53 protein-coding genes, 1 tRNA gene and 2 pseudogenes (1 of these 56 running past the window's edge) are annotated in these 55,721 nt (G+C 71.3%); 26 read left to right on the top strand and 30 right to left on the bottom strand.

Annotation, left to right across the window (positions count from 1 at the left end; translation table 11 throughout):
• Window positions 1-872: the 5' portion of a glycosyltransferase family 39 protein gene (locus EIL87_RS17630; protein ID WP_233576338.1), read on the bottom strand. The gene continues 217 nt to the left of window position 1, outside the view; the window shows 872 of its 1,089 coding nt (coding positions 1-872); its start codon is at window positions 870-872; its stop codon lies beyond the left edge, outside the window.
• A 428-nt stretch (window positions 873-1,300) separates the two neighbouring features.
• Between EIL87_RS17630 and EIL87_RS17625 the strand changes: the two genes are divergently transcribed.
• The 3 genes from EIL87_RS17625 (at window position 1,301) to EIL87_RS17615 (ending at window position 5,226) form a co-directional block, all read left to right on the top strand.
• Entirely contained in the window at window positions 1,301-2,566 is a 1,266-nt protein-coding gene (locus EIL87_RS17625; RefSeq protein WP_125091658.1) for an aspartate kinase, read from the top strand.
• Window positions 2,566-3,630 carry an aspartate-semialdehyde dehydrogenase gene (locus EIL87_RS17620; protein WP_125091657.1) on the top strand — a complete coding sequence of 355 codons (1,065 nt, stop codon included), beginning with the start codon at window positions 2,566-2,568 and terminating at the stop codon, window positions 3,628-3,630. Before EIL87_RS17625 ends, EIL87_RS17620 begins: the two co-directional genes overlap by 1 nt.
• Before the next feature lie 123 nt (window positions 3,631-3,753).
• Entirely contained in the window at window positions 3,754-5,226 is a 1,473-nt protein-coding gene (locus tag EIL87_RS17615; RefSeq protein ID WP_125091656.1) for a gluconokinase, read from the top strand.
• Window positions 5,227-5,532: 306 nt separating this feature from the next.
• On the opposite strand, the gene EIL87_RS17605 is transcribed toward EIL87_RS17615, so the two are convergent.
• The 3 genes from EIL87_RS17605 to EIL87_RS17595 form a co-directional block, all read right to left on the bottom strand.
• Entirely contained in the window at window positions 5,533-7,677 is a 2,145-nt protein-coding gene (locus tag EIL87_RS17605) for a dynamin family protein (RefSeq protein ID WP_199740478.1), read from the bottom strand.
• Entirely contained in the window at window positions 7,674-9,494 is a 1,821-nt protein-coding gene (locus EIL87_RS17600) for a dynamin family protein (RefSeq protein WP_233576337.1), read from the bottom strand. Before EIL87_RS17600 ends, EIL87_RS17605 begins: the two co-directional genes overlap by 4 nt.
• 166 nt (window positions 9,495-9,660) lie before the next feature.
• The gene (locus tag EIL87_RS17595; RefSeq protein ID WP_125091654.1) at window positions 9,661-11,400 is read right to left on the bottom strand and encodes an IniB N-terminal domain-containing protein; all 1,740 of its coding nucleotides are present in this window, start codon (window positions 11,398-11,400) and stop codon (window positions 9,661-9,663) included.
• 297 nt (window positions 11,401-11,697) lie between these two features.
• On the opposite strand from EIL87_RS17595, the gene EIL87_RS17590 reads away from it, so the two are divergent.
• Both EIL87_RS17590 and EIL87_RS17585 read left to right on the top strand, forming a co-directional pair.
• Window positions 11,698-13,053, top strand: a complete 1,356-nt coding sequence (locus tag EIL87_RS17590; protein WP_125091653.1) for an Hsp70 family protein — start codon at window positions 11,698-11,700, stop codon at window positions 13,051-13,053.
• A 120-nt stretch (window positions 13,054-13,173) separates the two neighbouring features.
• A complete protein-coding gene (locus EIL87_RS17585; protein WP_233576336.1) occupies window positions 13,174-15,633 on the top strand; it encodes a helix-turn-helix transcriptional regulator in 2,460 nt (819 codons plus the stop codon).
• A gap of 47 nt (window positions 15,634-15,680) precedes the next feature.
• On the opposite strand, the gene EIL87_RS17580 is transcribed toward EIL87_RS17585, so the two are convergent.
• Complete coding sequence (locus EIL87_RS17580) at window positions 15,681-16,748, bottom strand: alpha/beta hydrolase (protein ID WP_125091652.1); 1,068 nt, start codon at window positions 16,746-16,748, stop codon at window positions 15,681-15,683.
• Between the two features lie 173 nt (window positions 16,749-16,921).
• On the opposite strand from EIL87_RS17580, the gene EIL87_RS17575 reads away from it, so the two are divergent.
• Both EIL87_RS17575 and EIL87_RS17570 read left to right on the top strand, forming a co-directional pair.
• Window positions 16,922-17,479 (top strand): NADPH-dependent FMN reductase, encoded by a 558-nt coding sequence (locus tag EIL87_RS17575; RefSeq protein ID WP_125091651.1) that lies wholly within the window; start codon window positions 16,922-16,924, stop codon window positions 17,477-17,479.
• 76 nt (window positions 17,480-17,555) lie between these two features.
• Window positions 17,556-18,083, top strand: a complete 528-nt coding sequence (locus EIL87_RS17570) for a Dps family protein (RefSeq protein WP_125091650.1) — start codon at window positions 17,556-17,558, stop codon at window positions 18,081-18,083.
• A 73-nt stretch (window positions 18,084-18,156) separates the two neighbouring features.
• On the opposite strand, the gene EIL87_RS17565 is transcribed toward EIL87_RS17570, so the two are convergent.
• Together EIL87_RS17565 and EIL87_RS17560 are read right to left on the bottom strand one after the other, a co-directional pair.
• A complete protein-coding gene (locus EIL87_RS17565; RefSeq protein ID WP_199740477.1) occupies window positions 18,157-19,224 on the bottom strand; it encodes an NADH:flavin oxidoreductase/NADH oxidase in 1,068 nt (355 codons plus the stop codon).
• Window positions 19,225-19,270: 46 nt separating this feature from the next.
• Window positions 19,271-19,795 carry a TetR/AcrR family transcriptional regulator gene (locus tag EIL87_RS17560; RefSeq protein ID WP_125091648.1) on the bottom strand — a complete coding sequence of 175 codons (525 nt, stop codon included), beginning with the start codon at window positions 19,793-19,795 and terminating at the stop codon, window positions 19,271-19,273.
• Window positions 19,796-19,858: 63 nt separating this feature from the next.
• On the opposite strand from EIL87_RS17560, the gene EIL87_RS17555 reads away from it, so the two are divergent.
• Window positions 19,859-20,362, top strand: a complete 504-nt coding sequence (locus tag EIL87_RS17555; protein ID WP_125091647.1) for a GNAT family N-acetyltransferase — start codon at window positions 19,859-19,861, stop codon at window positions 20,360-20,362.
• A gap of 59 nt (window positions 20,363-20,421) precedes the next feature.
• Here the strand turns inward: EIL87_RS17555 and EIL87_RS17550 are convergent, their stop codons facing one another.
• Entirely contained in the window at window positions 20,422-22,257 is a 1,836-nt protein-coding gene (locus tag EIL87_RS17550) for a prolyl oligopeptidase family serine peptidase (protein ID WP_125091646.1), read from the bottom strand.
• Window positions 22,258-22,303: 46 nt separating this feature from the next.
• Window positions 22,304-22,837 carry a CGNR zinc finger domain-containing protein gene (locus EIL87_RS17545; RefSeq protein ID WP_125091645.1) on the bottom strand — a complete coding sequence of 178 codons (534 nt, stop codon included), beginning with the start codon at window positions 22,835-22,837 and terminating at the stop codon, window positions 22,304-22,306.
• Window positions 22,838-22,875: 38 nt separating this feature from the next.
• On the opposite strand from EIL87_RS17545, the gene EIL87_RS17540 reads away from it, so the two are divergent.
• The gene (locus EIL87_RS17540) at window positions 22,876-23,820 is read left to right on the top strand and encodes an EamA family transporter (RefSeq protein WP_125091644.1); all 945 of its coding nucleotides are present in this window, start codon (window positions 22,876-22,878) and stop codon (window positions 23,818-23,820) included.
• Window positions 23,821-23,822: 2 nt separating this feature from the next.
• Here EIL87_RS17540 and EIL87_RS17535 read toward each other — a convergent pair whose 3' ends face one another.
• From EIL87_RS17535 to EIL87_RS17525, 3 genes are all read right to left on the bottom strand, one after another.
• Window positions 23,823-24,281, bottom strand: a complete 459-nt coding sequence (locus tag EIL87_RS17535; protein WP_125091643.1) for a TspO/MBR family protein — start codon at window positions 24,279-24,281, stop codon at window positions 23,823-23,825.
• A gap of 58 nt (window positions 24,282-24,339) precedes the next feature.
• Window positions 24,340-25,269 (bottom strand): alpha/beta fold hydrolase, encoded by a 930-nt coding sequence (locus EIL87_RS17530; RefSeq protein WP_125091642.1) that lies wholly within the window; start codon window positions 25,267-25,269, stop codon window positions 24,340-24,342.
• Window positions 25,270-25,417: 148 nt separating this feature from the next.
• Window positions 25,418-25,936, bottom strand: a complete 519-nt coding sequence (locus EIL87_RS17525) for a GNAT family N-acetyltransferase (protein ID WP_125091641.1) — start codon at window positions 25,934-25,936, stop codon at window positions 25,418-25,420.
• 101 nt (window positions 25,937-26,037) lie between these two features.
• On the opposite strand from EIL87_RS17525, the gene EIL87_RS17520 reads away from it, so the two are divergent.
• The 3 genes and pseudogenes from EIL87_RS17520 to EIL87_RS17510 all read left to right on the top strand — a co-directional run bounded on the left by EIL87_RS17520 (window position 26,038) and on the right by EIL87_RS17510 (window position 27,467).
• Window positions 26,038-26,355, top strand: a complete 318-nt coding sequence (locus tag EIL87_RS17520) for a GrpB family protein (protein WP_158628656.1) — start codon at window positions 26,038-26,040, stop codon at window positions 26,353-26,355.
• 3 nt (window positions 26,356-26,358) lie between these two features.
• A pseudogene (locus EIL87_RS27950) lies at window positions 26,359-26,844 on the top strand (GrpB family protein); the annotation flags it as partial.
• A gap of 182 nt (window positions 26,845-27,026) precedes the next feature.
• Window positions 27,027-27,467: a hypothetical protein gene (locus tag EIL87_RS17510; protein WP_233576335.1), complete on the top strand. Its 441-nt coding sequence runs from the start codon at window positions 27,027-27,029 to the stop codon at window positions 27,465-27,467.
• Between the two features lie 23 nt (window positions 27,468-27,490).
• Here the strand turns inward: EIL87_RS17510 and EIL87_RS17505 are convergent, their stop codons facing one another.
• Together EIL87_RS17505 and EIL87_RS17500 are read right to left on the bottom strand one after the other, a co-directional pair.
• Entirely contained in the window at window positions 27,491-27,973 is a 483-nt protein-coding gene (locus tag EIL87_RS17505) for a DUF1203 domain-containing protein (protein WP_125091638.1), read from the bottom strand.
• A gap of 107 nt (window positions 27,974-28,080) precedes the next feature.
• On the bottom strand, window positions 28,081-29,487 hold the full coding sequence (locus EIL87_RS17500) for a putative bifunctional diguanylate cyclase/phosphodiesterase (RefSeq protein WP_125091637.1): 1,407 nt from the start codon (window positions 29,485-29,487) through the stop codon (window positions 28,081-28,083).
• Between the two features lie 246 nt (window positions 29,488-29,733).
• On the opposite strand from EIL87_RS17500, the gene EIL87_RS17495 reads away from it, so the two are divergent.
• Window positions 29,734-30,480 carry an AraC family transcriptional regulator gene (locus tag EIL87_RS17495; protein ID WP_267898861.1) on the top strand — a complete coding sequence of 249 codons (747 nt, stop codon included), beginning with the start codon at window positions 29,734-29,736 and terminating at the stop codon, window positions 30,478-30,480.
• 491 nt (window positions 30,481-30,971) lie between these two features.
• The gene (locus EIL87_RS17490; RefSeq protein ID WP_125091635.1) at window positions 30,972-31,154 is read left to right on the top strand and encodes a hypothetical protein; all 183 of its coding nucleotides are present in this window, start codon (window positions 30,972-30,974) and stop codon (window positions 31,152-31,154) included.
• A gap of 175 nt (window positions 31,155-31,329) precedes the next feature.
• On the opposite strand, the gene fucP is transcribed toward EIL87_RS17490, so the two are convergent.
• The 3 genes from fucP to EIL87_RS17475 form a co-directional block, all read right to left on the bottom strand.
• A complete protein-coding gene (fucP, locus tag EIL87_RS17485; RefSeq protein ID WP_125091634.1) occupies window positions 31,330-32,706 on the bottom strand; it encodes an L-fucose:H+ symporter permease in 1,377 nt (458 codons plus the stop codon).
• A 362-nt stretch (window positions 32,707-33,068) separates the two neighbouring features.
• Window positions 33,069-33,142 (bottom strand) — tRNA-Pro (locus EIL87_RS17480).
• 50 nt (window positions 33,143-33,192) lie between these two features.
• Entirely contained in the window at window positions 33,193-34,155 is a 963-nt protein-coding gene (locus EIL87_RS17475; protein ID WP_125091633.1) for a metallophosphoesterase, read from the bottom strand.
• 69 nt (window positions 34,156-34,224) lie between these two features.
• Here EIL87_RS17475 and EIL87_RS17470 point away from each other — a divergent pair, with 69 nt between their 5' ends.
• On the top strand, window positions 34,225-34,695 hold the full coding sequence (locus tag EIL87_RS17470; RefSeq protein WP_125091632.1) for a GatB/YqeY domain-containing protein: 471 nt from the start codon (window positions 34,225-34,227) through the stop codon (window positions 34,693-34,695).
• Window positions 34,696-35,051: 356 nt separating this feature from the next.
• Here EIL87_RS17470 and EIL87_RS17465 read toward each other — a convergent pair whose 3' ends face one another.
• Window positions 35,052-35,828, bottom strand: a complete 777-nt coding sequence (locus EIL87_RS17465; protein WP_125091631.1) for a siderophore-interacting protein — start codon at window positions 35,826-35,828, stop codon at window positions 35,052-35,054.
• Between the two features lie 34 nt (window positions 35,829-35,862).
• Entirely contained in the window at window positions 35,863-38,154 is a 2,292-nt protein-coding gene (locus tag EIL87_RS17460) for a transglycosylase domain-containing protein (RefSeq protein WP_407690550.1), read from the bottom strand.
• Window positions 38,155-38,579: 425 nt separating this feature from the next.
• Here EIL87_RS17460 and EIL87_RS17455 point away from each other — a divergent pair, with 425 nt between their 5' ends.
• Complete coding sequence (locus EIL87_RS17455; protein WP_125091630.1) at window positions 38,580-38,879, top strand: WhiB family transcriptional regulator; 300 nt, start codon at window positions 38,580-38,582, stop codon at window positions 38,877-38,879.
• Window positions 38,880-38,946: 67 nt separating this feature from the next.
• Here the strand turns inward: EIL87_RS17455 and EIL87_RS17450 are convergent, their stop codons facing one another.
• Both EIL87_RS17450 and EIL87_RS17445 read right to left on the bottom strand, forming a co-directional pair.
• On the bottom strand, window positions 38,947-40,086 hold the full coding sequence (locus EIL87_RS17450) for an ArsA family ATPase (protein ID WP_125091629.1): 1,140 nt from the start codon (window positions 40,084-40,086) through the stop codon (window positions 38,947-38,949).
• Window positions 40,083-41,084: an ArsA-related P-loop ATPase gene (locus tag EIL87_RS17445; protein ID WP_125091628.1), complete on the bottom strand. Its 1,002-nt coding sequence runs from the start codon at window positions 41,082-41,084 to the stop codon at window positions 40,083-40,085. Before EIL87_RS17445 ends, EIL87_RS17450 begins: the two co-directional genes overlap by 4 nt.
• A gap of 152 nt (window positions 41,085-41,236) precedes the next feature.
• Between EIL87_RS17445 and EIL87_RS17440 the strand changes: the two genes are divergently transcribed.
• From EIL87_RS17440 to EIL87_RS17415, 6 genes are all read left to right on the top strand, one after another.
• Entirely contained in the window at window positions 41,237-41,395 is a 159-nt protein-coding gene (locus EIL87_RS17440; RefSeq protein WP_093422858.1) for a DUF4177 domain-containing protein, read from the top strand.
• Between the two features lies 1 nt (window position 41,396).
• Entirely contained in the window at window positions 41,397-41,855 is a 459-nt protein-coding gene (locus tag EIL87_RS17435) for a RidA family protein (protein ID WP_125091627.1), read from the top strand.
• Between the two features lie 344 nt (window positions 41,856-42,199).
• Window positions 42,200-42,814 (top strand): hypothetical protein, encoded by a 615-nt coding sequence (locus EIL87_RS17430; protein ID WP_125091626.1) that lies wholly within the window; start codon window positions 42,200-42,202, stop codon window positions 42,812-42,814.
• Between the two features lie 26 nt (window positions 42,815-42,840).
• Window positions 42,841-43,959 carry a hypothetical protein gene (locus EIL87_RS17425; protein WP_233576334.1) on the top strand — a complete coding sequence of 373 codons (1,119 nt, stop codon included), beginning with the start codon at window positions 42,841-42,843 and terminating at the stop codon, window positions 43,957-43,959.
• A 48-nt stretch (window positions 43,960-44,007) separates the two neighbouring features.
• Window positions 44,008-44,820: an NUDIX hydrolase gene (locus tag EIL87_RS17420; protein ID WP_125091625.1), complete on the top strand. Its 813-nt coding sequence runs from the start codon at window positions 44,008-44,010 to the stop codon at window positions 44,818-44,820.
• A complete protein-coding gene (locus EIL87_RS17415; protein ID WP_125091624.1) occupies window positions 44,820-45,611 on the top strand; it encodes an MBL fold metallo-hydrolase in 792 nt (263 codons plus the stop codon). The genes EIL87_RS17420 and EIL87_RS17415 overlap by 1 nt, the downstream gene beginning before the upstream one ends.
• Window positions 45,612-45,613: 2 nt before the next feature.
• On the opposite strand, the gene EIL87_RS27495 is transcribed toward EIL87_RS17415, so the two are convergent.
• The 6 genes and pseudogenes from EIL87_RS27495 to EIL87_RS17390 form a co-directional block, all read right to left on the bottom strand.
• Window positions 45,614-45,847 (bottom strand): hypothetical protein, encoded by a 234-nt coding sequence (locus EIL87_RS27495; protein ID WP_233576333.1) that lies wholly within the window; start codon window positions 45,845-45,847, stop codon window positions 45,614-45,616.
• Between the two features lie 221 nt (window positions 45,848-46,068).
• Window positions 46,069-46,710 (bottom strand): annotated as a pseudogene (locus tag EIL87_RS27490) (DNA polymerase III subunit beta family protein); the annotation flags it as partial.
• 40 nt (window positions 46,711-46,750) lie between these two features.
• Window positions 46,751-47,977, bottom strand: a complete 1,227-nt coding sequence (locus EIL87_RS17405; RefSeq protein ID WP_125091623.1) for an MFS transporter — start codon at window positions 47,975-47,977, stop codon at window positions 46,751-46,753.
• Between the two features lie 371 nt (window positions 47,978-48,348).
• Window positions 48,349-48,579: a hypothetical protein gene (locus EIL87_RS17400; protein WP_125091622.1), complete on the bottom strand. Its 231-nt coding sequence runs from the start codon at window positions 48,577-48,579 to the stop codon at window positions 48,349-48,351.
• 200 nt (window positions 48,580-48,779) lie between these two features.
• Window positions 48,780-49,454, bottom strand: coding sequence for a Crp/Fnr family transcriptional regulator (locus tag EIL87_RS17395; protein ID WP_093422841.1), 675 nt, complete (start codon window positions 49,452-49,454; stop codon window positions 48,780-48,782).
• 93 nt (window positions 49,455-49,547) lie between these two features.
• On the bottom strand, window positions 49,548-49,802 hold the full coding sequence (locus tag EIL87_RS17390; protein ID WP_029535541.1) for a hypothetical protein: 255 nt from the start codon (window positions 49,800-49,802) through the stop codon (window positions 49,548-49,550).
• Between the two features lie 234 nt (window positions 49,803-50,036).
• Here EIL87_RS17390 and nth point away from each other — a divergent pair, with 234 nt between their 5' ends.
• The 4 genes from nth to EIL87_RS17370 all read left to right on the top strand — a co-directional run bounded on the left by nth (window position 50,037) and on the right by EIL87_RS17370 (window position 53,384).
• Window positions 50,037-50,774: an endonuclease III gene (gene nth / locus EIL87_RS17385; RefSeq protein WP_199740486.1), complete on the top strand. Its 738-nt coding sequence runs from the start codon at window positions 50,037-50,039 to the stop codon at window positions 50,772-50,774.
• Complete coding sequence (locus EIL87_RS17380) at window positions 50,771-51,400, top strand: TlpA family protein disulfide reductase (RefSeq protein ID WP_125091620.1); 630 nt, start codon at window positions 50,771-50,773, stop codon at window positions 51,398-51,400. The genes nth and EIL87_RS17380 overlap by 4 nt, the downstream gene beginning before the upstream one ends.
• A gap of 44 nt (window positions 51,401-51,444) precedes the next feature.
• The gene (locus EIL87_RS17375) at window positions 51,445-52,101 is read left to right on the top strand and encodes an NUDIX hydrolase (protein WP_125091751.1); all 657 of its coding nucleotides are present in this window, start codon (window positions 51,445-51,447) and stop codon (window positions 52,099-52,101) included.
• A 98-nt stretch (window positions 52,102-52,199) separates the two neighbouring features.
• A complete protein-coding gene (locus tag EIL87_RS17370) occupies window positions 52,200-53,384 on the top strand; it encodes a MarP family serine protease (RefSeq protein ID WP_125091619.1) in 1,185 nt (394 codons plus the stop codon).
• 132 nt (window positions 53,385-53,516) lie between these two features.
• Here EIL87_RS17370 and EIL87_RS17365 read toward each other — a convergent pair whose 3' ends face one another.
• From EIL87_RS17365 to EIL87_RS17355, 3 genes are all read right to left on the bottom strand, one after another.
• Entirely contained in the window at window positions 53,517-54,017 is a 501-nt protein-coding gene (locus tag EIL87_RS17365) for a phage holin family protein (RefSeq protein ID WP_125091618.1), read from the bottom strand.
• 44 nt (window positions 54,018-54,061) lie between these two features.
• Window positions 54,062-55,342 (bottom strand): Na+/H+ antiporter NhaA, encoded by a 1,281-nt coding sequence (nhaA, locus tag EIL87_RS17360; RefSeq protein ID WP_407690552.1) that lies wholly within the window; start codon window positions 55,340-55,342, stop codon window positions 54,062-54,064.
• A 173-nt stretch (window positions 55,343-55,515) separates the two neighbouring features.
• Window positions 55,516-55,721 (bottom strand): AMP-binding enzyme (locus EIL87_RS17355; protein WP_407690549.1); only part of this gene is annotated, 206 nt, incomplete at its 5' end.

Below are 55,721 nucleotides of genomic sequence, written 5' to 3'. Positions count from 1 at the left end.
AGCACCAGCGGCCACGGCAGCCGGTGCCAGACGCACAGCGCCAGCAGCACCAGCGCGGCCAGCACGACCCACACCGTGAAGGTCTCGAAGACCGACTTCTCCTCGGACAGCGCCTCGAGCACGAACTGCGCGGTCGTCGCGCCGCCGTCGAAGGCCGACGACCAGCCGCGCGCCTGCAGCTCGAAGTAGCCGCCCGGCTTGCCGGTCTGCACGCCCACCCAGCCGATGTAGACGAGCATGCCCAGCGGTGCCAGCAGCACCGCGAGCCACGGCCGCCAGGAGTCCCGGCGCTGCACGATCGCGATCACCGCGGCCAGCCCGACCACCCCGATCAGGGCGGCGGCGGTCGGCCGGATCAGGCCCGCGGCGGTGCAGCAGAGCCCGGCCAGCGGCCAGTTGCGCTCGACGACGCCGATCAGCGCCCAGATCGACAGCGCGCAGAACAGCGCCTCCGAGTACGCCATCGACAGCACCACCGACATGGGCGCTGCGGCGAAGAGCACCACCAGGAGCAACCCGACCCGACGGCTCCCTCCGAGCCGCTCGCCCAGCCGCGCGAGGCCGTAGGCGGCGACCACGCCGCAGACCAGGCTCGCGGTGATCGCCGCGCCGAGGGTCGTCACGCCCGGGATGAGCGCGATGGCCATGATGAGCAGCGGATATCCCGGGAAGAACGCCAGCGGGGTCTCGGGGTACCGGTTCCCGAAGCCGTCCACCATGCTCGGGTTCACGCCGTCGTAACCGTGGGCGGCGATCTCGGTGTACCACTGCCCGTCCCAGGCGTTGAGGTTGTCGAGGAGCGACTCGTCGTGGACCGCTGAGAGCCACGCGAGGACCAGCAGTCCCACCAGCCGGATTGCGAGGTAGACCACAGCCGGGGTCAGCGCGATGATCGTCCGCCGTTGCCGCGGTGTACCCAGCCGTGCGCTGCCGTTCGATCGTGGGGCTTGCTGTTTCCGCTGCGTAGCTGCAGTGTTTCCGGTCTCCCCCAGGGGTGGTTCCAGCGCGCCCTGCGTGGTGGACAACCCGACGCTCCGCTCTTGTCGACAATCGCGCCCAACAGGGTAGACGTGAGCTTCGTGATTGGGGTTCACCCCCAGTGGTCGGTAGGCTAGTCCGGCAGCGGAGCGACCTGGTCGAAGGCCGTTTCGGCCGTGATCGGCCGACGCTGCCTCCTTCCGGTCGCGGGGCGGAGGGCGCATCCCGATCCGGGTGTGCCGCTGCTCTTCGTCCACCCGGTGTCAGCGCGGGGAGAACCCGCGCCCGGGACGACCGCAGCGGCCGAGGAGGTTTGTTTCACGTGGCGCTCGTCGTCCAGAAGTACGGCGGTTCCTCACTCGAGAGTGCTGATCGCATCAAGCGGGTCGCCGAACGCATCGTCGAGACCCGCAAAGCGGGCAACGACGTCGTCGTCGTGTGCTCCGCGATGGGTGACACCACTGACGAGCTGCTCGACCTCGCCAAACAGGTCAACCCGGGCCCGCCGGAGCGGGAACTCGACATGCTGCTGACCGCGGGGGAGCGGATCTCCAACGCGCTGGTCGCGATGGCCGTCGAGTCGCTCGGCGTGGAAGCCCAGTCGTTCTCCGGCTCGCAGGCCGGCATGATCACCACGTCCGCGCACCAGAACGCGCGGATCGTCGACGTCACCCCGGGCCGCATCCAGGAGGCGCTGTCCGAGGGCCAGGTCGCCCTGGTCGCCGGCTTCCAGGGTGTTTCGCAGGACACCAAGGACATCACCACGCTCGGCCGTGGCGGCTCGGACACCACCGCCGTCGCGGTGGCCGCCGCCATGAACGCCGACGTGTGCGAGATCTACACCGACGTGGACGGGGTCTACACCGCCGATCCGCGCATCGTGTCCGACGCGAAGCACCTCGACCACATCACCTACGAGGAGATGCTGGAGATGGCGGCCACCGGCGCCAAGGTGCTGCACCTGCGCGCGGTGGAGTACGCCCGTCGCTACGGCGTGCCGCTGCACGTCCGCTCGTCTTACTCGCCCAAGCCCGGCACGACAGTGTCCGGTTCAGTGGAGGACCTTTCCGTGGAACAGGCGATGATCACCGGCGTGTCGCACGACCGGTCGGAAGCCAAGGTCACCGTGCGCGGTGTGCCGGACAACCCGGGCGTCGCGGGCCGCATCTTCCGCGTGGTCGCCGACGCCGAGATCGACATCGACATGGTGCTGCAGAACGTCTCCGGCATCGCGTCCGGCAAGACCGACATCACCTTCACGGTGGCGCGCAGCAACGGTGCGGTGGCCGTGGCCGAGCTCGAGAAGATCGCCGGTGAGGTGGGCTTCGAGGAGGTCGTCTACGACGACCAGGTCGGCAAGGTCTCGCTGGTCGGCGCGGGCATGCGCTCGCACCCCGGCGTGACGGCGACCTTCTGCGAGGCGCTGTCCAACGCCGGCGTCAACATCGACATCATCAACACCTCGGAGATCCGCATCTCGGTGCTGATCCAGGACACCCAGCTCGACACGGCCGTGAGCGCGCTGCACGAGGCCTTCCAGCTGGGCGGCGACGAGGAAGCGGTCGTGTACGCGGGGAGTGGTCGCTGATGAGTTCCGCGCAGGCCCCCACCCTGGCCATCGTCGGCGCCACCGGCGCCGTCGGCACGGTCATGATCGACATCATCAACAACCGCGACTCCGTGCCGTGGGGTGAGATCCGGTTGATCGCCTCGCCGCGGTCGGCCGGCAAGAAGATCACCGTGCGCGGCCAGGAGAACACCGTGGTCGCCCTGGCGCCGGAGGCCTTCGACGGCGTGGACATCGCGCTGTTCGACGTGCCGGACGAGGTCTCCGCGGAGTGGGCCCCGGTGGCCGCCTCGCGCGGTGCCGTCGCGGTCGACAACTCCGGTGCCTTCCGGATGGACCCCGAGGTGCCGCTGGTGGTGCCCGAGGTCAACCCGGAGAAGGTGCACGAGCGCCCCAAGGGCATCATCGCCAACCCGAACTGCACCACGCTGTCGATGATGGCGTCGCTGGGCGCGCTGCACCGCGAGTTCGGGCTGCGGGAACTGGTCGTGTCCTCCTACCAGGCCGCTTCCGGTGCCGGCCAGGAAGGCGTCGACCGGCTCTACGCGGAGCTGGAGGCGGTGGCCGGCAAGCAGGTCGGCGTCCACGGCGGTGACGTCGCCGACGCGCTGGCCGCGGCGGGCCTGTCCGCTGAGACCCCGTTCAAGGCGCCGCTGGCGCTCAACGTCGTCCCGTGGGCGGGTTCGCGCAAGGACGACGGCTGGACCTCCGAGGAGCTCAAGGTCCGCAACGAGTCCCGGAAGATCCTGGGCATCCCGGAGCTGAAGGTCTCGGCGACCTGCGTCCGCGTTCCGGTGCTGACCACCCACTCGCTGGCGGTGCACGCCACGTTCGAGCGCGAGGTGTCGGTCGAGCAGGCGCACAAGGTCTTCTCCGACCAGCCGACGATCGTGCTGCAGGACGACCACGACAACGGCGTGTTCCCGACCCCGGCGGCCGTCGTCGGCGGTGACCCGACCTACGTCGGTCGCGTCCGCCAGGCGCTGGACTTCCCGAACACGCTGGACTTCTTCGTGTGCGGCGACAACCTCCGCAAGGGCGCGGCCCTCAACACCTACGAGATCGCCGAGACGCTCGCGACGTGATCTGAGCAGGCGGTCGTGGGCGCCCACTCCCTCCCGGGGAGTGGGCGCCTTCGCGTTCGCGGGGTGATCCTGAGCACCACGCCTGGGCTGAGCGGGCGCCATCCGGCCGGATAGGTTCAGGGCATGAGCTCCATCCCGGTCGTGCTGGGTGTCGATCTGGGCACCACCGCTACCAAGGTCGTCGCCGCAGGCACCGATGCTCGGGTCCTGCACACCACCGAGCGCGGGTACCCGCTGCGCACCGACGAAGCGGGGGAGGCCACCCAGGACGCGGCCGAGGTGCTGCGGGCCGCGGTCGAGGCGCTGACCGAGTGCGCGTCGTGGGCGCGCGAGCAGGGCCACGAGGTCGCCGGGTTGTCGTTCAGCAGCGCGATGCACACCCTCGTGGGGCTCGACTCCCGGGGCGAGCCGGCGACGCGGGCGTTCAACTGGGCCGACACCCGGGCCTCCGAGGTCGCCGCGCGCCTGCGCTCGGAACCTGCCACGTCGTCCGCGCTGCACCGCGCGACCGGAACCCCCGTGCACACCCAGTCGGTCATGGTGAAGCTGGCCTGGCTGACCTCCGGTGGTGCCGAGATCGGCGAGGTCGACCGCTGGTGCGCGCTCAAGGACTACGTGGTGTCCGCCTTCACCGGCGAGTTCGTCACCGAGCACTCGTTGAGCTCCGGCAGCGGGTTGCAGGACATGCACACGCTGACGTGGCACGAGCCCGCGCTCCAGGTCGCCGGCATCAACGCCGCGCAGCTGCCCGAGCTGCGCGAGCCCACCGCCTCGCTCCCGCTCGGCTCGCAGGTCGCCACGGCCGCCGGGCTCCCGGCAGGCCTGCCGGTCGTGCTCGGCGGCGGTGACGGCCCGCTGGCGAACCTCGGCGTGGGTGCGGTGGCCCCCGGTGTCGCGGCGCTGTCGCTGGGCACCAGCGGTGCGCTGCGGGTGACCCGCGACAAGCCCGGTGTGGACGAGCGGTGCCGCACCTTCAGCTACGCGCTGGCCGACGGCCTGTGGGTGATCGGCGGTGCGGTCAGCAACGGCGGTGTCGTCGGGCAGTGGGCCGCCGAGGCGTTCGGCGTGGACGTGGCGGAGCTCCTCGACGAGGCCGCCGCCGTCCCGCCGGGCGCGGACGGGCTGATGGCCCTGCCGTACCTGCTGGGCGAGCGCGCTCCGTGGTGGGAACCGGGCCTGACCGGCGCCTTCCTCGGGCTGCGGCGCTCGCACGGGCGCGCGGAGATGACTCGCGCGGTGATCGAGGGCGTCGCGCAGCAGCTCGCGCTGGTCCGCGACGCGGTCGCCGACACCGGTGCCGAGGTCCACGCGGTCCGCGCCACCGGAGGCGGGTTCCGCAGCCGGCTCTGGGCCGAGACCATCGCCTCGGCCTTGGACATGGACCTCGACCTCGCCGAGGGCAGCGGCGGTTCAGGTCTCGGCGCGGTCCTGCTGGCCTGGCGCGCGCTCGGCGAGATCGACTCGCTCGCGCACGCCGCGGAACTGGTCACGGTCGACGCCCAGGTCGCCCCGGACCCCGCCGCCGCGGAGGTGCTTGCCCACCGGCGCCCCCTCATCGACCGCCTCCACCAGACCCTCCGAGACTTCTCCCTCTGAGCCACACCACAACCCTGGTGCCTGGCTGATAGGCAGCCTTCCCCTGCACCGCCCCGCCGCTCAGGCGGCGGGGCGACACCCGTCGCGCCGGGTGTCGCCAAGCTCTCGGACGATCCAGCCCGAGGGGCACCCCACGCGAGAGGGAGTCCCCTCCCGCCCCGACCCGCGGTACCCGCCACCAAGGCCGGGTGTGCTGGTGCTGGTCAGAGGGGTGGTGCGGTGGGCTAACGGCAGGTCGCGCGCAATGTCGTCAGCGGCGGGCGTGCACCTCGGGTGGTGACGGTTCGGGCCCCCGCGGGAGCGAGGTCAGCCTCGGGAGTGGCGGCCTGAGGGGGTGGGGTCGACGTAGTGGGCCGGCTCGTCGGGGTCCGGTTTGGCGTGGCTGCCCGTGGACGGGTTCACGCTGGAGCGGCTCGAGGCTTCGTCCGGGTCCGGGGCACGGCGCCGTCCGCCCGTGCTGGTGCCGACCTCGCGCAGGGCGCGGCGGCCGGTCGGGTGGTCGTGCTGCTGCAAGAACTGCGTGGCCGGCGTTCTCCCGGGGTTGTCCGTGCTGCGCGACGACGTGGACCACTCGCCCTGGTGAGCGCGTTCGGCTTCGGCGGCACGCCTGGCCTGCTCGGCCTCCGCCGCCTGGCGGGCTTGCTCGGCCTGCCTGGCCTGCTCCGCCTCCGCCGCCTGGCGAGTGGGTTCGGCTTCCGCGGCCTGGCGGGCCTGCTCCGCCTCGGCTGCACGGCGGGCTTGCTCGGCCTGCCTGGCCCGCTCCGCCTCCGCCGCCTGGCGGGCTTGCTCGGCCTGGCGGGCCTGCTCCGCCTCCGCCGCCTGGCGGGCTTGCTCGGCCTGGCGGGCCTGCTCCGCCTCCGCCGCACGCCGGGCCTGCTCGGCCTGGGCCTGCGCCTGCGCCTGTTGCTGCGCGAGCACCTGAGCTTGCTGCTGGGCCTGGGATGGGGCCTGCTGCTGGGCCCGGTGGCCCGGTTGGGGCTGGGGCGGACCCGGGTTCTGGACCTGGTGCAAGATCACCCGTTCCGCGCTGCGCAGGACGGTGCGGACGGCCTCGCGGTGTGAACGGTCGAGCAGCGGGTTGACCGCCTGCTCGCGCCAGCGCGACAGGGTCGCGGTGGCCGCGTCGGCGAGGTCGGTGGGCGTGGCCGTCTCCTCGAGGCCGAGCCGGGCGTGCGCGGACTGCCCTGAGGTGCCGAGCAGCCGCTTCGCCTCGGCCTGCAGCGGGCGGGCGAACCGGACCTGCCCCGAGTCCAGCGCCGACAGGGTGCGCAGCTCGTTCCACTCGTGGGCGTTGGTGAGCACCCGCTCGAACTCGCCGAGCAGCTGCTGCACCCCGGGACGCGGGTTGGCACGCAGGACCATGTCCACCGCGAGCAGGGCCGACCGGGCGCGCAGCGCGTCCTGGCGCTCGACGAACTGCGAGTGCAGCGTCTCCTGCAAGGTGTTGAGGCCGCTCGTCTCCAGCAGCTCCTGCTGCAGCTGCTGGGCCGAGCTGGCGCCGCCGCGCAGCAGCTCCAGCGAGCGCGAGATGCCGTGGTGTCCGAAGCGTTCCAGCAGCCGCTGCCGGATCTCCGAGGGCACCGCCTCCAGCCCGGCCTTGATGAACCGCTCGGCCGAGAGCAGCAGCGTGTCCCGGTCGGTGTCGGAGAGCCGCGACAGGTAGGCGAGGATCTTGAAGTCGTCCTCGGTCATCGTCGAGGCGGCTTGTCCGAGCAGCCCCACCACCGGGATGAAGTGCTGGGCGAAGGAGCTCAAGGTCGGGTCGGTGCGGTAGCGCTCGGCGATCCGCTCGGCCGACGCCAGCGCCTCGGCGCCGCCGTCACCGGTCTCGTCGGCCCGGGAGAACGCGACGATGGTGTTGATCGGCACGCAGCGCGCCGTCTGCAGCTCGTTGACCGACTGCAGGAACTGCAGGTCGGTCTGCCGCGGGTAGCGCGTCAGGTACAGCACGGCGTCGGACTCGGACAGGATCTGGGCGAGCGCGGAACGCCCGGTCTCCTGCACGGCGGCGGAGGCCACGCCGGGCGTCTCGATTAGCGTGATCGCCTGCAGGCCCGGTGTCGGGGATTCGATGACCAGCCGGGAGACCTCGTCCGGCCGCCAGTGCTGCAAGTCCCGGATGGTCGCGGAGTCCAACGTGGACACCGGCACGTTCTGCACCGCGCCGTGCGGCGTGTGCACCAGGATCTTCGGCTCGGGCCCGTACTGGTAGAACGTCGTGACCTGCGTGCGCTCCTCGGCGTCCGTCGGCGCGAGGTCGCTGCCGATCAGCGCGTTGATCAGCGTGGACTTGCCCGACTTCACGCGCCCGCTCACCGCGATCCGCAGCGGCTGGTCGAGGCGTTCCAGCCGGTCCCGCAGCCACGTCGAGGTGCGCGGGTCGTCGCGGTAGAACGTCAGGGTCCGCAGCAGCAGGCCCTTGGCCCGCTCCAGGAGGGCTTCGGTGCTCATGCGGCGGTGATCCGGTTCTGCGTGAGCTGGGTGACCCGGCGGCGCAGCACGGTGATCTCCTCGAGCTTCTGCTTGATCTCCCGTGCCCGCTGGTCGCGGTCGACGGCGCTGCGCTCGGCGGAACGCTTGATCGCCTGGATGGACTGGCTGATCTCCATCTGGGCGTCCTCGGTGATCCGGGTGAAGTGCTTGTGCAGCGCCTTGTGGATCGCGCGGATGGTGTCCTTCGAGTCCTTGTTGACCTGGAAGATCACCTGCTCGATGTGCCGCTGCACGTTGCTCTTGGCTTCGGTCTGGCGGCGGCGCAACCGCATGTCCTTCTCTTCCTTGAGGCTCTTGGTGCCCAGCAGCACGCCCGCCGAGATCGACACGACGTTCATCAGCGGCAACCCGGCCATCGTGGTGATCAGGCCGAACATGAGCACACCGCCGTAGGAGCCACGCAGACCGGTCAGGACCTGGTCGAAGTTCTTGTAGTCGGCGCCGGTCGGCAGCTTCGGCCCGGGCACGTCCTCGAGCGGTTCCGGCGGCAGCACCGGGTTCAGCTCGGGCGGGCGGCTCATCTGCTGCGGGGGCATCTGCTCGGCGACCATCTCGGCGAGCCGCTGCTGGCGCTGCTCCAGCCAGCCGAAGGTCTCGGTGATCGCGTCGGTGAGCCGGGCCTGCAGCCACCGGGTGAAGTCGTCCCAGATGGTCAGCGGGTCGGCGACCTCGAAGATCTCGTTGACCTCGTGCAACACCGCCCAGGTGCGCTCGCGGAAGTCGTACTCGATGTCGGTGAACAGCTCGGAGATGCCGTCGTTGAGCGTCTTCTGCCAGTGCTGCGAGATGCGCCGCAGGTCTTCCGCCCGGCGCTGGGCGGTCTCCAGCTCGACGAGCGTTTCCGCGGCGGTGCGCGGGTTCTGCGCGGCGAGCTCGGCGCGCAGCGAGTCGTTGATCTGGGTCAGCGCCTCGGAGACGTTGTGCGCCACCAGCCTCCGGGTGAACTGCTCGTGCTGCCCGGCGAGCTCGGTCTGCAGGAACTCCAGCAGCTGCGGGAAGCCGGACTCGGCGTTGAGGTTGGTGTTGCGCGACTGCATGGCGCGCATCCGGATGTCGGCCGAGACCGGGAACAGCTTCGCCGAGATGCCCGCGTTGCTCAGGTGCTTGCGGTTGACCTCGAGGACCTTCCGCCAGTGCGGGGTCCGGTCGATCTTGGGCATCACCAGGGCGATGTTCGGGCACAGCGCGGTGGCCTGCTTGAGGAACGCGAGCTCGTTGGTGGTCAGCTCCTGGGTGGAGTCCGACACCATGAGCAGCGCGTCGGCTTCGGCGACCACGGACAGCGTCGTGCTGGTGAGGAAGGACGAGACGCTGCCCACACCGGGGGTGTCCATGAGCGCCAGGCCGTTCTGCAGCACCGCTCGAGGGATGCCGATCTCACCGCGCGTGACCGGACGGCCGTTCGCGGCGGCGCGCTCCATGTGCTCGCGAACCTGGTCGATGGGCACCGGCGTGCGGTCCAGGGCGACCGGACCGGGGGTGGGCTCCTGCTCGATCAACTGCGCGGTCGGCTCGTCGGAGTAGCGCACGAGCGTCGGCACGGTCGTGGTGACGTCGTCGCCGGAGGGGCAGACGGGGGCGTTGACGATGGCGTTGACCAGGGCAGATTTGCCCTGCTTGGACTCGCCGACCACCAGCACCAGCTGAGTCGGGTCGAGGACCCGGCTCCTGATCTGGCGCAAGCGGCCGTGCAGATCGGCGCGCTGCTGCTCGGCGCACTCGGCAGTAGCGCGATCGATCAGTTCCACCAACGCCGTCTCGATCACGGCGGCCATTGTGTCGTGCCGCGGCGGTTAGAGAAACCCAATCGGTTGAACTCACATCGTTACCGCGTACTCGCAGTGTTGTTAAAGTAACGCGAATTTTCCGGATGATGAAAAATGCCGGGATCCGCTCAGGGAGCGGGTCCCGGCATCTTCAGGGCTCAGTCGCGGAGAGCGATCAGAGCAGACCGTCCAGCGGCAGCGCGTCCGTGGCGGTGTTGGTCAGGTCCTCGAGCGGCTCGCCGACGACCGGGCCCGCGACCGGCAGGTCGCTCGGGGCCGGCAGGTGCGAGACCACGTCGCCGACCGGAGCCAGCGGGGCGTCGACCGGCAGGGCCGAGGTGACGTCCTCGACCGGCAGCGCGTCGGTCGGCGCGGCGGAGGCCAGGTCGTCGACCGGCAGCGCCGAGGTGACGTCGCCACCCGCGACCGTGTCGGTCACGGAGCTGGCCAGGTCGCCGGCGACCGGGACGTTGGAGACCGCGTCGGTCACCGTGCCGGCGACGCCGCCGATGGCGTCGGTGCCGACCGGGACGTTGTTGAGCAGGTCGCCGCCCGCGGCACCGCCGGCCACGTCGCCCACGACCGGGACGTTGCCGACCGCACCGGTGGCGGTGTCGGCGACCTCGCCCACGACCGGGACGTTCGAGACGGCGCCGGTCACGTCGCCCGAGGCCACGTCGCCCAGCGCGTCGCCCACGACCGGGACGTTCGAGCCGGCGTCGCCCAGCGTGCCGGCGATGCCGGTCACGTCGCCCGAGGTCACGTCGTTGGCGACGTCACCCACGACCGGGACGGAGCCGATGGTGCCGGTGGCGGTGGAGACCACGTCGCCCACGACCGGGGCGCCGGCCACGATGCCCAGCGGGTCACCGCTGGCGGCGGCACCGGTGGCGGCACCGGCCACGTCGCCCACGACCGGGACGTCGCTGACGACGCCGGTGGCGGTCTCGGCCACGTCGCCCACGACCGGCAGGTCGCCCGCAACGCTGGTGGCCTTCTCGGTCACGTCACCGGCGATGCCGGTCACGTCGCCGGAGGCCACGTTGCCGACCACGTCGCCGACGACCGGGGCCTCGGAGACGGTGCTGGTCAGGTCACCGGCAACACCGGTCACGTCACCGGAGGTGACGTTGCCGACCACGTCGCCGACGACCGGGGCGTCGCCCACGACCTGGGTCACGTTGGAGGCCACGTCGCCCACGACCGGGGCGTTGTTGACCACGTCGGTGACGTTGCCGGAGGTCACGTCGCCCACCACGCTGGTGGCGTCGCCGAAGACGTCCAGCGAGCCGTCGAAGACGTGGGTGGCGGTGCTGGTGACCGAGCCGACCGTGGAGGACAGGTCCAGGCTGTCGCCACCGATGTTCAGGCTGTTGCCCGACAGGATCTCGTTGCCCGACGCGATGTCGTGCACGTTGACCACGTTGTGCGAGTCGACGTCGTTGTGCTCGATGTCGACGTTGTTGTTCGCGGGGGCCGGGGCCGGCATCTGGGCGTCGACGTCGCCGCCCTTGCCGAAGTCGTCAGAGGGGGTCTGCAGCATGCTGAGTTCTTCCTGCTCGTGTGGATGTGCGGGATGCAGTTCACTGATCGCGACGTGCTGGTTGCTCGCGGCGAACTTCTCGACGCTGCTGGAGAGCGAGCGATCGTACGCGTTGACCACCTCGACCGGCGCGTAGTCGAGGACCAGCGACGTTGCTTGCAGAACGTCTGTCGCGCTCATTTCCCCGAGTCCGACCTGATCCAGCGTGGCTTGCGGATCAGCGTCGAAGGCCGACCGTGCGGCCGGGTCGCTGACGAGGCGCGTGAGGAACTCGTGCAGCGTCGGTTCCGCGGGCAGGCCGGAGTTGGAGTGCGTCCCGGGGTCGGAGATGGGGGACTCGGCCTGACCGGAGGGGTGCTGAGGGTTCGCCATCGTCGGACCTCCCGATGCTCAGCGTTACTCGGCTAGGTGGACCGAGTGAGGTCGTGCCGTCCCTCACTCCTGTGATCATCACCGTAGGGAAGCACCGCCCCCTAGCCATCGGGTACGACTCCTAGTTATCAAGACCTCTATTAGGGGGTCTGTTGGGTAGCTCGTTGGGGGGTGTGGAGGGGGCTCCTGAACCAGTCGGTAACCGAATGCCGCTAGATTGTGTGCACCCGTGCCGCGCACGTGACCCCCGATCGGGGACCCTGGTGCGCGGCCGAGTCGGTGACACGAAGGGATTGCATGCCTTACGTCCTGGGCGTTCACCTGGGCGCGACGGTGACGACCGCCGCCACGGCCAGGCGCAACGGTGGCCGCTGGGCGGCCACGGTCCCGGTGCCCTTGGCGGCCGGCGGCCCGGTCGTGCCGACCGTGCTCTGCAAGGTCCAGGACGGGTCCTTCGTGGCCGGGGAGGCCGCCGCCCGCCAGGAGGTCGACCACCACGAGTGGGTCGCGCGGGGGTTCACCAGCAGGCTCGGGGACGACCTGCCGCTCGTGGTCGGCAGCGAGTTCGTCCCGGCCCAGCGGTTGGTCGCCGCGATGGTCGAGTGGGTCTCCGACGCCGTGGCGCAGCGGCAGGGGTACCCGCCCGAGCACATCGCCATCGCGCACAGCGCCGCCTGGGGCCCGCACCGCGTGCACCTCGTGCAGCAGGCGCTGGGCCAGCTCGGGATCACCGACGTCACGATGGTCCCCGAACCGGTCGCCGTCGCCCTGGACTACGCCAGCAAGCAGCGGGTCGAGGAGCAGCACCCGCTCGTGGTCGCCAACGTCGGCGGCAGCGGCTTCGACGCGACGGTGCTGCGACGCCGGCACCGGTCCTTCGAGGTGGTCGGCTCGCCGCTCAACACCGACCACCCCTCGGGCCAGGACCTCGACGACGAGGTGTTCGGGCTGGTCCGCGAGCAGTTCTCGACCCAGCTCGCCGCGCTCGACGCCACCGACCGCGACCACAGGGCTGCGCTGGCGGCGCTGCGCGCCGAGTGCGTGCGGGCCAAGGAGGCGCTGTCGCACCAGGCCGGCGTCTCGCTGTGGGTGGACCTGCCCGGGGTGCGCACCGAGTTCGGCCTCTCCCGCGGGCGCTACGAGCAGCTGGCCCGCCCGCACCTGGAACGCGTGCCGGAACTGATCTCGCAGGCGGTGCAGTCGGCGTCGCTGCGCCAGGACGACGTCGAGACGATCGTGCTGGCGGGCGGTACCGCGCGGACCCCGCTGCTCAAGCAGCTGGTCGCCGAGCGGCTGCAGACGCCGCCGCTGGTCGACGTGGCACCGGAGCTGACCGCCGCGAGCGGTGCGGCGCTGGCCGCCCAGCAGGTGCTGTCCACCGACACCGACCGGGGTTCGATCGCTGAGACCAGCGTGCTGATGCGGGTCGAGGGCTTCGACGCGGTCGACGACGTGGATGACGAACCCAAACCCGTCGAACGCCCGCCCATCGAGGTCGAGCCGCTGCCGATCGAGCCCCCCGACGAGACGCGGCTCAAGCGCATGAAGATCATCAAGCTGGTGGCCGCGGTGGTGCTGATCGCCCTGGGCATCGTGATCACCTTCATGACAAAGGACCACTCGATCACCGGCGTGGTGGATCTGCTCAAGTAGCTCCGGTACCGCGATTTCGTTAACGGAACGGCATACCGCGCAACGCGCTCCGGCCCCGCCACCGTCAGCCAACTGATCAAGACCGCTGGACCCGGTGACCGGACGACAAGGAAGGCAGGCGTGAATCACTCGACGACATCCCGCGCCGCCCTGGTCCCGGACGGGCACGCGAGCGGGTTGCGGTCGGCTGTCGAGTCCTCCCCGGGCTCGCCGATCGTGGCCGGCATCCAGGGCGCGGGCGGGTTCGGCAAGACCGCCCTGCTCGAATCGATCGGCGCCACCTACCGCGAGGCGGGTGTGCCGGTGCTGGGCGCACGGGAGCTCGACCGGGCCGACGAGGGCGCGGTGCTGGTCGACGACGCGCACCGGCTCGACGACGAGCTGCTGCGGCCGCTCTGCGAGCTCGCCCGTCGTCCCGGCGTCCGCCTGCTGGTCGCGTACCGGCCGGGTCCGCGCAGCGAGGCGCTGGGCGAGCTGATCGGCGAGCTCGGTGCGCCGGTGCTGCTGGGTGCCCTCGGGTTGGAGGAGATCGCCGAGCGTTCCGGCTGCAACGCGCTGGACTGGGTCGGCTGGGTGCAGACCCAGACCGGCGGTGTCCCGCGCTACGTCTCCCGGTTGCTGGCCGAAGCCGAACCGGGCCGGGCCGAACTGCCTGCCCGCGCGCTCGACCACTTCCAGCACGACCTCGACCAGCTCGGCGAGACCGGGTGGAAGTGCGCGACGGCGATGGCCATCGGTGCCACCCCGCACCCCGACCTGCTGGCCGCCGTGGTCGGCACCGACGGCGAGTCGATCGCGCCGGTGCTGACCGCGATGCGCTCGGGTGCGATGCTCGGCGCCGAGGACGCGCTGCTGCCGATCGTGCGCGCGGCGGTGCTCAGGCTGACCTCCTGGGAGCGGCGGCTGCGGATCACCCGGAAGCTGGTGGAACTGCAGCTCTCCCGCGGCGGCCCGGTGCTGCCGCTGGTCGCTCCGCTGCTGGAGGCGCCGATGGCGCTGCTGCCGGAGGCGACCCTGGCCAAGGCCTTCGAGCGCGCCGGCGACGAAGCCGTCCAGGTCGCACCGCACCTGGCGGGAAGGCTGCTCTCGGCGGCGGTCTCGGCCGGGGTCCCGGCCAGTTCGGTGGTGGCGCGGCAGGCGCGGGCGGCCGCGGTCTCCGGTGATCTCGACGAGGCCCTGCGGCTGGCCGACCGCGTGATCGTCGACGAGAACGCCCCGGACCGGGAGCTGGGCGTCCAGGTCGCTGCGGGCGTCCTCGCGCACCGCGGGTTGCTGGAGCGCTCGGCGGAACTGTGCCGCTGGTCGGCGGCGAAGTTGCGCTGGCCCGGTGACCGGGCGTTCGCGTCGGTCGGGCTGATCGGTTCCGGACGGCTGGCCGAGGCCGAGGAACTGCTGCAGACCGGGGACGACGCCGGTCCGCCGACCTCGATGACCGGTGCCGCCACCCAGATGGCCGTGGGGGTGCGCGAGTCCGTCGTCGGCTCCGCGACCACGGCGTTGTCCACCTTGGTGCGTGCGGCGTCGTTGTCGGAGCCGTTGGGGCGCGGTGTGCTCGTGCCCGAGACCCCTGCCGCCGCGGCCGCGCTGGTCGCGCTGCACTGCGGGGAGCTCGACGTCGCGCAGTCCACGTTGGACCGCGCGGTGGAGACCGGGGCGGGTGGTGCGCTGCTGCACAACCGCCACCGCCTGCTGTCCGCGTGGCTCCCGCTGGTCAAGGGGGACACGGTCACCGCGCGGGCGAAGCTCCCCGACGCGGCCGAGCTGGCAGCGCGCGACCGGTTGATGGCCACCGCGATCGAGGCCGGCATCGCCAGCCGGGACAACGACATGACCGCGCTGGCCAACGCCCGCGCGCAGGCCAGGCAGGTCGCCGCCGAGCACTCGGTGGACCTGTTCTCGCTGCTGCCGCTGGGTGAGCTGGTGGTGGCCGCGGCCCGGCTGCGCGACCAGGAGTGGATCGCCCCGTACCTCGACGAGGCGGACGCGCTGCTCGAACGCCTCGGCAACCCACCGCTGTGGACGTCGATGCTGCTGTGGAAGCGGTTGCAGGCGGCCATCGTCCTGGAAGAGGTCGAGGGCGCACGTCGCTGCGCGGAGCGCTTCGACGCGCTGGCGCACCACAACGCCCTCGCCGGTGCCATGGCCGAAGCCGCGCGGGTGTGGTTGCAGGTGCTCGGCGGTGAGGTCGACCAGGAGGAGGTCGAGCGGATCGCGCGCGGCCTGCACGGGGCCGGTCTGGCTTGGGACGGCGCCCGCCTCGCGGGCCAAGCCGCCCTCCGCACGCACGACCGCCGCGCCATGCTCTCGCTGCTCGAGTGCGCCCGCGCGCTGCAGGGCAAACCCCCGCGGCCGCGCGCGGTCAACGCGACCGGCCCGGAGTCGGAGCTGCTCTCCGAGCGGGAGAAGGAGGTCGCGGAACTGGTGCTGGCGGGTCTGACCTACAAGCAGGTCGGCAAACGCCTGTTCATCTCGGCGAAGACGGTCGAGCACCACATCAGCCGGATCAAGCAGCGCCTCGGCTCGGGCAGCCGCGAGGAACTGCTCACCCGCCTCCGCGAGCTCCTCGGCAACCAGGACTGAGCCGGCCGCGGGGCGGTTCCGGTGTGGACCGGAACCGCCCCGACCGGTCAGCCCTTGTGCAGTTCGAGGGCCGCGCGGACGGTGCCGACGATCTCGAAGAGGGCTTCCTCGAAGCGGTGGCCGACCGGGCGGATGTTGGCGAAGCCGTGGATGAGGTCCGGGAACCGGCGCGCCACGACCGGCACACCCGCGTCCGACAGCGCCTTGGCGTAGGCCTCGCCCTCGTCCCGCAGCGGGTCGAACCCGCAGGTCACGACGTAGGCCGTGGGCAGGTCGGAGTGGTCGTCGGCGAGCAGGACCGACAGGCGCGGGTCGGCGAGGGTGGACTCCTGCGGCGAGTACTGCTCCATGAACCAGGTCATGTCGTGGTCGGTGAGCAGGAAGCCGTTGCCGAACAGCTCCCGTGAGCGCCTGCGCCTCGTGGCGTCCACGGCCGGGTACAGCAGCAGCTGGAACACCGGCTTCTGCTCGCCCGCGCGGGTCGTCCGCAGCGCCACCGCGGCGGCGAGGTTGCCCCCCGCCGAGTCACCGCCGACGGCGATCGCGTCGCTGGAGGAGCCCAGGTCGGCGGCGTTGTCCACCGCGTAGTGGTAGGCGGCCAGCGCGTCGTCCAGAGCAGCCGGGAACGGGTACTCCGGCGCCAGCCGGTAGTCCACCGACAGCACCCGGATGCCGGCGTGCTTGGCGAGGAACCGGCACAGGTCGTCGTGGCTGTCGAGGTCGCCGATCACCCAACCGCCACCGTGGTAGAAGACCAGCAGCGGACCCGTCTCGGTGACCTCCCGCGGCCGGTAGAGCCGCGCGGGCAGGTCGCCGTCGTCGGTCGGGATGCTCCGCTCGGCGACGACCACACCGGGCACCGGCGATCCGGCGGTGATCTTCGTCGCCCTGGCCATGCCGGCGCGGGCCTTCGCCGCCGTCTCGGCGGACAGCCCGGTCTGGCCGGTCAGCTTCTGCAGCTTGAGGAGCAGCTGCGCGTCCAGCGCGAGCTCCTGGTCGTCGATCCGGATCGGCGGGCCCGCGATGAGCCTGCGCAGGGGCTGTGGAAGGGCGAAAACGGCGCGCATCGCCGCGCCTTCCAGTGTGGGCTGCAGCGCTTCGATGACGTTCGGCATGAGCGTGACCTTCCCGGGAAGGTGGTGGTTGTGCGTTATGTTACCCGCAAGTAGCCAAGTGTTCCGCGAACAAGCTCGCCGACCTTGACCTCCAGCGGGCTCGAGGTCCTAGCGTGACCCGCACGAGCACAACGGGGGCGACAGGTCCCAGGTTCGGGTGAAAGGATCGGCACATGACGGTGACCGTGGTGGGGATCGGTGGATCGGTCCGCGCCGACTCGCAGTCCGAGCGCGTGCTGCACGCCGCGCTGGAGGGCGCGAGGGAGGCGGGGGCGAAGGTCCGGGCGATCACCGGTGCCGACCTGGAACTGCCGTTCTACGACCCGCACGTGACCGAGCGGTCGTCCCGCGCCACTGAGCTGGTCGAGGCGCTGCGCAGTGCCGACGGGGTGCTGATCGCCTCGCCGGGTTACCACGGCACGGTGTCCGGCCTGGTCAAGAACGCCCTCGACTACGTCGAAGACCTGCGGGGCGACACCCGCCCCTACCTCGACGGCCGCGCCGTCGGCTGCATCGGCATCGCCTACGGCTGGCAGGCCACCGTCACGACGCTGCAGGCCCTGCGCTCGGTCGTGCACGCGCTGCGCGGGTGGCCCACCCCGCTGGGTGGTGCCGTGAACTCGGCCGAGACCCGGTTCGCCGCGGACGGCGCGTGTGACGACGAGAAGGTCGCCGCCACCTTGAGCACCATCGGTCGGCAGGTCGTGGAGTTCGCCGAACGCCAGGTGTGAGAACCGGCGTGCGCGGGTAACCCGAGGAAAGCACCCTGAAGCGGTCTGCACGTCCTCGAGGAGGTTCTGCGTACCCATGGCCCACAAGAACGACTCCAAGGCCGATGCGAAGAAGAACGCGGTGAAGAAGGGCGCTTCTCCGATCACGAGCCCGCTCAGCGACTCCGACCGCGACGTCACCGGCAGGGTCCTGCAGGACACCCTGCTCGACCTGATCGACCTGCACCTGGTCGCCAAGCAGGCGCACTGGAACGTCGTGGGCAAGTTCTTCCGCGACGTGCACCTGCAGCTCGACGAGTTGGTCTCGGCCGCACGAGGCTTCGCCGACGACGTCGCGGAGCGCGCGGTGACCATCGGGGTCTCCCCGGACGGCCGCGCCGCGACCGTGGCGAAGGGTTCCGGCGTGCCGGAGTTCCCGGCCGACTGGAGCACCGACCGCGAAGTGATCGAGGCGATCGTGGAAGCGCTCGGCGAAGTCGTCACGCGGCTGCGCAAGCGCATCGACGAAACCGACAAGACCGACCTGATCACCCAGGACCTGCTGATCTCGGTCGCCAGCGAGCTGGAGAAGTCGCACTGGATGTGGCAGGCCCAGCTCGCATGACGAGGGGCGGGGAAGCGTCCCCGGACCTTCCCCACCCCTCGCGCACCGCGGGAGTCCGCCGGACTCCCGCGGTTCAGCGTGCGCGCTCGTACTGGACGGGCCAGAGGCTGTCCGCCCGCAGCCGGTCGGCCGCGTGCAGCGGCCAGTGCGGGTCGCGCAGCAGTTCGCGACCGAGCAGCACGGCGTCGGCCGAACCCGAGGCGATGATCTCCTCGGCCTGCTCCGGGGCGGTGATCAAGCCGACCGAGGCCGTCGGGACCTCGGCGTCCAGCCTGATCTGCCGGGCGAACGGCACCTGGTAGCCGGGCCGGACCGGGATCTGCGCGTCGGGGATCGCACCACCGGTCGAAGCGTCGACCAGGTCCACGCCCCGCTCGGCCAGCAGGCGCGCCAGCCGCACCGAGTCGTCGCCGGTCCAGCCGCCCTCGGCCCAGTCGGTCGCCGACAGCCGGGCGAACAGCGGCTTGCCCTCCGGCCACACCGCGCGCACCGCGTCGGCGATCTCCAGCAGCACCCGCACCCGGTTCTCGAAGGTGCCGCCGTAGGCGTCGGTGCGGTCGTTGACCAGCGGCGAGTAGAACTGGTGCGCCAGGTAGCCGTGCGCGAAGTGCAGCTCGACGACGTCGAAGTCGGCCTCGTCGGCGCGGCGGGCCGCGGCGGCGAAGTGCTCGGGCAGCTCGGCGACCTCCTCCGCGGTCAGCGCGCGGGGAGCGGCCAGGTCACCGAAGGCCTTGTCGGTCGAGCTGACGGACTGCCAGCCACCCTCCGACTCCCCGACGGTGGTGCTGCCCTCCCACGGTCGGCTCGCCGAGGCCTTGCGCCCGGCGTGCGCGAGCTGGATGCCGGTGGCGGCACCCCGGGCGTGCAGGAAGTCGGTGATGCGTCGCCACGCCGCGACCTGCTCGTCGTTGTAGATGCCGGTGTCGTGCGGGGTGATGCGGCCTTCCGGCACGACTCCGGAGGCCTCGGCGATGACCAGACCTGCGCCGCCGATGGCGAACTGGCCCAGGTGGACCAGGTGCCAGTCGTCAGGCACGCCGTCGGTCGCCGAGTACTGGCACATGGGCGAGACCCAGACGCGGTTGCGGACGGTCAGATCACGCAGCTTGATCGGTTCGAACAGATGGCTCACGAACAGCATGACGATCGTGCGGAACGAGATATTCCGCGCTGGTCGAGGGCTTTTCTCACAGCCGGGCCAGGAAGTCCTCGAAGGCCTCGTCGACGCGGTCGGCATCACCGGTGGCCAGCAGGTCCAGCACCAGGCCGCGCAGCGCCGCGAGCGTGAGCGTCGCCTCGGCCTCCGCGCCACCGAGCGCGGCGCGCAGCCGGGGGAGCCACTCGCGCACGCTGGCCTCGCCGAAGCCCTCCCACGCGCCGCCGCGCAGTGAGCGGGCGTAGCTCTCGAAGAAGAACCGGACGACGTCGTGGTGCGCGGGATCGCGCAGCCACCGCCACAGCGCCCGGAGCGCTGCGATCCGGTCCGGTTGTTTGGCGAGGGCCTCGGACAGCAGCTCCAGCTGGACGTCGCGGGCATGCCGGTGCACCTCGCGGACCAGCCCTTCCTTGGAACCGAAGAAGTACAGCAGCATCCGCGGGCTCGACCCGACCGCCGCGGCCAGCGGGCGCAGGGAGACCTCCGACAGGCCGTGGTCGGCCGAGTAGGCGAGCAGCTTGGCCAGCAGTTCCTCACGTCGTCCGGACTCGGCCACGGGTTGTCCTCCCGGCTACGCTGGTGGGTGAAACGATTGTTTCACCCTAGTGGGAGCCACGTCATGACCGAGACCGCCGAGATCACCCTCCGCACCGGCCCACGTCCGGGAGACCTGGGCAAGGTGCTGACCATGCACGGCGAGCTCTACGCCCGCGAGCACGGCTTCGACGAGGACTTCGAGGCGCACGTGGCGCGCGGTCTCGCCGACTTCGCCGCAGCGCTGGCCGCCGGCGACGACCCGGGCCGGCTCTGGGCGGCGGAGCGGGACGGGCACGTCGTCGGCACGGTCGCGCTGACCGACGAAGGCGGTGGGCTGGCGCAGTTGCGCTGGTTCCTGGTGGACCCGTCGGCCCGGGGCACCGGGCTGGGACGTCGTCTCCTCGACGCCCTGCTCGAGCACGCCCGGGAACGCGGGTACCGCCAGGTCAAGCTCTGGACGGTCGACCGCCTGGAGGCCGCGGCCCACCTCTACCGCGCGGTCGGCTTCCGCTGCACCGAACGACACCCGGTCCGGCAGTGGGGCCACGACCTCGACGAACTGCGCTACGACCTGCACCTGGTCTGACGCCGGGTGCCCCCGGGTCACCGGCTCCCGAGGAACGCGACGACCCGAGGGCGCGGGGTTCAGCCCAGGCCGACCGCCCGGCGGGCGAAGTGGATCTCGGTCGCGACCTGCCGCAGCGTCTCCGCGACGACCAGCGAGCCGTGCCCGGCGTCGTAGCGGTAGAACTCGAACGGGATGTCCCGCTCGCCCAGCCGGTCGAGGTAGTTGAGGATCTGCTGGATCGGGCAGCGCGGGTCGTTGTCGCCGGCCAGCACCAGGACCGGCGCGCGCACCTGGTCCACGTAGGTGATCGGCGAGGCCTCCTCGTAGACGTCCGGGATCTCCTCCGGGGACCCGCCGAACAGCGCGCGGTCGTAGGCGCGCAGCGGCTCCATCTCGTCGGCGAAGGCCGAGACGTAGTCGGCCACCGGCACGCCGGCGACCCCGCCCGCCCAGCGCTCCGACTGCGTGCCCAGCGCCAGCAGCGTCAGGTAGCCGCCCCAGGAAGCACCGGCGACGACGCTCAGGTCCGGCCTGGTCAACCCGGTCTCGATCGCCCAGTCGTGCACGAGCGCGACGTCTTCGAGCTCGGTCGTCCCCGGCCTGCCCTCGATGGCGTCCCGCCACGCCGAACCGTACCCGGTGGAGCCCCGGTAGTTGATCTCCACGACGGCGAACCCGGCGTCCAGCCAGGCCGCGCGGTAGGCGGAGAACCGGTCCTCGTCGGCCGCGTGCGGCCCGCCGTGCAGGCTGAACACCGTCGGCAGCGGGCCGTCGGCCGCGCCCTCCGGGCGTGCGACCAGGGCGTGCACGCTCTCGTTCGGGCCGTGGGGGTTGTCGACGAAGACATCGCTCACCGACTGCGAACCCGGCGGCCGCTCACCGGGAGGGGTCAGCAGGACCTGGTCGTCACCGGTGGCGGACACGGTGCGGACCAGCGACGGCGTCGCCGCCGAGGACCACACGTACTCCACCGCGCGGTCCGGTCGCACCGAGGCACCCGCGACCGTGCCCGGCGAGGTGGCGAGCTCGGTGAGCTCACCGGAGTCGAGGTCGTAGCGGTGCATCGTGGTGCGCGCGTGCTGGGTGTGCGCGATCAGCAGCGCCTTGCCGTCCGGGTACCAGTCCGCCGAGACCTCACCGGGCAGGTCCAGCTGCAGCTCGGTCTCGGTGTCGGCGACGACGTCCCAGATCAGCAGCTCCTCCTTGCCGCGGCGCTCGTGCAGCACCAGCAGCCGCGGGTCGCCGGTGACCGGGGCGAACGCCAGTGCGTCCAACCCCTTGCCCGGGCCGTCCCACTTCTCGGCGACCGCGGAGCCGTCGGTGCGCAGCACCCGCAGCGCCGGGTGGCGGGAGTCGCCGTGCTCGGAGTGGGAGATGACCAGCATGGTCTCGTCCCAGGACATCGCCGAGAGCCCGCCGTCCTGCTCGTGCTGGTAGAGAACCTCGGGCTCACCGCCGTCGCGCACCACCCACACGGTGACGCCGTCGTCGGTGGACATGCCCAGGCCCACCACCGAGCTGCCGAGCTCGAGACCGGCGGGGTAGCCGGGGTGGGTGCCGGGTACAGCGGGTGCGGCGGTGCCCTTCTCGAACGGCTCGACGATCCAGCTGCCGAACTCGTCGCCGTCGGTGTCGTCGAACCACCAGATCTTGTCGCCGTCGACCGACAACGTGCCGTGGAACGTCCCCTGTGGACGGTCGGTGACCTGCCGGTGCTCGTCGGATTTGCGGTCCCAGGCGTAGATCTCCCACGTGCCGCTGGAGTTCGACACGTACAGGCTGCGCTGCGGCGCGTCGCGGGCCCAGTCGGGCAACGACACCCGCGGGGCGGTGAACCGCGTGCGCCACCGGGCCTCGCGCTCGTCGTCCTCGAACAGTGCAGTGGGGATCTTCGCCTCGGGATAGGTGCTCACGCCCCCGATACTGCCCGATCGGCTGGACGGGTGCGCGCACCTGGTCTCAGCGGCTCTTGCGGGCCCGGTACGCGGCGACGGCGTTGCGGTTGGCGCAGGCCGTGGTGCAGAAGCGCCGGGACCGGTTGCGGGTGAGGTCGAGGACCACGCCCTGGCAGCTCTCGTCCGCGCACACCGACAGCCGCGACATCTCGTCGAGGCGGACCACGTCGACCACCGCCATCGCCGTCTCCACGACCACCCGGCGAGCCAGCGGCGCGTCGGCGTCGATGGCGTGCAGGTGCCAGTCCTCGTCGCCGTGCCGCACCAGCTGGGGCAACGCTCCGGCTTCGGCCAGCATGTCGTTGACCAGCTCGGCAGCGTGGTCGCGGTCGGTGGTCAGCAGGTCGCGCAACACCGGGCGCAGCGCGCGCAGCTCCTCGAGCTCGACCTCGTCGCGGTCGCGCCGCCCGGTGTAGCGGTGCTCGGCGTACCAGGCGTCGACGGCCTGGACGGTGGTGAGCGCGTCCGGCTCCCCAGCGCTGTTGACCAGGGCGACGGCCGCCTGCAGCCCAGCTTCCGTGTCATGGCCAAAAATCATGTTGACATATTACACCCTCGGTCATAGCGTCATTTGCCATGACGCAGTTAGCGAATGACAGGGCTGGTGTCCGCGCCGCTCCTCACCTCGGTGGCGGGCTGCTGCTCGCGCTGCTCTCGGCGGGCACGTTCGGCATGTCGGGGGCGTTGGCGCGGGGCCTGCTCGAATCCGGGTGGAGTCCGGGAGCGGTGGTGCTGGCCCGGCTCAGCGTGGGGGCGCTGGCGCTGGCGCCGTTCGCGCTGATCGCGCTGCGCGGCCGGTGGCGGCTGCTGCGCGCGCAGACCCGCCCGGTGCTGATCTACGGCGGACTCGGGATGGCGGGCACGCAGTTCTGCTACTTCTCCGCGGTGAGCACGATGGACGTGGCTCCCGCGCTGCTCATCGAGTTCACCGCGCCGGTCGCGATCGTCGGCTGGCTGTGGCTGCGGCGGGGGCAGCGCCCCACCGCGCTGACGCTGCTGGGCGCGGCGTCGGCGATCGCGGGCCTGGTGTTCGCGCTGGACCTGGCTTCGGGCGCGGGCGTCGCGTGGGCGGGCGCGGCCTGGGCGTTCGCGGCGATGATCGGCAACGCCGCGTACTTCCTGATCTCGGGGGAGACCGAGGGCGTCCTCCCGCCGATCACCCTGGCCGGCGTCGGTCTCGCGCTGTCGGCGGGGATCCTCGCGCTGCTCGGTGCGATCGGGATCCTGCCCATGCACGCGTCATCCGCCCCGGCGGCCTACGCGATCGGCGGCACCCCGTGGTGGGCACCGGTGGTGGCGCTCGGCGTGCTCTCCGCAGCCGTCGCCTACGCGACGGGCACCGCCGCGACCCGCCGCCTGGGCTCCCGCCTGGCGTCCTTCGTCGCCCTCACCGAGGTGCTGGCCAGCGCGCTGTTCGCCTGGGCCCTGCTCGACCAGCGGCCCGGTGTCGCGGTCGTCCTCGGTGGAGTGCTGATCATCGGCGGCGTCGTCCTGGTCCGGCTGGGCGACCGCAGCGCCTGAGCTCAGGAGTTGCGGCGCGCGATCGCCGTCGACAGCGCGGTGGCGAACGCGCACCACGCCACGTACGGCGCCAGAGCGGCCCCGGCGCGCCGGTCGGCTCGCGCGGTCCGCGCGAGCAGGTCCACCGAGCTGGCCGTCAGGGCCGCGGCCTCCACGGCCGCCCACCCGGGGCGCTGAGCCCGCCAGAAGACCCAGGTCCACCCGGCGTTGAGCACGAGGTTGCGGGCCAGAGCCGGCACGTAGCCGGACCGCTCGGGAAGCCGGGACAGCGCGGCGGCCGACGAGAGGGCGATGTCGGTGTACAACGTGCTCCACACCGGCCCGAACACCTGGGGCGGCGGCTGCCACGAAGGCTTGCGCAACCGCCGGAACCAGGTGCTCTCGGAGTCCACCCCGGCTGCGCCGACCACCGCCGTCGCAGCGACCGCGATTCCCGTTCCGACCAACACCCTCCACCGCATGCCTCGATTGTCGACCATGAACCGCCGCACCGCTGTGCAAGCGGACCGGCTGACGTCCTCAGTGCGCGGTGCCGGTGTTCCGGAGGTGCTGCGTGAGGAGCTCGGCGCACCGACCCGGTGAGGTCAGCCACGGCGCGTGCCCGCCCCGGACTTCCTGGACGACCGCGGACGGGAAGCGCTCCAGCGCGGACCGGGCGCGGTCGAGCCGCATGACGGGGTCGTCCTCGCCCCACAGGAAGAGGCACGGCGCTCGGACGGACTCGACGTCCGCGCTGCTGAGGACGCTCCCCGGACGGGGCTTCCGCAGCCCGTCGAGCTCGCGCAACCACGTGGTCAGGGTGCGCACGTTCCCGGGCCGGCGTGAGCTGAGCCGGGCGACCTCCACGAGTTCCCGAGGCGCGTTCGCCGCGTCCGCGCGCCCCAAGATCTGGCTGATCAGGACGCGGAAGAGCCGGACTGGTGCCGGGACGCGCTGGACCAGCGGCCCGATCCCGCGCGCCATCAGGAGGCTGAGCAGGGGCGGGACCGCGACCCCGGGGAGCGCGGGCGCGGGAACGCCCATCGCGGTGAAGGAGCGGACGCGCTCCGGACAGGCTGCGGCGAACCACAGGCCCAGCGTGCCGCCCAACGAGTTCCCCACGAGGTGGGCGGAGCTGAGCGAGAGCTCGTCGAGCAGCTCGGACACCAGGAGGTGGCCGTGCCGTCGAGCGGGACGCGGCTCGATGCGGCTGGGGCCGGCCAGCCCGTGTCCGGGGAGTTCGACGAGGTGCACCTGCACGCCCGAGAGCTCTGCGGCCAGTGGAAGCCAGCTCGTGGCGGGAAGACCGGCCGCGTGCAGGAACACCACGGGCTCACCAGATCCCCAACGCCAGACCCGCAGCTCTTCCCCGCTCGTGGGCAACGCGCGGACGGAGTCCGTCGCCGACAGCCGGTACCGGGAGAAGAGCGCGGCTTCTGCGGACCTGACCGCCTCGTCCAGTCCTCGCACGTGGTCACCCCGCTGCTGCCGTCACCGCGCGTCCTCTGCGTGCAGACAGGGAGCAACGGTAAGCCCGCACCCTCGGCATGATCCACATCGCGAGACGCGGGTCATACGAGCAGGAACCGGGGCTGGATCGGGACGTCGGGTGCCGGCATCACGCGACCTGGGGACGTGGCTTGGTCATGTGGACCGCGCCCGCGATGTGCCCCGGTGGGAGCGGGTCGGGCAGTTCCGCGAGCCGGTAGCCGGCTCGTTCGTAGGTGGCGATGTTGCGGGTGCTCTTGGCGCCCGTGAAGAGGACGAACTGACCGATGTCCGGCGGCGCCACGCGTTCGACGCAGTCGAGCAACCATGACCCGATGCCCTGCCCCGCGAGGTCGGGGGCGACCATCAGCCGACCGACCTGCCAGGTGCTCCCCTCTCGTCGACCTCGCACCGCACCGACGAAGCGGCCCGCCCGGCGAACGACGAGCGTCGTCCACGACGTCGCCCACTCCAGCACCTGGGCGGGGCTCTCGTGCAGAGCGGGGACGTCGAGGCTCTCGTTGATCAGCGCTTCCGGCACCCAGCAGCACCGCTGGAGCACGACGAGCTCCGCGAGGTCGTCCTCGGTGAACGCGCTGAGCACGAGGTCGGGAAGTGGCGGGTCGGGGAGTGCGGCGTCGTCGATCATGACCTCAGAGGCTACTGCGCCTGCGGCGTGCCGGAGATGAGCTGGGAGTCGGCTCTGGCTGAGAGCACCTGCACCGGGACGGACCTTGCTGTGTGCGCCGCGTGCCTGCCGCCGCAATCGTCGCGCACGACCCGGCTTGGCCGACCCGAGCCGAGACCCTGCTCCGCCAGCCGCGCTCGGTGTTCGCCCCGCTCGACGGTGCTGAGGAGTTCACCTACGAGCACATCGGCTCCACGGCAGTGCCGGGTCTCGCGGCGAAGCCGATCGTCGACCTGCAGGTGCGGATGCCTTCGCTGCCGAGCCTGGACGCACTCCCCGATGTCCTCGCGCTCACTTTCGTCCACTCCCCGTGGTCGCGCTGCTCGGCGGTGCTGGTGGCGGAACCTCAGCGGCCCTCCGGGTCCGGGCGCCACTCCTGATGTGTGCCGGTCAACGGCGTCGCGGCGTCCTCCCCCGATGAACCGCTGAGAACTCCGGCGGTGCCGGTTGCTGGCGTGGTGAACCGAGAAAGCACTGTGGTGCTCGTCTTGAAGGTTTGGTGGTTCCGCTGCGGACGGTGCCGGTGGCGGAACCTCAGCGGCCCTCGGGGTCCGGGCGCCGCTCCTGACCGGTACACGGCGTCGCGGCGTCCAGCCACGGTTCGAGACCGGGTCTACCCGGACATCCCGAGGCCGGGCGACCGTGCGGAGCCCGAGCTCTCCGAGAAGCGGCTCTTCCGCGCTCCCCCCGACGAGGCCATCCTCCACATGCGACGCACCGACTCGCCTTTCGCCCAGTTCGTCGTCGATTTCCGCGGACACCACCCGGAGCAGGCCCGGCGCTACGAGCAGATCAAGCGCACCCTCGCCGAGCGGCACGCAGAAGCGCCGGACCACGACGACTACACCCGTGCCAAGTCGGACTTCCTCGACGAGATCCAGCCCCACCTCCGCCCCTGGGCCCGAAGCCGGACACCTGGCCCCCACGAGCCGAAGGCCCGGGTCCAGCCGCTCGCGGGCCGCCGTCCCAGCGGGCCTTCCGCGTTGATCGAGGTCACAATGGCCTCATGGGCGTCGATCACCCTGAGCCGAGCAGCGCAGAACGAGCAGCCGTGGACGAGCCGTCGCCGGAACACCAACGTCCGGACGGCGTCGACGACTCGACGGTGGCTGCGGTCGGCAAGGTCACCGAGGCGTTGGAAACCATCGAGCGTGCCCGCGGCCACCTGTACGAGTTCCACCAGCTCATCGGTTCCGGCGACGCAGCGCTCAGCGAAGGCGTGGCTGCGCTGCGGGAGTGCGGTCAGGGCGAGCTGGCCGACACGATCGAGCGCGAAGTCGTCGGCCGCAACGTCATCCGCGGACGGTGGACGTTCCAGATCGTCGAGGACTTCGACGACGGCTACTGGAGCTGCTTCCGCGAACACGAGCGACGAGCGCGGGAGCTGCTCGAGGGCCGGCGGCACGTGTTCGAAGCGGAGATGAAGGAGCGGGAGCGGAGCACCGACCAGCGCGGCCTGCCTCTCCGGGGACACGAGGCAACGCCGGACTGACGTCTCCTGCGCGGGTACACCGATCAGCGGCGCCGCAGCTCGAAGAGGAAACACCCGAACTCGACCGCGCGGACGTGCACGAGCGCCACAGCCGGGTCCAGGAACAGGTCCGAGGCGGTCCGCTCGGACTTCCCGGTCTTCCCGTCCAGCAGGCAGCCGCCCACGATCCGGCCCTCGGCGGAGTAGGCGCGCAGGACCCGGCGCGAGCCGCGGAGCGGTTCCGGCCAACCGGGACCGTCCGGACCGCCGCAGTCCTCCGCGTGGACGAAGACGGGACCGACCTCGTCGTCAGCTCCGGGCGTCACTCCGTGCTCCACCGCCCACCGCCGCAACGGCGCGCAGCTCACCAGCGCCACGCGTTCGCCCGGCTCTGCCCGCCGCAGGCAGCAGCGCAACGGCGGGCCCCCGGTCGTCTCGACGTGCGACTCGACCGCGCGACCCGCGTCGTCGACCTCCCGCAGCTCCTCCACCACCGTTCGGCCGATCTCCAGCACTCGGAAGTTCACAACTCGATCGTCGCCGGTGCGGGCGCTCTGGTCCGCCGAATTCGGCCATCACCGTGGAAGGACGATCGGGCGATCGCCGACGGGAGCGCGGTGGCGGCCGCGCTCGGTCAGGGTCGGCCGCCGGTGCTGCGCAGCAGGAGTGCCCGCAGGTCCGGTGGTGTGAGCGCCGGTGCGAAGAGCCAGCCTTGGTACGCCTCCACGCCCAGGTAGCGCAGTTCGCGGAACTGCTCCGAGGTCTCCACGCCCTCCGCGATGCAGCGGCGTCCCGTGGAACGGCTCATGTCCAGGATCGCGCGTGCGACGGCTCGCTTCGAGGGATCGGTGCCGATCTCGCACACGAACGTCCGGTCGATCTTGACCAGGCTGATCGGGAGGGTGGTGAAGCCGATCAGCGACGAGTAGCCGACGCCGAAGTCGTCGAGGGCGAAGCGGACGCCCCGCTCGGTCAGGGCGCGCATCGCGGCCTGGGTGTGCGGAGCCAGATCGGTGTGGGTGGTTTCGACGAGTTCGAGCACGACGCGCTCCGGTTGGATCCCGCTGTCGTCGATGATCTCGGTGACCTCGTCTGCGAAGTGCGGGTGGTCGGGGCGCAGGGCAGCGAGGTTGACCGTGACGGAGACCGGTCCGCGGCCGTGGTCCGGCCAGGTGACGGCCTCGCGCAGCGCGGTCCGGAGCACCCAGCGGTCGAGGTCGTGCAGCAGGTTGCCCTCCTCGGCGGTGGGGAGGAACTCTCCCGGGGGCAGCTCGCGGCCGAGGTGGTTCCAGCGGACGAGCGCTTCGGCGAACTGGACGGTGCCGGAGCCGTCGACGATCGGTTGGTAGCGCAACGACAGCCCGTCGTTGCCGAGCGCCTTCCGCAGCTGGGCTTCGCGGTGGAGGTGCGTGTTCGCGTCGTGCACCAAGGAGGCGTCGGCCAGGCGGACCTGGCCGGGACCTCCTCGCTTGGCTTCGAAGAGGGCGGCGTCCGCGAAGCGCAGGAGATCGTCGCCGCTGGTGCCGGGCGGAGCGCTGTCGCTCGCGGCGGCCCCGATCGACGCGGTGAAGCGGACCTCGAGCCCGCACTGGACGTGGACGGTGCTGTTCAGCAGGTGCGACACCTGAGCGGTCAGCGCTTCCACGCCACCGACCGTCGCCACGTCGGGGCAGACGACCAGGCACTTGTCGCCCGAGAGCCGGGCGACGGTGCAGCCCGCGGGGACGCTGCTCTGCAGCCGCCGGGTCAAGGTCACGATCAGTTCGTCGCCGGCTTCGTGCCCCAACGCGTGGTTGACCCGGGAGAACCGGTTGAGGTCGCAGCAGAGGACGGCGACGATCCCGGAGCCCGCTTCCTCGAGCAGCTCGGTGAGCAGGTCACGGGCCGCGGTGCCGTCCGGCAGTCCGGTCAGCTGGTCGCGGCCGCTCGCCCTGGCGGGCGAGGACCGCGGCCCGCGTCCCGTCTCGTACGGGGTGCTCGAGTCGTTTCCGTCGAGGAGCACGCCCGTGGCCGTGGTGACGTGGGCGCTCGTACCGGACACGGTGACCTCCTCCCCTCGTCGCGCACCGGTCAGTGCGCGGCCGTGCAGAACCGCCGTGACCTGGGTCGGACGATTCCCCCGTGTGGGGTCGGGGCACTAGAACGAACGTGCTCGGTGTCTAGGACGGTCTTGCTCGATCCCCGCGCGGAGGCAGGACTTCGTACCCGGTGGCCGCCGGGTGCGAAGTCCTGGAGATCGACACTGACAACAGGACTTCCGGCCGTCTAGCCTGGTCCTTTGGTCCTCGTGGAGTACGACATGCCGAAGCTGATCACTCCGGATGAAGTTCCGAACTGGGTTCCGGGCCGGCTGACGGTCCGCAACCCGGAGGAGGGGTGGTCGGGCCTTTCCGTGCGCGGCTACCGGTACAGCGGCTCCGACGTCGAAGTCCCGGCGGTGCGGGACTTCGTGGTCGTGGCCTACCGCGAAGGGCACACCGACATGCGTCGTCGGGTCGACGGGCGCTGGTCCAGCGCAGACGTCGGGCCGGGGGACGTCTCGCTGCTGACCCGGGCCGCCGACTCGCGGTGGGTGTGGCACGACGACCTCGACGTGCTGCTCGTGTTCCTCACCGAGCAGGAAGTCGTGGAAACCTGCCAGCAGATGTACGACCGCGACCTCTACGACGTCGAGGTCCGGGACGTGTTGAAGGCGACCGACCCGGCCATCCACCAGACGGCGCTGCTCGCGGCCCACGAAGCGGCTTCCGGAGCCGCCGGCAGCCAGCTGATGATCGACTCGCTGTCGTGCCAGCTCGCGGTGCAGCTCCTCCGCGGTTACGCGGACATCCAGTTCCGGGACGCCGGAACGGGCGACCGCCTCACCTTCCAGCAACTGCGCCTCGTGCGCGAGTACATCCGGGAGCACCTGCACGAAGACCTGTCCTTGCAGGACCTCGCCGGGGTGCTGGCGCTGAGCAAGTTCCACTTCGCCCGCCGCTTCCGCAACGCCACCGGAACGGTCCCCGCCCAGCGCAGGATGCGCGGCGCCTGACCCGTCTTTCGGGAGCTTCCGGCGCGTCCGTCGGGATCGGGAGCAGACCCGCAGGACGCGGACCCGTACGGCGCGGTCAGCGGATCGTCGATGAGCCTCCGGGGCCCTTCCAGCGCAGTCACCCGCCCCTCCGGCGCGCTCATCACGAAGCCGCTGGAGACCCCGCCGCGCTGCGGGGAGGAGCCCTCCCCTTCGAACTTCTCGCGAAGTTCGACGTGGAACGTCGGGCGTCGAACTTCGCGCGACGTTCGACGGCTTCCCGCTCGAGGCTCGGCCTCGGAACAACGGCTCCGCCGCGTCCTCGGTCAGCTTCCGGGCCGTAGCCGAAGCACTCGACGTGAAGAGCCCGCCCAGAGCAGGCCCGGTCGGTGCCCCTCGGACCGCAGCGCACCACGTGGGGACCCCTCGACCACGAGCGCCCTTCTTGACCAGCGGTGGGTGGCGCTCCGGTGCATCATGCGGTCACCGCAGCAGCTCACCGGGAGGGCGTCATGGCGAAGAGCAGTGCTGAGCATCGAGCCGCGGCCGAGGAGTGGTTGGAGAAGGCCGCAGCGGCTGACGGCAACCCCGAGGCGGTGCAGCAGAACCTCCAGCGCGCCCAGGTGCACGCGATGCTCGCGCTCACGCAGGCGCTGCAGGACCGCGGCACGTTCCCGCCCGGCAGCATCGAATGACAGCACCCGACCTGCTCATCCCTGTCGGCCGGATCCGCTCACCGCGCAGCGACGCCGAACTCCAGCGCCGTCCGCCCGTCCGCGACCGGAACGGCATGCGGAAGGGCCTGGCCGGAACTCCTCGCGGAGTCCTGACCAGGCCCTTCTCTCGGTCCGTGAGCACGGCCCTCGCCGATCACCCCTGGCCGGCGGGCACCGGCTCCTGCTCGCCGGCGGTGCGCGTGTGCCGCGCCTGGTCCAGGAAGAACAGCATGATCACCGCGAAGCAGACCGCACCGACGAGGAACGAGACCTGCAACGACCCGGTCACGTCGGACACGACGCCCTGCACCGCAGGGATCACCGCACCACCCACGATGGCCATCACGAGGATCGCGCCGCCGGTCTCCTGGTAGCGCTTGTCCTCGATGGTGTCCAGGGTGCGCCCGAAGATCGTCGGCCAGCACGGCCCCATCAGCAGGTTCGCCGCGATCACGCCCCAGATCGCCCACTGCGCCGGGCCCACCGCGGCCGCGGCCAGCACCACGGCACCGATCGCGCCGTAGGCGATCAGCACGTGCGCGGGGGAGAACCGGCTCATCAGGAAGTTCGCCGGGAACTTGCCGATGAAGAACGCGATGAAGCCGAAGATCATGTAGTTCGCGCCGGTGAACTCGTTCATGCCCGGGTGCGTCTCCAGCGCCAGCCGGATGGTGAACGACCACACCGCCGTCTGCAGGCCCACGTACATGAACTGGGCGCCGATGCCCTTGAGGAAGCGCGCGTTGGTCGACAGGTACTTCAGCGTCTCGCCGACAGTGGCCTGCGCCTTCTTCGACAGGACCTCGGCCTTGGGCCGGCAGCGCGGGTACTGGGTGATCGCGAACAACACCAGCAGCACCACGAGCACGACCAGGATGTACTTGTACGGCAGCAGCGTCTGGCCGAGCAGCCGCTCCACCAGGGCCTGCCGCTCAGCGCCCTCCACCTGCTGGATCTGCTGCTCCAGCGAGGCTTCGTCGTCGAAGACGAGGTACTTGCCGAGGATGATCCCGGCGAGGTTGCCCAGCGGGGTGAACGTCTGGCTGATGTTGAGCCGCAGCGTCGAAGTGCGTCGAGGCCCGAGCATCGAGCTGTAGGTGTTCGCCGAGGTCTCCAGGAAGCTCAGCCCCACCGCGATGGCGAAGATGGCCACCAGGAACACGCTGTAGGTGGCCATGTGCGAGGCCGGGAAGAACAGCCAGCACCCGACGATGTAGAGCACCAGCCCGACCATCACCGCGGCCTTGTACGAGGTCCGCTTGATGAACCGCGAGGCCAGGATCGCGATCAGGAAGTACCCGCCGTAGAAAGCGCTCTGCACGAACGCCGCCGCAGCGTCGCTGAGCTCGAACACCTGCTTGAACTGCGGGATCAGGATGTCGTTCAGCCCGGCCGCGGCGCCCCACATCGGGAACAGCAGCGACAGCAGGATGAACTGGAAGTAGGGCGTGCGGTCGAGGTAGCCGTCGTCGAGCGGGCTCCCTCCGGCCGCGCTGCCGTCCAACTCGCGCGCCCTGCTCTTGATCAGCATTCCGGTTCCTTTCGTGCCAGAGCGCCGGGATTCAAACCCGCAGCGCTGCCGGGGCGCAACCATCTTGATCGATCCCATCAGCAACGTTTGTTGTGGTGTGCGCGACACGGCGCGGCAGGGGGCTCCGGACTGGAACGGGTGCAACACCCCGGGTGCTCCGTCGCCCGCAGCTCGTGGCCTCAGTCACTGACTCGGGTTGCTCGTGCTGGAGCTGGAGACGCCGGTCCGAGGACGTTCGAGCGCGCGCGACCGCACGGGGGAGGCGAGGCTGGACGAGAAGCGCCCTGGACGCCAGGCACCTGAGCATGGGAAAGGGCCTGGTCGGAACTCCTCGCGGAGTCCTGACCAGGCCCTTTGCCTTGTCGGGGTGGCGGGATTTGAACCCACGACCTCTTCGACCCGAACGAAGCGCGCTCCCAAGCTGCGCCACACCCCGATCTCCAGCTCTGAGGCATCTCGGGTGCTCGCCTCAGTGCTGGAGATAGCTTAGCGGATGCCTTCGCCCGCTCCCCAAGGGGCCCTGCTTTCTGCGTTCGTGCTGGTGACGAGGGCCCTGTCGGACTTCGGCAGCAGAGTCAGCAGCGTGGCCTCCGGCGGGCAGGCGAAACGGACCGGGGCGTAGGGCGAGGTGCCGAGGCCGGCCGAGACGTGCAGGTGCATCTGCTCACCCCACGTCGAGGCGCCGCGGGCGCGGGTGCGGTCCAGTTCGCAGTTGGTCGTCAGGGCGCCGTAGCCCGGGACGCGCAGCTGGCCTCCGTGCGTGTGCCCGGCCATGACCAGGTCGTAGCCGTCCTCGGCGAAGCAGTCCAGCACGCGCGGTTCCGGCGAGTGCGTGATGCCGAGCTTGAGGTGGGCGTCCGACGGCGGCTGACCGGCGATCTCCTCGTAGCGGTCCAGGTGCAGGTGCGGGTCGTCCAAGCCGGCGACGTGGATCTTCGTGCCGCTGATCTCGATGTCGTGCTTGCGGTGCGTGGCGTCGAGCCAACCGTGCTCGGTCATCGCCGCGCGCAGGTCCCGCCACGGCAGCGGTTCGCCGTGGATGCGCTTGGTCTTCGACGACGGCAGCAGGTAGCGGGCCGGGTTCTTCGGCTTCGGCCCGTAGTAGTCGTTGCTGCCGAAGATGAACACGCCGGGTTTGGGCAGCAGCGGGCCCATCGCGCGCAACGCCGCCGGGACCGCCTGCGGGTGCGCCAGGTTGTCGCCGGTGTTGACCACGAAGTCGGGGTCGAGGTCGGCGAGCTCGGAGACCCAGCGCTGCTTGGACCGCTGGTTCGGCGTCATGTGCAGGTCGGAGATGTGCAGCACCCGAAGCGGGGGTGTGCCCTCGGCCAGCACCGGGACCGTCGCTTGCCGCAGCGTCCAGTGCCGTCGTTCGATGGCCGCCGAGTACGTGAGCGTCGCGGCGCCGACCGCGCCCGCGCTGAGCAGAATCCGCCCGAACTTGTTCACCTTCACAAGCCTACGTCTCGCTCGGGGTCGGTGGGCGGGTGCCCGCGCGGCCCCCGCGATAATCACCACATGGCCGAGCTCAAGGAAAAGCTGCGGGCGGACCTCTCCGCCGCGATGAAGCAACGCGACACCGCCGTCACCGGAGTCCTGCGCATGGCGCTGGCGGCCGTCGGCAAGGAGGAGGTGTCCGGCAAGCAGCAGCGGGAGCTCTCCGACGAGGAGGTGCTCAAGGTGCTGGGCAAGGAGGCCAAGAAGCGCGACGAGGCCGCCGAGGCGTTCCGCGCCGCGGGCCGCGACGAGCAGGCCGACTCCGAGGCCGCCGAAGCGGAAGTCCTGCGCCGCTACCTGCCCCAGCAGCTCTCCGACGATGAGCTCTCCGCGCTGGTCGCCGAGGCCATCGCCGAGGTCGAGGCCGAGTTGGGGGAGCGCCCGGGCATGAAGCAGATGGGCCAGGTGATGAAGGTCGCCAACGCCAAGGCCGCAGGCCGCGCCGAGGGCGGCAAGGTCGCCGGCCTGGTCAAGTCCCAGCTCCAGGGCTGACCGCCACCGAACTCCGGCGTGTCAGGGTCCCGACACGCCGAGCGGCGGACACTTCGCGCGCAATGTCGTTCGTCCCCCTCACGAGCGCACGAAGGGCGTTTCGCGCGAGATGTCTTCACGCCCAGCAGGGCCCAGCGTCGGGAGGCGGCGGCCATCACGAGGCCTGCTCAGTTCCGCGGCGGCAGCCGCGGTCCCAGGTGGGGACTCAGCCGGCACCGCTGCAGGTTCTGAGCGGCTTCGTGGCGAGTACGCCGCGACGCCGTGTACTGGCTTGCACCAGGAGTGGCGCGCGGAGCCACGGAGCCGCTCAGGTTCTGCCACCCGCACCGCTGCGCAGAGCAACCGGAAGCAGAAGATCAACCTTCCCGGCGCCAGTAGGCGAGGGCGTAGAGGTGGCGCCGGTCCAGGCTCAGCTCGTGCTGGCAGTGCTCGCGCAGGTGGTGGACCGCGTCGGCCTCCGCGCCGATCCAGACGTAGGGGTCTGGGCTGAGGTCGGCCTCGCGCACGGCGTTGAGCAGGAGGTCGCTCTGGCCTGCCGGGACGCCGTCGCGGTGCAGCCAGTGCCAGGTGACCTCGGCCGCCGACTCGACGGTCTGCTGCTCGGCCTCGTCCGCGACCTCGGCGAACACGGTCACCCGGGCCTCGCGCGGCAGCTCCTCGAGGATCGCCGCGATCGCCGGCAGGGCGGTCTCGTCGCCGACCAGCACCAGCGGGTCGGCCGCGGCCGGTGGCTGGTAGGCGGGGCTCGGTCCGACCGTGACGACCTGGTCCCCGGGCTGGGCCTCCGAGGCCCACTTGCTGCCGGGCCCGTCGTGGTCGTGGATCACGAAGTCGATCGCCAGCTCGTGCCGCTCGGTGTCGAACCAGCGGACCGTGTAGGTCCGCTGGCGCGGCTGCTCGTCGCGGGGGAGGGCGAAGACCTCCTCGCGGGTGCGGCCCAGCGGCATCGGCTTGCCCGGTTGCGGCAGGCAGAGCTTGATCCGCTGGTCGCTGCCGTTGCTGACGAAGTCGGCGAACTCGTCACCGCCGAGCACGGTCCGCACCACGCGCGGAGTGATCCGCTCGGTCGACCGCACCTCCACCAGGCGGTAGCGGGACCGGGCGCGTCGGGTGCTCGCCTGCGCTCTCGTCACGCTGGCGAGTCTAGGAAGAACCAGACCCGCCCGGTCACCGGCCCGGCGTTTCTTCTGGTGGGGCCGGCTCCTCCTCAGGCGACTCCTCCGGTGGGGGCTCCTCCTCCGGTGGAGGCTCTTCCTCCGCCGGAGGCTCGGGCCGCTCTGGTGACGGCTCGGCGGCCGGCGGGGGGCCCTGCGGCCGCGGTCGCTGCGTGGACGGCGTCGGGACGTACCCCGTGCTCACCGACAGCGTCACCACCTCGCCGGGCAGGGCGAAGCCGCGCGGGGTCTGGCTGGTGACGGTCCCCCGCTTGCGCTGGCTGTTCACCGAGCGCTCGGTGACCTTGTAACCGGCCTGCTCCAGGGTCTCCTTGGCCTTCTGGCTGGTCTGCCCGACGACGTTGGGCACCTGGAACTCCTCGCCGCCGTTCTCGTACCGGTCGGTCGTCGGCGGGAGCGGTTCGACCGGCAGGCCCTCGTGGATGACCTTCATCGCGTCGAACCAGGTGCGCGCGGGCACTTTGCCGCCGTAGATGTTGCCGCCGTTGGCCCCGCACAACCGGGGCGGGTCGGTGTCGCAGATGCCCTGCGGCGAGGTGCCGTCGCTGAAGGTCAGCACGGAACCCGCGTACTGCGGGGTGGCGCCGAGGAAGCCTGCCGACTGGTGGGCTTCGGTGGTGCCGGTCTTGGCCGCCACCGGACGGGTCCAGCTCGCGCCGCTGGCTGCGGCCGCCGCGGTGCCGCCGCCGCTCACGTCCCTGCTCATGCCGACCGCCAGCGCGTTCGCCAGCTCCTCGTCCACGGCTTGCTCGCAGGGCTCCTCGGTGATCGTCACCGGGTTGCCGTTGCGGTCTTGGATCTGCTCGATCGGCGTCGGCGGGCACCAGGTGCCACCGCTCATGATCGTCGCGCCGACGTTGCTGAGCTCCAGCGGGCTGGTCGGCGCGAAGCCGAGCGTGAAGGCGCCGATGTTCTTCTGCTTGACGTCCTCGGCCTGCGACGGGCCACCGGAGCCGTTGGGCGTGACGGGGTTGCCGGCGGAGGTGTTGTGCAGCAGCGTCTGCCGCATCCCCAGCCGGACCGCCATGTCCACGGTGGTGTCCAGCCCGACGCGCTCCTGCAACGCCACGAAGGCGGTGTTGGGGGAGGTCGCCAAGGCCATCTGCAGGGTGCGCGGTCCCGACGCCACGCCTTCGGCGTTGCCGACCGTGTAGGGCCGGCTGCCGTTCTTGTAGACCTGCGAGGTGTAGGAGGGGGGCGAGTCGATCGTGTTCTGGATGCCCATGCCCTTCTCCAGGGCCGCCGCGGCGGTGAACACCTTGTAGATCGACCCGGCGCCGAACTTCGCCACCCCGCTGGGCAGCGCGTAGGCCGTCTGGCCCTTCGAGGCGTCGATGCCGAAGTCGCGGTTGGCCACCAGCGCGCGCACCCGGTGCTTGTCCTCGCCGGGTTCGACGACGCTCATCACGTTGGCGATGCCCTTGGTCGTCTTCGGCACGCCGTGCTCGGCGGCTTCCTTGGCGGCGTCGGTGGCCTTCTTGTCCATCGAGGTGCGGATCGTGTAGCCGCCGGTCTTGAGCTGCTCCTCGGTGAACCCGGCGCGTTCCAGGTAGTCGATGACGTAGCGGCAGAAGAAGCCGTCGGAGGGTCCGGCGCCGACGCAGCCGTTGGGGATGTTCTGCAGCGGCGAAACCAGGCCGAGATCGGAGTTGCGCGCCTCTTCGGCGGCCTCCGGGGTGATCCGGCGCTGGTCCTCCATGGCCTTGATGACCAGGTTGCGCCGCTCGAGCGCCTCGTCGGGGTTGCTCTCCGGGTTCAGCGCGCTCGGGCTGTTGACCATGCCCGCGAGCAGGGCCGCCTGCGCAATCGTCAGCTTGTCCGGCGTGGTGCCGAAGTAGGTGCGCGCGGCGGCCGCGATGCCGTGGGCCTGGTTGCCGTAGGGCACGACGTTGAGGTAGCGGGCGAGGATCTGCTCCTTGCTGAGCTGCTTCTCGATCTGCAGCGCGATGCGGATCTCCCGCAGCTTGCGGCCCGGGGTCTGCTCGATGGCCTTCGCCTGCTTGACCGGGTCGTCGGCGGCGACGACGTGCACGAGGTAGTTCTTCACGTACTGCTGGGTCAGCGTGGAACCGCCCTGGGCGATCTCACCGGACATCTGGTTGGTCGCGGCGGCGCGCATGGTGCCCGCCCAGTCCACGCCCTGGTGGTCGAAGAAGCGCCGGTCCTCGATGGCCACGATCGCGGCCTTCATGGTGTCGGCGATCTGGTCCGGAGCTGCTGGGGTCCGGTCCTGGTTGAACAGGTAGGCGATTGGCCTCCCGTCCTTGTCTGTGATCGTCGTCACAAGCGGCGGTTCCTTGGTCATCATGTCCGCCGAAATGCTGTTGACGGCGTCTCCAGCACGGTTGGAGACCACTCCGAGTGATCCCGCCGTCGGGAAGAGCAACCCCGCCACCAACACGCCAGCCAGCACACACAGACCGAAAAGCTTCAGCAAGCTGTCTCGGGCACGCACTCAGCCAGAGTAAATCGCACATGCGTCGTGACGGAGTGTCACGTCCTAAGTCCGCCCGATGTAGTGAGTCTCGAAGATAACGGGACGACAACCGTCGGTTGGTTGTGGAACCGCTGGGCTCTACAGTCCGTCTACGTCCAGCGACAGCACTGTTGCGGTTCGGGCTCCCGACATCCGAACCGTGGCATCCGGTGCCGGGGGGCTCCGGACGAAACACAGTCGCCGACGATCCAGTGAGGAGCTGGGGGAACTCTATGTTCGAGCAGGGGGACTGGCGGGTTAACGCCGCATGTCGAGACCAGAACCCGGATCAATTGTTCGTCCGCGGGGCTGAGCAGCGCAAAGCACGAATGGTTTGTTTTGGCTGCCCAGTGCGGACGGAGTGCCTCAGCGAGGCGCTCGACAACAAGATCGAATTCGGTGTGTGGGGTGGAATGACCGAGCGGGAACGGCGAGCACTGCTTCGTCGTCGTCCGGATGTTCGGAACTGGCGCGATTTGCTCGAGGCAGCGCGTCAGGATTACTCCGGGATCACCGAGTTCCAGGTGAGCTGATCCCCGAAGAAAAAGCAGGCCGGGCGTTGACCGTGAAAAACGGGAATGCCCGGCCTGCTCTTTTCCGTCATTCCCCGGCGAGCCGCATGCCGATCTCCCGCAGACCGGCCAGGTCGTGCACGTCCGAGGGAAGGGCAGGAACGCCGACGAGCGCGACTTCCGGGTGGGCCCTGGTGAACCGCGCGAGCACGCGCTTCTCCCGCTCGGCGATCTCCACCCGGTCCGCGTGCACGCGCAGCACCGCCGCGGCCAGCGGAGCGGAACCGCCTGACTCGATCTCCTCGGCCACGGCCGTGGCCCGCGTGCCCGGCAGATCGGCGACCACCGGGTGCGTCCGGTTGGCGATCAGGCCGACCAGCGGCATCGAATCCCCGGCCAGCCGCTCCACGAAGTAGGACGCCTCCCGCAGCGCGTCCGGCTCCGGGGTGGCCACCACCAGGAAGGCGGTGCCCGGCGAGCGCAGCAGCCGGTAGGTCTGCTCGGCGCGCTGCCGGAAGCCGCCGAAGGTCGAGTCGAAGGCCTGCACGAAGTTGGCCGCGTCGTTGAGCAGCTGTCCGCCGATGATCGTCGACACCGCCTTGGCGAACACGCCGAACGAGGCGCCGACGATCTTGCGCAGTCCGCGCCCGCCCGCACGCGCGGGGGAGGACAGCATCTTGATCAGCCGCCCGTCCAGCACGGTCGACAGCCGCTGCGGCGCGTCCAGGAAGTCGAGCGCGGAGCGGCTGGGCGGGGTGTCGACGACGATCAGGTCCCACTCGCCGGAAGCGGCGAGCTGACCGAGCTTCTCCATCGCCATGTACTCCTGCGTTCCGGAGAACGAGGTCGAGATGGTCTGGTAGAAGGGGTTGTTCAGGATCTGCTCGGCGCGCTCGGGGCCTGCGTGCATCTGCACCATGTCGTCGAAGGTGCGGCGCATGTCGAGCATCATCGCGTTCAGGTCGCCCGCGGGTTCGAAGCCCTCCAGCGACACCTGCTTGGGCGTGTTGCCGAGTTCCCGCAGGCCCAGGGCTTGGGCGAGGCGCCGGGCGGGATCGATGGTGAGCACGACGGTCTTGCGGCCGCGTTCGGCGGCCCGCAGCGCCAGCGCAGCGGCGGTCGTGGTCTTGCCGACGCCACCGGACCCGCAGCAGACGAGCACGTGGGTCTCGGGGTCGTCCAGCAGCGCGTCGACGTCGACCTGCGAGGGCCGCGGCTGTTCGCTCATCGGGGGCTCCGGATGCCGTGTTCGGTGAAGATCTCGGCCAGCTCGTAGAGCTCGGCGACGTCGATGCCGGCCGTGAGGTCGGGCAGCGGGACGATGGGCAGGTCGGTGCCGGCGAGCCGCTCGCGCGCGGACTCCTCGGCCCGGTGCCGGATGGCGTGCTCGATGGTCTCGTGCACGAGCCCGTCGAGGGTGGTCTCGTCGACCTTCAGCCCGGCGGATTCGAGCCCGGTGCGTACCCGGTCGGCGTCGACGCGCCCGTCCGCGGCGCCGGGCACCGTGCGCGCGGGCAGCCTGCTCGGCCGCACGCGGTTGAGCACCACGGCTCCGGGGCGCAGGTCGGCGGCGTCGAGCTCTTCGACGGCTTCGAGCGTTTCCCGGACCGGCAGGTCTTCGAGCAGCGTCACGAGGTGGACGACGGTGTCGGCGGAGTGCACCAGGCGCACGACTCCGTCGCTGTGCTCGCGGATCGGCCCGACCTTGGCGAGGTCGGCCATGGCCCGGGTGACGTCGAGGAACTTCACGACCCGCCCGGTCGGCGGCGCGTCGACGACGACGGCGTCGTAGACGTAGCGGCCGCGGTCGTCGGTCCGCCCGACGCACTCCTTGATCTTGCCGGTGAACAGCACGTCCCGGAGGCCTGGCGCGAGCGTGGTGGCGAACTCGATGGCGCCCATCTTGCGCAGGGTCCGGCCGGCGAAGCCGAGGTTGTAGAACATCGACAGGTACTCCAGCAGCGCCGGCTCGGCGTCGATGGCCAGCGCCCGCAGTTCGCCCCCGCCGGGCGCGGCGGCGATCCACTCCTCGGAGTAGGGCAGCGGTGCGCTGTCGAAGAGCTGGGCGATCCCCTGCCTGCCTTCGACCTCGATGAGCAGCACCTTCTTGCCCCCGGTCGCCAGGGCCAGCGCGAGCGCGGCGGCGACCGTCGTCTTCCCGGTGCCGCCCTTGCCGCTGACCACGTGCAACCGCGCCTGGTTGAGCTCCCCGTCCCATGAGGTCACGCGATCAGCCTAAGTCCCCGTTTCCGGAAATGTCTGCGCACGTGTGATCGCAGTCCTCCCGTCGGGCCACCGGGGGAACCTCGTCGCGGGGAGGGGGCGGACACCACCCGCCACCCGGGACGACCACCACCTCAGCAATTACGCTCACCCCCATGCAGAAGTGGGAGTACGCCACCGTGCCGTTGTTGAGCCACGCGACCAAGCAGATCCTCGACCAGTGGGGCGAGGACGGCTGGGAGCTCGTCACCGTGCTGCCCGGTCCGACCGGTGAGCAGATGGTGGCCTACATGAAGCGGCCGAAGGAGGCCTGACATGGGTCGGTGGACGGACCGCCTGGCGGAGCTGGGCATTCCGCTGCCCGAGGTGGTCAAGCCCGTCGCGTCCTACGTGCCCGCGGTGCGCACCGGCTCGCTGGTGTTCACGGCCGGCCAGGTCCCGATGGTGGCGGGTGAGCCCGCAGGCCTGGGCAAGGTCGGCGCCGAGGTGAGCGCCGAGGAAGCCCAGCAGTACGCCCGGATCTGCGCGCTCAACGCGCTGGCCGCGGTGGACTCGCTGGTGGGCCTGGACTCGATCGTCCGGGTGGTGAAGGTCGTCGGCTTCGTCGCTTCGGCCGAGGGCTTCACGGGTCAGCCCGGGGTCGTCAACGGAGCTTCAGAGCTCCTCGGCGAGGTCTTCGGCGAGGCCGGGCAGCACGCCCGCTCGGCGGTGGGTGTCGCGGAGCTCCCGCTCGGCGTGCCGGTCGAGGTGGAGCTGGTCGTCGAGGTCGAGTGAACCCGGCACTGCGGACCTGCAGCGCGGCGTCACCCCACGCGGGGTGACGCCGCGCTCTGTTCTGTGCGCGCAGCGTGGTCAGCGGTCAAGCATCCGTGATTTTTTCCGGCGGTGGGGCTCCGAAGGTCAACTACGACCAGTACGCTTCGATCATCCTTGGTCTTCGTTCGCCTGATCCGGCGTAACTCGGATGGGGGATGTTGATTCCAACGCGTTGCGCTTGGTCGTTCAGGGGCGTGAACGGCTCGATCAGCAGCACGAAAGTTCACCTGGAAGGGTGCAGCTGCGTCGGGGGAGCGGGCGAGCTGGAACCGGACCCGGAGTACTAGGCATGGAGGGGCGCCGTGGCAGTGCGTGAGAACGATCTGCTGTGCCACGAACTGTTGCTTCGGCTGGCCGGCAGGTTGCCCGACCGGCACCTGTGGCGGTACCGCGACTGGCTGGCCGGGGACGCGGCCGACGTGGTCGCCAGGCTGCTGCCGGGCACGCTGGTCCGCGAGCGCATCCCGCTCGACGACGACGAGCACCGGCTGCTCTCGGACGCGCTGCTGCCGCTGGGCGCCGACCCGGCCGTGGTCGGCGCGGTGCTGCCCGCCGTCGTGGACACCACACCGCACTACTCGTTCACCACCGAACCCCCGGCCGAGAACATCGGTGACTCGGCGGTGCTGGTGCTCGGCGCCACGCTGCGCGGGCGTCCCGGCGTGCGCGAGGTGCGCAACAGCTGGCGGCGCCGCGATTCCGGCGGCGCCAAGCTCGTCGTCCTGGTCTCCGCCTCGGACGACCACGTCGAGCTGACCGGGGAGATCCAACGGGTGCTGCGCGCGCTCGGCGACTCCGCGCCGTGCGTCGAGGTCGTGCCCAAGGACGTGGAACCCACCCCGTACCACCGGATGGCGATCGAGGAGTCGGCGCTGGTGTGCGCGGGAGCCGAAGAATTCGCCGGTCGCCGCGGTTGAGCGGTCGGTAGCTGAAGGAGGCATTCGTGGTGGACGTTGCAGAGGCCGCCGGACCGGTCGACCGGCTGCACAGCCTCTTGCTGGCCATGACCGGACGCGTCGATGACGACGGCATCGACGGCGCCCGCGAGCTGCTCGGGATGGGGCAGCCCGACGCCGGGGCCGAGTTCCTCGCCGGGTGCCTGCTGGCCGGGCGGATCGAGGTGACCGCAGCCGAGCAGTACCACCTGCGCCGGGTGCTCGAGGAGTCCCGCGGCAACCACCAGCTCGCCGACCGGCTCACCGTGGTGGAGTCCCTGCTGCCCGACGGCCACAGGTTCAGCGCCCCCGGCTCCGACGACACCGACCTGGAGATCTCGCTCAAGCAGGTCAGCAGTCGGCTCGCGGGCGTGCGCGGCCTGTGGATCACGCACCGCACCACTCCCGCGGGCAACAACTACGGCGCGGTGCCGCAGGGCGTGCTGCTGGCGGAGGTCGGCCCCGACGGGTCGGGCCCGGCCGTCGCCTTCCAGCTGATCTCGGCGCTGCGCCGAGCAGGCTTGCGCTACGCCGTCGACGTCTTCGCCACAGGCGCTGACCTGCCCGAATACCACCGCGATGCGCTGTCGACGGCCCGGCGGGTGCGGCTCGAGATGCCGTCCGCGGAGAGGACGGCTCCCCCTGCAGCGCCACGCGCGGAGAGGGCGGCTCCCCCTGTAGAGCCACCCGCCGAGAGGGCCGCTCCCCCTGTAGCGCCACGCGCGGAGCACGTCGTCGAGCACAGACAGCCGGAAGAACCCCCGGCGCCTCCGCCCGCGCCACCGGCGCCGGTGGACGAGTCCCGGCCGGAGGGGGTGTCGCACGCTGTGGCCGAGCCGCAGCACGAGTTTCCCGGTGAACCACCCGAGGATCCGGAACCCGAGACAGCGGCCGAGCAGACGGGTGTGATGATGCGCGTTCCCGCCGCGGTCGACGCCAAGCTGACCGACCGGGAGCGCAACCTGCTGCGCAAGCTGCACGAGGAGCTCGCCCACCGCGAGCAGGACGGGCCGGCCAAGCGCCAGCCGACCGAGGACGGCAGGAGCTCCACGATGCCCGGCGGTACCGGAGGGTTCCCGCCGATCGCCGCGAGCCAGCAGCAGGCCTACTCGCCGCAGCAGCGTTGATCCTGCGGACGGTGTTCCGGGGACGATCGCCGACATAGGGTGGCGGGCATGGATCGCTCGTTGCCAACGGGATTCGTGCCCGAGGACCGTCCGGACAAGCCGGTTCGCCCGAAGCACGCGGCCACCGTGGTGCTGCTGCGCGACGGCTCCTCGGGGCCGGAGGTGTTCCTGCAGCGCCGGGTGAAGGGCATGGCGTTCGCCGGTGGGATGACGGTGTTCCCCGGAGGGGGCGTCGACCAGCGCGACGCGGACGCCTCGGTCGCCTGGAGCGGGCCGGGCCCGGAGTGGTGGGCGCAGCGCTTCGGCTGCACCACCGAGGTGGCCCGCGCGCTGGTGTGCGCAGCGGTCCGCGAGACCTTCGAGGAGTCGGGCGTGCTGCTGGCCGGACCCGACTCCACCACGGTCGTCGAGGACACCACCGGCTACTCGGCAGCCCGCCAGGACCTGGTGAGCAGGGACGTCTCGCTCGCGGGCTTCCTCGCCCAGGAGGGGCTGGTGCTGCGCGCCGACCTGCTGCGCCCGTGGGCGAACTGGGTGACCCCGGAGCAGGAACCGCGCCGCTACGACACGAGGTTCTTCCTGGCGGCGATGCCCGCAGGCCAGCGCGCCGACGCCGTCACCACCGAAGCCGCCGAGGCCTACTGGGCCACACCGCAGCAGGCGCTGGCCGACTTCCGCGAGGGCCGGTGCCACCTGCTGCCGCCCACCGAGGTCACGCTCAGCGAGATGGCCGAGTTCGACGCCCTCCCCGCGGCCCTGGCGGCCGAGCGGACGCTCACCAAGATCATGCCGAAGCTGATCGAGCGGGACGGCCGCTGGCACGCCGTGCTGCCGGGCGAGCCCGGCTTCGAGGAGGCCTGATGCAGCACCCCGCCTACGGCGAGCTCCGCCCGGTCACCTCCTACGCCTCGGTGCTGCTGGCCGAGAACCCGAACCCGATGACGCTCGACGGCACCAACACGTGGGTGCTGCGCGATCCCGGCTCCCGCGGCTGCGTGGTGATCGACCCCGGCCCCGGCGATGCCGAGCACCTGCGCAGGGTCGCCGGCCACGGGCCGGTCTCGCTGGTGCTCCTCACCCACCACCACGAGGACCACACCGGCGGCGTCGCCGAGTTCGTGCAGCGCACCGGGTCCCCGGTCCGCGCGCTGGACCCGGCGCTGTGCCGCGATGCCGAGCCGATCGTCGACGGCGAGCGGATCACCGCGGCGGGCCTGGAGCTGCAGGTCATGACCACCGCGGGCCACACGGCCGACTCCGTGTGCTTCGTCGTCGAGCACGACGAACCGGCGGTGTTCACCGGCGACAGCATCCTCGGCCGAGGCACCACGGTCGTCGCGCACCCGGACGGCCACCTCGGCTCCTACCTCGAGTCGCTGCGCAAGATCGCGTCCCTTCCCCCGGGCGTGCGCGCCTTGCCGGGTCACGGGCCGGAGCTCCCCGACGCCCGCGCCGTCGCCGAGCACTACCTGGACCACCGCGAGCAGCGCCTCGCCCAGGTCCGCCAAGCCGTTGGAGACCTGGGGCGCGGAGTCACCCCGCGCCAGGTCGTCGAGCTCGTCTACGCCGACGTCGACCGCTCGGTCTGGCCGGCAGCCGAGCTCACGGTCCGGGCCCAGCTCACCTACCTCGAGGAGCAGGGCGAGGTCTGACCTCAGCCCTGGCCTCGCGGGTCGTGGGCGAGGCGCTTGGGCATCAGCACCTGGTGCAGGGTCGGGGAGCGCGGTGTCGTGATGACCGTCGAGCGGCGGACGCCGGAGCGGAGGCGGAGGCGCACCTCCTCGGTGCCGAAGGGCTTGAGCGCGTCGGCGAGGTAGCGCGGCTGGTAGGCGGTGGTGATCCGGTCTCCGCTGGTATCGGCCTTGAGCGTCTCCTCGGCGTCGCCCACGCCCGGGTCGGTCGAGGGACCCGGACTTCGCCGCCGCCGACCTCGAGGCGGACCGCGTTCTGCCCGGCGAACGGACTGGTGTGGCGGACGGCGTCGGCCAGCTCGTCCGCGCGGAGCCGTGCTTCGCCGTCGAAGTCCTCGGCGAGGTGGCGGGCCTCGCTGGGGAACGGCACGTCCAGCACAGCACTGCTGACCTCGGACGATTCCCAGCTCGCACCGAACCGATCGCCGTCGGCGTGCAGCGCGACCCCCGGCCCGCGGGCCTGCCGCGCGATCTCGGCCCACAGCGCGGCCGGCACGAGGGCGGTCCACTCGTCGACCTCGCCCCGCCAGGGCAGGCGGGCCACGGCCATGCGGAACCGGTCGGTGCCCACCAGCACCAGCTCGCCGGCGTCCGCGCGCAGGTGCACGCCGGTGAACACCACGAGGGCGTCGTCGCGCGAGGCCGCCGCGGCGGTGGCCGCCGCGACCGGCAGCAGCGACGTGTCCAGGACGCCGACCCGCCCTGGCACCGGCCGGACGCCCGGGTGGGCGTGCCGGTCGAGCAGCGGGAGGGCGAAGCGCGTCCGGTCCGTGCGGACGGCGAGCTTCTGACCCTCCACGACGAGCCTCGCCTCCGGGCCGCCGAGGTGGCGCAGCGCCTCGGCCAGCGGCCGAGCGGGCACCAGCACCGCTCCGCCGGTGTGCGTGCGCGCCGGGCAGGACAGCCGGACGGCGCGCTCCCGATCGATCCCGGCGAGCTCGACCCGGTCCGGCTCGGCGGTCAGCACCACTCCGCTGAGCAGCGGGTCCAGTTTCCGCCCTGGCAGCAGCGTGACCAGGTCAGCGGCAGCCGTCGCGAGCTGCTGGACCGGAGCCGTCACGTCGAGTTCCACGCGGGGAACCTAGCGACGGCCCCCGACATCACGTCCCGGCCAGCGACAGGTCGGTCCGCTGCGGCAGGAGGGTGTTCCGGCGGAGGTGGAGGACACCGGCCAGGGCGGCCCCTGCGGCGCCTGCGGCGAGGAAGGCGGTGGGCGGGCCGCCCAGCTCGACGAGCTGGCCACTGACCGACTGGCCGATCGCCGCGCCCGTGGTCACCGCGGTGACCACCCAGCCGAAGGCCTCGGCGGCCGTGCCGGGCGGGGCGGCGAACTCGACCGCGACCGAGTGGGTCGTGGATTGCGGGGTGATCAGGCACCCGGCGAGCAGCAGCATCAGGGCCAACCCGAGCAGCGTCGAGGGCAGCGCGAGCAGGGCGACCAGGCCGGCGAACCCGAGCAGCAGGGCGGGCAGCCGGAGGTGCATCGGACGGGGCCACGGGTGCACGCCGTAGACGATGCCGACCGCGACCGAGCTGACCGACGCAAGGCTCATCAGCAGGCCGCCCATCGTGGGCTGGCCGGCCTCCACCGCGGCGGCCGGGACCGCGACCTCGATGAAGCCGATCACCACGCCGAAGCCCATCGACGCGAGCGCCACCGTGCGCATCCCCGGCGCGGCGATGGCACCCAGCAGGGCGCCCTGCCCCTGCGGCTCGGGCCGCTGGGTGCGGGCCGCGCGGGTGGCGGCGAAGCCGACGCTGCCCAGCACCATGCACACCGAGCCCACCACGACGCCGGTACCCGCCCACGGCATCGCCACCAGCAGGCCCGCCAGGCCGGGGCCGAGGATGAAGAAGACCTCCAGGCTGATCGCCTCGTAGGAGAACGCCGCTTCGCGCACCCGCCCCGGCGGCAGCAGGTGCCCCCACAGCGCACGCGAGGCCGAACCGATGTTCGGCTGCAGCAGGCCCATCGCGAACGCACCCGCCACCACCAGCGGCGTAGCCGCGCCGGTCTCGATCGCCACCAGCGTCGCCGCGACCGCGAGGCCGAAGAGCGCGGACATCACGTGCAGCGGAGCGGACGGCCCCCGGCGGTCGATGATCCTGCCCTGCGCGACCGATCCCATCGCCACCCCGATCAGCTCGGCGGCGGACACGGCACCGGCGATCGCGAACGACGAGGTCTCCCGCTGCACGTACAGCAGCAGCGCCATGCCGATCATCGCGATGGGCAGCCGGCCGAGCAGCGAGGTGACGACCGGGGCGAGTGCGCCGGAGGTGGTCAGAGCGGTGCGGTAGTCGTTCAGCGACGTGGATGGGGACACGCGGACCAGTATGCCGATTGTGGTACGCCGGTACCAACCTTTTTCGCCTGCTAGGAAGGTGATGAGTGAGGTTGCTTACTCAGAACGGGTGATGTGTGCAACCGTGCCCCCGGGAGACACGTCTTGGTTGGTGAAAGGGGGTTGCTGGAGGGCACGGCCTTCCAGCATCTTCGGAGTAGGACAAGTTCAATTCCGCACAGCCGCCTCCGGTGCCAAGGAATTCGGGGCCGAAGCACCGGGGGATCGGGGGAGCGTGGTTAGTCGTCGGGGGACGAACCACGCACATGTGAAGGGACTGGAGCGCCACGTCGGGGGTGGCGCCCGGTCCCTTCACATCTGTCAGGCGCGGGTGACCGGTGGGCAGGCGCGGCTCAGCAGCCTCCGCCGTCACCGCCGCCCCCGCCGTCACCGCCGCCCCCGCCGTCACCGGAGCCGCCACTGCGGTCGTGGCCCTGGGACGTGCCGACGAAGGCGCCGCGCGAGCTCTTCCGCCGCCGCCGGTCGTCGATGCGGTTCGAACTGCCCATCGCCGCGCGCACGCCGATCACGAAGAACAGGGCCAGGGCGATCGCCACCACGGCGACCACGAAGTGCGAAGCCATCCGAGAACCCCTTTCGTCTGCGTCCTGACGTGTGACGCAGACGACTCGGTCTCGGTTGCGGGGTTCGACCGGGGAGCTGTTCCCGGCTTCCGCAGAACTGGCGTGAACGCGAAGAGACGCGCGCCGGCTGAAGAACCCGGGAGTCGAGCCCGGACTCTTCGGCCGGCGCGCGTCAGCTCCGCTGCGCGTGCGCCGCCGCTTCAGCGAGCGCGGCGGGCCAAGCGCTCCGGATCCAGGATCAGGACGCTCTTGCCTTCGAGACGCAGCCAGCCGCGGTGCGCGAAGTCCGCGAGCGCCTTGTTCACGGTCTCCCGCGAGGCGCCGACGTACTGCGCGATCTCCTCCTGCGTCAGGTCGTGGGTGACCCGGAGCAGACCCGCTTCCTGGCTGCCGAAGCGCTGCGCCAGCTGCAGCAGCGCCTTGGCGACGCGTCCCGGAACGTCGGTGAAGATCAGGTCCGCGAGCATGCCGTTGGTGCGGCGCAGGCGGCGGGCCACCACGCGCAGCAGCTGCTCGGCGATCTCCGGACGCGTGGCGATCCACTGCCGCAGAGCGCCGCGGTCCATGCTCAACGCGCGCACCTCGGTGACCGTGGTCGCGGTCGAAGTCCGCGGCCCGGGGTCGAAGATGGACAGCTCGCCGAACATGTCCGACGGGCCCATGATCGCCAGCAGGTTCTCCCTGCCGTCCGGGGATTTGCGTCCGAGCTTCACCTTGCCGGACTGAATGATGTAGAGCCGGTCGCCCGGCTCGCCCTCGGCGAAGATCACGTGTCCGCGCGGGAACTCGATCGGTTCCAGCGACTGTGCCAGTGCCTCCGCCGCGGCCGGCTCAACGCCTTGGAAGATGCCGGCCCGGGCCAGGGTCTCGTCCACCTCGTCCCTCCATGTTGAGACGCGGCGGCTGTCTGTGGTGCCGGACCCGCGTCAGCGCGTCTGGCGGTGTGCCGCCGATCACTACCAGCGATTCTAAGACTGGTCGCGCGAACGGCGAGTACGTAGCCTACCGGCGCGTCCCACCCTGCGTAGCTGGAACAACTCCAGCGCACGTCCAATGCCTTGCCGGAATAGCGCCCGGACCTCGTCGGGTCGGGCGTTCTCCAGCAACTCCTCCACCTCGTTCTCCTGCACCGCCACGTGCCGCAGGCGGGCTTCCACACGCTCCATGAAGAGCGTGAAGAACATGATCACGAGCGGTACTACGATGACGAACCAGGCAGCCATCATGGTGTGAATCCTCGCTCATACCTTCGACGCCGGTTCAACCGGGGGTCGATTCGCGGGGTCGGTGACGGTGCCACCACCGTCCGTGTCAGAGCTCCTCCGTAGTCTGGTGGGGTGCCGGAGCCTGCTCGAAACACCCGTGCCAAGTCCGCTGGAACCCCTCCCGACCAGCGTGCCGCTCGATCTCGGAAGGGCGAGGAGACCCGCTTGGGGCTCGTCCGGCGAGCGAGGCGGATGCTGCGCGCCTTGGCCGAAGCCTATCCGGACGCGCACTGCGAGCTGGACTTCAACACGCCGCTGGAGCTCGCCGTGGCGACCATCCTGTCCGCCCAGTGCACGGACAAGCGGGTCAACGAGGTCACTCCCGCGCTGTTCCGCCGCTACCCGACGGCCGCCGACTACGCCGGGGCCGACCGGACCGAGCTGGAGGAGGTGATCCGCTCCACCGGCTTCTACCGGAACAAGACGTCCTCGCTGATGGGGCTGGGTGCCGCGCTGGTCGAGAACCACGGGGGCGAGGTGCCGGCCAACCTCGAGGACCTCGTGAAGCTCCCGGGCATCGGGCGCAAGACCGCCAACGTGATCCTCGGCAACGCCTTCGGCGTCCCGGGGATCACCGTGGACACCCACTTCGGACGGTTGGTGCGCAGGTGGGGCTGGACCGATCTGGAGGACGCGGTCAAGGTCGAGCACGCCGTCGGCGAGCTGATCCCCCGCAAGGAGTGGACGATGCTCTCCCACCGGGTGATCTTCCACGGCCGCCGGGTCTGCCACTCCCGCAAGCCGGCCTGCGGCGCCTGCCTGCTGGCCAAGGACTGCCCCTCCTACGGCATCGGTCCGACCGACCACCTGGAGGCGGCGAAGCTGGTCCGCGGCCCGGAGACACCCCGGCTGCTGGAGCTCGCCGGCATCGTCGAGGAGGTCCCGGAGAAGACGGTGGCGACGCAGGCGGCCAAGGAGCCCGTGGCGTGAACCTGCGTGCCTTCCGGTCCGAGATCCAGTGGACCGTCGTGGTCGTGGTCCTCGCCGTGCTCGCGGCGATCGCGCTGTGGCCGCGCGACCAGGAGCAGCTGCAGCCCGTCCCGTCCGCCGCGCCGCCTCCCACCGAGGAGGTCGACCCGCAGCTGCGTGCCGCCGCCGCGCTGCAGGCCTGCGCGTCCGGCCCCGGCGGGCCTGCTGAGCTGTCCGGCACGACGGTGCGCTGCCTGGCCGACGGCCGGCCCACCGACCTGGCGGGAGCCGCCTCCGGCGGACCGGTCCTGGTGAACCTCTGGGCCACCTGGTGCGTGCCGTGCCGCACCGAGCTGCCCGCGTTGCAGGCCTACAGCGCCGAGCCCGGAGCCGCCCGCGTGCTGGGCGTGCAGGTCGACAGCGGCCCGGCGGAAGGTCTTGACCTGTTGCGCGCGCTCGGCGTTCACTTCCCCAACGTGCACGACGGCGACAACCGTGCTCGCGCCGCGCTGCGCGCGCCCGCGGTGTTGCCGGTCAGCTACGTGGTGACCGCGGCCGGCGAGGTGCGGCGCATCGATCCACCGGTCGCGTTCGAGTCTCCGAGCGAGGTTCGAGCCGCCGTCGAACGGACCTTGGGGGACCAGTGAGCGACAACGGACCGCTGGTCGATCCCGACGAGCTGCCGGACTGGATGCGGACGCTGGTCAAGCGCACGGCCGACCTGGACCCGGGCCACTTCGGCTGGCCGAAGGGCTCGCCACCCCGCTCCGCGCGTCCTGCCGCCGTGCTGATCCTGCTCGGCGAGGACGAGCACGGCCCGGACGTGCTGCTGCTGCGCCGCGCCGAGGGCCTGGACAAGCACCCCGGGCAGGTCGCCTTCCCGGGCGGCTCGCTCGACGACGAGGACCGCGGCCCGGTGGACGCCGCGCTGCGTGAGGCGGTCGAGGAGGTGGGGGTGCAACCCGAGGGCATCCGCCCGGTCGCGACCCTGCCCGAGCTGCACGTCCCGCACAGCGGGTTCCGGGTGACCCCGGTGCTCGCGCACTGGCGTGAGCCCTCGCCGGTCGCGCCGGTGGACCCGGGCGAGACGGCGGCCGTGGCCCGCGTGCCGATCTCCTGGCTGAGCGATCCCGAGAACCGGATGAGGGTGCGCCTGACCAGCGGTTTTGCCGGGCCGGCCTTCCTGGTTCCGGGGATGCTCGTGTGGGGTTTCACCGGCGGTCTGCTGGCCGGCCTCCTGGAGCTGGCGGGCTGGGCGCGCCACTGGGACCGCTCCGACGTGCGAGGGCTCGACGAGGCGTGGCGGGCGGCCGAGGAAGCCGACGACGTCGGCTTCGGGCGGTCCTGAAAGGTGGCGAACACCTCGTCGGTAGCCCGGCTTGGCCGTTCTGTTAACTGACCGTGAGACGGTGGTGCGACTGATCGTCCGTCGCGAGGGGTGAGTGGGTGAACTGGGTCGACCTGCTGGTGGTGCTGCTGGCACTGCTCGCCGCCGTCTCCGGGGCTCGGAGCGGTCTGGTCACCGCGCTGCTGTCCTTCGTGGGCGTGTTCGTCGGTGCCGTGGTGGGCCTGAAGCTCGCCCCCGTCGTGCTGGCCGACGTGCAGAGCCCGGTCGCCCGGTTGGCCTTCGGCGTCGGCATCGTCGTCCTGCTCGTCGCCTTCGGTGAAACCTTCGGGATGTGGGCGGGCCGCGAACTGCGGGACCGCATCACCTCACCGCGCATCGCCGGGGTCGACAACGCGCTGGGTTCGGTGCTGCAGTTCCTCGCGGTGCTGGTGGTGGCCTGGCTCGTCGCCCTGCCGTTCACCTCGGCCTCCGCGCTGCCCGGCCTGGCGGCGGCGGTGAGCCGCTCGCAGGTCCTCGGCGCGGTCAACTCGGTGATGCCCGCGCAGGCCAGGGCACTGCCCAACGACTTGCGCGAGATGCTCGGGATGTCGGGTTTCCCGGAAGCCCTGGAGCCGTTCTCCGAGACCCCGGTCGCCGAGATCGCGCCGCCCGACCCGGCGCTGGCCGGCAGCGAGGTGGTGCGCAAGGCGCAGACCAGCGTGGTCAAGATCCGCGGCCGCGCGACCTCGTGCGCCCGGGCGCTGGAGGGCACCGGGTTCGTCATCGCCCCGCAGCGGGTCATGACCAACGCGCACGTGGTGGCGGGGACCGACCGGGTGGCCATCGAGATCGGTCGCGGTGAGTTCGACGCCGAGGTCGTGATGTACAAGCCGGACGTCGACCTGGCGATCCTGGAGGTGCCGGACCTCGACGCCGAGGCGATGTCGTTCGCCGCGGACGCGGCGGAACCGGGCGACGGCACGATCGCACTCGGCTTCCCGCTCGACGGCCCCTACACGGCAGCGCCCGGCCGGATCCGCGAACGCATCCGGCTGCGCGGTCCCGACATCTACGACAGCTCCACCGTGGTCCGCGACGTCTACACCGTTCGCGGCCGGGTGCAGAGCGGCAACTCCGGCGGCCCGCTGGTCGACCCGAACGGCCAGGTCGTGGGCGTGGTCTTCGGCGCTGCGGTGGACGACCCGGAGACCGGCTTCGCGCTCACCGCGGACGAGGTCGCCGACGAGGTGCAGGCGGCACCGGGTCTCACCACCCGCGTCCCCACCGGCAGCTGCACGGGCTGACCGAGGCGAGCGCTCCACCGAGGACGGCCCGCGGTCCTCTCAGGCAGGTCCTCGCGGCACGCCCCCGAACGCGCGAAGACCGCGGCGGACCTGGTGTCCGCCGCGGTCTTCACGCGTGAGCGCCCGTTCCGGTCAGCCGGTGGTGGCTTCCTCCGTGTGACGACGCTTGGTGATGTTCTTGGTCTCCTTGAGGGTCTCCACGGTCCGCTTCGGAGCGTGGAGCTTGCGGACCTTCAGGAAGCCCAGCAAGGCGAAGAGGCCGGCGACGAGCAGCATCGCCAGGAAGACGATGCCGAAGGCGGCCCAGCGCCACAGGCCGACCGCGTCCAGTGCCTCGGCCGCGGTGAAGAAGAGGAAGAACAGGCTGAAGACCAGCACGCAGAGCGCGAGGATGAAGTAGACGCTGCCGCGGACCGCCTTCTTGACCTCGCCGGCGATCTCGGACTTGGCGAGCTCCACTTCGGAGCGGACCAGAGTGGACAGGTGCGTCGTGGCGTCTTTGACCAACGCGCCGATGGACTGCCCGTCAGGAGAAGTGCCCTCCTCGGACAACGGGATGGAGTTCACCGCACTCCACTCCGCACCGTCACGGCTGGCGTTGGTGCTCTTCTGGGCGCTGTTCACGGCCACCATCGTGCCACGGGAGATCAGACTCCCGCCCATCGACTCGCGATGCGTTACCCGTGAGTGACATTCCCAGGCGTCTCACCAGCGGGTCCACCGTTGCCGTTGCCGTTGCCGTTGCCGTTGCCGTTCACCGCGCGCCCGCGCCGCAGCAGCGCTGCGGCGGCCAGCAGCGAGGCAGCCGCGGAGGCGAGCAGCACGGCTGCCTTGGCGCGCTCCGCCGCGGCGCCTTCCAGGGCGAGCTCGGTGATGAGCAGGCTGACGGTGAAGCCGACGCCACCGAGCATCGCCAGCGCGCCCATGTCCAGCCAGGACACCGAGGTCGGCTTGTTGCCGATGCGCAGCTTCACCGCGATGAACGAGGTCGCGAAGATGCCGACGAACTTGCCGACCACCAGGCCGACCATCACGCCGATGGCCACCCGGTCGGAGAACACGGAGCTCAGCGCCTCGCCGTCGATCGGGACACCGGCTGCGAAGAACGCGAACACCGGCACCACCAGGCCCGCCGACCAGGGCTGCAGCCGGTGCTCGAGCCGCATCGCCGGGGAGGCCTCCTCGTCGGGGTCGGTGCGCACGCGGGTGAGCAGGCCCAGCGCGACGCCGGCGATGGTGGCGTGGATGCCGCAGCTGTGCACCGCGATCCAGGTCGCGACCGCCAGCGGGATGTAGATCCACGGCGAGCGGATGCGCTTGTGCTGCAGGAACCAGTACAGCGCGCACAACGCGACGGCGGCCAGCAGCCACACCAGGTCGAGGCCCGAGGTGAACACGACGGCGATCACGATGATGCCGCCGAGGTCGTCGACCACGGCGAGGCTGAGCAGGAAGACCCGTGCCGCGGTCGGCATCCAGGAACCGGTCAGCGCGAGCACGCCGAGCGCGAAGGCGATGTCGGTGGCCACCGGGATCGCCCACGCGGTCTCGTGGCCGGGTGCGCCGACGCTGAGCCCGAATGCCAGCGCGGCGGGCACGACCATGCCGCCGACGGCGGCGATGACCGGCAACAGCGCGCTGCGGATGTTGGACAGCTCGCCGATCACCAGCTCGCGCTTGAGCTCCAGCCCGGCGACGAAGAAGAAGATCGCGAGCAGGCCGTCCTTGGCCCACTCCCCGATGCTGAGGTCGAGGTGCAGCTGGTGCGGTCCGACCTGGAAGTCGCGGACAGCGGTGTAGAAGTCGCTCGCGGGGGAGTTGGCCAGCAACAGCGCGATGGCCGCGGCGGCCAGCAGCACCATGCCGCCGACGGTCTCGGTGCGCAGGTAGGCGCCGAAGTCGAAGGTGCGGGCGCGGTTGCGGTCGGTCAAGACGGCTCCGTTCGTGGGCAGCACGATTCCACCGCCGACCAGACTTCCCGGCACACCTGGCGGGAACCCTAACACCCGTTCGGACGATCACTTGCCCGCGCAACCTCTCGCGGACGCCGTTCGTGCAGCGCAGCGAGGTCTGGAAAAAAATCGGAGGGCGCCCCGCACCGGGGCGCCCTCCTGACAGATCGGCTGAACGGTCAGTCGTCGTCGGACGACTTCAGGCCCTTGGAGATGAGGTCCATGACCGAGGAGTCGGCGAGGGTGCTGACGTCGCCGACTTCGCGGTTTTCGGCGACGTCGCGCAGGAGCCGTCGCATGATCTTGCCGGAGCGGGTCTTGGGCAGTTCGGGCACGACCATGATCTGGCGGGGTTTGGCGATGGGGCCGATTTCCTTGGCGACGT

Origin of the sequence: Saccharopolyspora rhizosphaerae, assembly GCF_003931915.1 — a bacterium.
Taxonomy (GTDB): Bacteria; Actinomycetota; Actinomycetes; order Mycobacteriales; family Pseudonocardiaceae; genus Saccharopolyspora; species Saccharopolyspora rhizosphaerae.
This window is presented reverse-complemented; position numbering and strand designations above follow the sequence as displayed.

Coding starts and splice junctions, on each gene's coding strand:
- EIL87_RS17620 (WP_125091657.1), top strand. CDS start 2,566: ATGAGTTCCGCGCAGGCCCCCACCCTGGCCATCGTCGGCGCCACCGGC.
- EIL87_RS17615 (WP_125091656.1), top strand. CDS start 3,754: ATGAGCTCCATCCCGGTCGTGCTGGGTGTCGATCTGGGCACCACCGCT.
- EIL87_RS17605 (WP_199740478.1), bottom strand. CDS start 7,677: ATGAGCACCGAAGCCCTCCTGGAGCGGGCCAAGGGCCTGCTGCTGCGG.
- EIL87_RS17600 (WP_233576337.1), bottom strand. CDS start 9,494: ATGGCCGCCGTGATCGAGACGGCGTTGGTGGAACTGATCGATCGCGCT.
- EIL87_RS17595 (WP_125091654.1), bottom strand. CDS start 11,400: ATGGCGAACCCTCAGCACCCCTCCGGTCAGGCCGAGTCCCCCATCTCC.
- EIL87_RS17590 (WP_125091653.1), top strand. CDS start 11,698: ATGCCTTACGTCCTGGGCGTTCACCTGGGCGCGACGGTGACGACCGCC.
- EIL87_RS17580 (WP_125091652.1), bottom strand. CDS start 16,748: ATGCCGAACGTCATCGAAGCGCTGCAGCCCACACTGGAAGGCGCGGCG.
- EIL87_RS17575 (WP_125091651.1), top strand. CDS start 16,922: ATGACGGTGACCGTGGTGGGGATCGGTGGATCGGTCCGCGCCGACTCG.
- EIL87_RS17570 (WP_125091650.1), top strand. CDS start 17,556: ATGGCCCACAAGAACGACTCCAAGGCCGATGCGAAGAAGAACGCGGTG.
- EIL87_RS17565 (WP_199740477.1), bottom strand. CDS start 19,224: ATGCTGTTCGTGAGCCATCTGTTCGAACCGATCAAGCTGCGTGATCTG.
- EIL87_RS17555 (WP_125091647.1), top strand. CDS start 19,859: ATGACCGAGACCGCCGAGATCACCCTCCGCACCGGCCCACGTCCGGGA.
- EIL87_RS17545 (WP_125091645.1), bottom strand. CDS start 22,837: ATGATTTTTGGCCATGACACGGAAGCTGGGCTGCAGGCGGCCGTCGCC.
- EIL87_RS17540 (WP_125091644.1), top strand. CDS start 22,876: ATGACGCAGTTAGCGAATGACAGGGCTGGTGTCCGCGCCGCTCCTCAC.
- EIL87_RS17535 (WP_125091643.1), bottom strand. CDS start 24,281: ATGCGGTGGAGGGTGTTGGTCGGAACGGGAATCGCGGTCGCTGCGACG.
- EIL87_RS17525 (WP_125091641.1), bottom strand. CDS start 25,936: ATGATCGACGACGCCGCACTCCCCGACCCGCCACTTCCCGACCTCGTG.
- EIL87_RS17490 (WP_125091635.1), top strand. CDS start 30,972: ATGGCGAAGAGCAGTGCTGAGCATCGAGCCGCGGCCGAGGAGTGGTTG.
- fucP (WP_125091634.1), bottom strand. CDS start 32,706: ATGCTGATCAAGAGCAGGGCGCGCGAGTTGGACGGCAGCGCGGCCGGA.
- EIL87_RS17470 (WP_125091632.1), top strand. CDS start 34,225: ATGGCCGAGCTCAAGGAAAAGCTGCGGGCGGACCTCTCCGCCGCGATG.
- EIL87_RS17455 (WP_125091630.1), top strand. CDS start 38,580: ATGTTCGAGCAGGGGGACTGGCGGGTTAACGCCGCATGTCGAGACCAG.
- EIL87_RS17450 (WP_125091629.1), bottom strand. CDS start 40,086: ATGAGCGAACAGCCGCGGCCCTCGCAGGTCGACGTCGACGCGCTGCTG.
- EIL87_RS17440 (WP_093422858.1), top strand. CDS start 41,237: ATGCAGAAGTGGGAGTACGCCACCGTGCCGTTGTTGAGCCACGCGACC.
- EIL87_RS17435 (WP_125091627.1), top strand. CDS start 41,397: ATGGGTCGGTGGACGGACCGCCTGGCGGAGCTGGGCATTCCGCTGCCC.
- EIL87_RS17420 (WP_125091625.1), top strand. CDS start 44,008: ATGGATCGCTCGTTGCCAACGGGATTCGTGCCCGAGGACCGTCCGGAC.
- EIL87_RS17415 (WP_125091624.1), top strand. CDS start 44,820: ATGCAGCACCCCGCCTACGGCGAGCTCCGCCCGGTCACCTCCTACGCC.
- EIL87_RS17400 (WP_125091622.1), bottom strand. CDS start 48,579: ATGGCTTCGCACTTCGTGGTCGCCGTGGTGGCGATCGCCCTGGCCCTG.
- EIL87_RS17390 (WP_029535541.1), bottom strand. CDS start 49,802: ATGGCTGCCTGGTTCGTCATCGTAGTACCGCTCGTGATCATGTTCTTC.
- nth (WP_199740486.1), top strand. CDS start 50,037: ATGCTGCGCGCCTTGGCCGAAGCCTATCCGGACGCGCACTGCGAGCTG.
- EIL87_RS17375 (WP_125091751.1), top strand. CDS start 51,445: ATGCGGACGCTGGTCAAGCGCACGGCCGACCTGGACCCGGGCCACTTC.
- EIL87_RS17365 (WP_125091618.1), bottom strand. CDS start 54,017: ATGGTGGCCGTGAACAGCGCCCAGAAGAGCACCAACGCCAGCCGTGAC.